Source organism: Variovorax beijingensis (assembly GCF_007828835.1).
GTDB lineage: Bacteria > Pseudomonadota > Gammaproteobacteria > Burkholderiales > Burkholderiaceae_C > Variovorax > Variovorax beijingensis_A.
This window is the reverse complement of sequence record NZ_VIVL01000007.1, coordinates 113,224-167,786: the sequence shown is the minus strand read 5'-3', so window position 1 is coordinate 167,786 and position 54,563 is coordinate 113,224. Positions and strand designations below refer to the sequence as shown.

Below are 54,563 nucleotides of genomic sequence, written 5' to 3'. Positions count from 1 at the left end.
TTCGAGGCCACGCTAGGCAAGGTCACGGTATTGCTGGGCCGCAACGGCGTAGGCAAGACCACACTGCTCAAGTCGCTGATGGGCCTGGTCCCCATCAAGAGCGGCAGCATCGAGCTCGAAGGCAAGCCGATCCACAAGGCCACCCCTTATGAAAGGGCAAGGGCCGGCATCGGCTTCGTCCCGCAGGGCCGCGAAATCTTCGCCAGGCTCACGGTCGAAGAAAACCTGCGCATGGGCCTGGCCTACAAGAGCGGCAGCACGCCCATCCCGTCGGAACTGTTCGACCTGTTCCCCGTGCTCAAGCAGATGATCAACCGAAGAGGCGGCGACCTTTCCGGCGGGCAACAGCAACAGCTTGCCATTGCGCGCGCGCTGGCGCCCAAGCCCAAGCTGCTGATCCTCGACGAGCCCACCGAAGGCATCCAGCCCAGCATCATCAAGGACATCGGCCGCGTCATCCGCATGCTGGCCGACCGCGGCGACATGGCCATCGTGCTGTGCGAGCAGTACTACGACTTCGCGCAGGAACTGGCCGACGACTACCTCGTGATGGAGCGCGGGGAGGTCATCGCGCGCGGCCTCGGCAAGGACATGGAAGCGCAGGGCGTGCGCCAGCTCGTGGCAATCTGAGGCCCTGCAGTACCGGGCCTTCGGCAAATCCGTATCGGCAGAAATTCAGGGTTTACCCTAAAATCAGGCCTCTGCCCGCTGCCGCCGGGCACCTCCCAGGAGCCTGGCCTTGAACGCCTCCCCACCCGCGCCGGACAGCGCGGACACCGACATTTCCGTTGTTTCCCCCTCCGCACGGCCCGTGAATTTCCTGCGCGCCGTGCTCGCGCTCGGCGTCGGCGGCTTCGCCATCGGCACCGGCGAGTTCGTGATCATGGGCCTCTTGCCCGAAGTGGCGAAGGACATCGACGTCAGCATCCCCCAGGCCGGCCACGTCATCAGCGCCTATGCGCTCGGCGTCGTCATCGGTGCGCCGGTGCTCGCGGTGCTCGCGGCCGGCTGGCGCCGCCGCGCGCTGCTGATCGCGCTCATGGCCGTGTTCGCCGCCGGCAATTTCGCGAGCGCGATGGCGCCGGGCTACATGTCGCTCAACCTGCTGCGCTTTGCGACCGGGCTGCCGCACGGCACCTACTTCGGCGTGGCCGCGCTGGTGGCCGCCACGCTCGCACCGCCCGGGCGCCGCGCACGCGCCGTGGGCCTCGTGATGCTGGGGCTCACCGGCGCCACGCTGGTGGGCGTGCCGATCGCGGCCTGGCTCGGCCAGCTGTTCGGCTGGCGCGCGGCCTTCGTGTTCGTCGGCCTCATCGCGCTGGCGGCGGTGGCGCTGCTGCGCCGCGACATCCCCGACCTGGCGCCGCCCGCGGGTGCCAGCCCCTGGCGCGAGCTTGGCGCGCTCAGGCGCAAGCAGGTGTGGTTCACGCTCGGCATCGGCGCCATCGGCTTCGGCGGCATGTTCTCGGTGTTCAGCTACATCAAGCCCACGCTCATCGAAGTGGCCGGCCTGCCGCTGGGCGGCGTGCCTTTCGTGCTCGCGCTGTTCGGGCTGGGCATGGTCACCGGCAACCTCGTCGGCTCGCGCCTGGCGGACAAGTCGCTGATGCGCACCATCGGCGGCCTGCTCGTCTATGCGGCGCTGGTGCTCGCGATGTTCTCGTTCGCGGCGCACCACGTGGTCACCGCGGCCATCAACGTGTTTCTCATCGGCACCACCGTGGCCATCGGCCCCGCGCTGCAGATCCGCCTGATGGACGTGGCCGGCGACGCGCAGACGCTCGCCGCCGCGCTCAACCACTCGGCCTTCAACATGGCCAATGCGCTGGGCGCCTGGCTCGGCGGCGCGGCCATTGCGGCCGGGCTGGGCTGGACCTCGACCGGGTGGGTCGGTGCGCTGCTCGCGCTCGCGGGGATGGGGGTGTTCGCCTGCGCGCTGATGAGCGCACGGGCGAGCGAAAGAGCCCACGCGCGGCCGAACGACGAGGTGGCCTGCGAGGGCTCCGCCGGCTAGCCGGTCCTTCTTCTTCAGGCCTGCGCGGCCAGCGCCTGGTAGAGCTTCAGCGCCGTGCGCGCCGTCTGCTCGTCGCAGATCAGCACCGACAGCAGCCTGGCCTGCAGCACCGCGGCAATGATCGGTGCCTTGTTCTCGCCGCCCGAAGCAACGATCACCGTCGGAATGCGCGCCAGCTCCTCGAGCGAAGGCGCCACCACGCGCAGGTTCAGCGCATGCTTCACCGGCTTGCCGTGGCGGTCGAGGAACTGCCCGATGATGTCGCCCACCGCCTTGGCCTGCCGCAGCTCGGCCACCGGCACGTCCTTTGGCAGGCCGTAGCGCACCAGCAGCGAGCGCGTGCTCAGGTCGCCCACGCTCAGCAGCGCGACGTCGTTGGCCGCGATCTGGCCGAACGCTTCCTTGAAGACATCCTGCGAAACGATGGTGTCGCGCGACTTGGCGCTGCCTGCGTACAGGGGCGCGGCCAGGTAGCTGCATTGCGCGCCCAGCCGGGCGGCCAGTGCGCTGGCCGTTTCGAAGGTGTTGATCTCCAGGCCGCGCGTCAGGCCGCCCATCATCGAGTTGACGTGCACCTCGGGCCATTGGCCGGATGCGACGTGGCGGATGGCCTCGCGCAAGGTGGCGCCCCAGCCCACGCCCACGCCGCGCACGCGGTTCGTCTCGATGTGCTTTGATAGATATTCGCCGGCCGTGCGTCCCAGCAGCACGGGGATGAGCTCGGGGCTCTCGGGCGTCGGGATGATCGCTGCCTCGCGCAGGCCGCAGACGCTGCGCAGCTCTTCCTCGAGCCGCAGGCAGCTCTCGTGGCGCGAGTTGATCTTGATGCTGACCAGCCCGCTCTCGCGCGCCTCGCCCAGCAGGCGGTTCACGCGCAGCCGCGTGAGGCCGAGCTTCGTGGCGATGCCGTCCTGCGTCAGGCCCTCCATGTAGTAGAGCCAGGCCACGCGCACCGCCACCTGATCTTCCTCAGCCATCCGAATTCTCCGTGGTTGTCGTCGTTGATTCTGCGGCCGCGATGGTGGCACGAGTGCGGTGGACTACGGGTAGTCACGTGGTTGAAACAAATGTCTTTCAAACTATACACTTGTTCATCGACCGGAAAACGGCATCCAGATTGCAGGAGACATGAGCGATTCGACATTCCCGCTGAGGGCCGCGCTGCGCGATGCGGCGGTCACCAAAGAAGTCGCCATCGAGCACGCCGCGGTGCGCTTGCTGCCCGGCGTGCTGCAGCGCTGCGCGCCGGGCCGGCGCTGGATGCTGGTGGCCGACGAGAACACCTGGGATGTGGTGGGCGCTTCGGCGCAGGCCCTGCTCGAATCGCAGGGCGTGCCCTGCGCGGCGCCGCTGGTCTTTCCTGCGAAGCCTCGCCTGAAGCCGCGCGTGCAGCGCTCGGCGGCCATCGCACAGCAGCTTTCCGCACAGGCGGCCACGCCTCTCGCGGTGGGCTCGGGCGTGGTCAGCGACCTGGTCAAGCATGCGGCCTCGCTCGCCGGCAAACCCTACGCGTGCCTTGCAACCGCCGCCTCCATGGATGGCTACGCGGCCTCGGGCGCCGCGCTGCTCGGCGAAGACGGCTTCAAGCGCACGCTCGCATGCCCGCCGCCCGTGGCGGTGCTGGCCGACCTCGACGTGCTGCGCGCCGCGCCGCCGCGCATGACGGCCTGGGGCTACGGCGACCTGGCCGGCAAGGCGGTGGCCGGCGCCGACTGGCTGCTGGCCGACGCGCTCGGCGTGGAGCCCATCAACCCGCGTCCCTATGCCCTGGTGCAGGACCATCTCGGCGATTGGCTCGGCGCGCCGCAGCGCCTGGCCGTGCATGAACCGCAGGCACTGGCCGGCTTGCTGGCCGGCCTGCTGGTCAGCGGCTTCGCCATGCAGGCCCATGGCAACTCGCGTCCGGCGAGCGGCAGCGACCACCAGTTCTCGCACCTGTGGGAAATGGAGAACCTGCAGGTCGATGGCGAGCCCGCGGCGCATGGCGCCTGCGTGGGCGTCGGGTGCGTGGCCATGCTGGCGATGTACGAATGGCTCCTTGCGCAGCCCGAGGCCGCCATCGCGGCCGCCGCATCGCAGGCGCGCGACGGCCGGGACGAGGCCGCGCTGTCGCGCGAGATCGAGGCCGCCTTCGGCAACGAGGAATTCAGGGCCGCCGCGCGCGGCGAAATGGATGCGAAGGCCGCGTCCGGCAGCCGCCGCGCACGCCTCGAACAGCTGGTGCGCGCCTGGCCCGCGCTGCGCGCGCAGCTGAAGCGCCAGCTGATCGGCGCGCGCGACATGCAGCAGCGCCTGGCCACCGTCGGTGGGGCGAGCCATCCCGGCGAGCTCGGCATCGGCGCCGCCAGGTTTGCCGCCGACCACCGCCGCGCACGCCTCATCCGGCGCCGCTACACGCTGCTCGACTTGCTCGACGACCTGGGCTGGCTCGACCGCGCGATCGCCGAGCAGTTCGCTCCCGGCGGCTTCTGGGCCGCATGAGCGCAAAGCAGATACCGACATCGACACACACCCTACAGGAGAACGCGATGAAGATCCAACGACGCAGCACGCTGGCCATGCTGGCCCTTTCCTCCACGCTCTGGCTGGCCGGCGCCATGCCGGCCGCCGCGCAGCCGGTGCAGGTTCAGTGGTGGCATGCCATGGGCGGGGCGCTGGGCGAGCGTGTCGAAGAGCTGGTGAAGAACTTCAACAGCTCGCAGAACAAGTACGCGGTCACCGCCGTCTACAAGGGCAACTACGACGAGGTCATCAACGGCACCATCGCCGCCTACCGCGCCAAGCGCGCACCGGCGCTCGTGCAGATCTACGAGCGCGGCTTCATGACCATGCTGCTGTCGGACGCCACGATGCCGGTGCAGGACCTGCTCGACCAGCGCGGCTACAAGGTCGACTGGGCCGATTTCGTGAAGCCGGTGGCCGGCTTCTACAGCTACAAGGGCAAGCTGATGACGATGCCCTTCAATTCGTCCTCGCCCATCCTCTGGTACAACAAGGCGCACTTCGAGAAGGCCGGTTTCGCCAAGCCGGCCGAGACCTGGCAGGAGCTGGAGAAGCAGCTCTATGCCATCAAGCAGAAGGGCATCTCGGCCTGCGGCTCGGTGCTCGCAGGCGACTACCACTGGAGCCTGCTCGAGAACTACAGCGCCATCAACGACCTGCCCTACGCCACCAAGGCCAACGGCTACCAGGGGCTGGACACCGAGTTCGTCTACAACAAGACCTCGGTCGTCTCGCAGGTCGCGCGCATCAAGAAATGGATCGACGACGACGTGATGCAGATCGCCGGCCAGGGCCTGAGCCCCGAGCAGCTCTTCACCTCGGGCAAGTGCTCCACCTACTTTGCCTCGACCGCCGCGCACAGCGGCATCGAGCGCGAATCCAAGATCGACTGGAGCGCCATCTACCTGCCGTGGGAAGAGGGCAAGCAGCCGAAGAACAGCACCATCGGCGGCGCCTCGCTGTGGGTCATGAAGGGCCAGAAGCCGGCCGAGTACGAGGCCGTGGCGGCCTTCCTCGACTACATTGCCAAGCCCGAGACGCAGTTCTGGTGGGTCAAAGCCACGGGCTACGTGCCGCTGACCAACAAGGCCTACGAACTGGCCAGGTCGCAGGGCTACTACAAGGAGCACCCGACGCGCGAGATCGCGATCCTGCAGCTCACGCGCGGCACGCCCACGGCCAACTCCACCGGCTTTCACTTCGGCAACTTCACGCAGACCATGATGGCGCAGCGCGACGAGTTCCAGAACGTGGTGGCCGGCAAGAAGACGCCGCAGGCGGCCATGGACGATGCCGTCAAGCGCGGCAACGAGATCCTGCGGCAGTACGAGAAGCTCAACAAGGGCCGCTACTGAAGCGCGGCGGCGGGCGGCAACCATGGCGGCAGCAGCAATCGAAGCGGGCCTGAAGCGTGCGCACTTCAAGGACGTGCGCCTGCCCGTGCTGCTTTTGCTGCCGCAGCTCGCGATCCTGCTGTTCTTCTTTTTCATTCCGTCGTTCCGCGCGCTCGGGCAGGCTTTCTTCCTGTCCGATCCGTTCGGCAACACGGTGCACTTCGTCGGCTTCGACAACTTTGCGCAGCTGCTGCAAAGCGCCACCTACCACGAGTCGGTCCGGGTCACGGTGGTGTTCACCATCCTGCAGAACCTGCTGACCCTCGCGGTGGCGCTGGTGCTGGCCTTCGCGAGCGACCGGGTGATCCGCGGCCGCGGCATCTACAAGGCGATCATCCTGCTGCCCTATGCCATTGCGCCGGTCATCGCGGGCATTCTCTGGGCCTTTCTCTTCAACCCCGCGGTGGGTCCGCTCGCGCAGCTGCTGCATGCGATCGGCCTGGCCTGGGACCCGAACCGCGTGGGCTCGGACGCGATGATCCTGGTCATCCTGGCCGCCTCGTGGAAGCATGTGTGCTACGACTACATCTTTCTGCTGGCCGGCCTGCTGGCGGTGCCTTCCTCGCTGCTGGAGGCGGCGGCGGTCGACGGCGCGGGGCCGCTTCGGCGCTTCTTCACCATCGGGCTGCCGCTGCTCATGCCCACGATGTTCTTCCTGGCCGTGATGAACTTCGTCTACGGCTTCTTCGAGATCTTTGCCATCGTCGATGCGGTCACGCAGGGCGGCCCGGCGGGTGCGACCAACGTGCTGGTGTTCAAGGTGTACGTCGACGGCTTCATCAACCTGGACCTCGGCTCGTCGGCGGCGCAGTCGGTCATCCTGATGGTCTTCGCGCTGCTGATGACCTTGCTGCAGTTCCGCTACGTGGAGCGGCGCGTGAGCTACGACGTATGACGCACCGGCCCGAGGATCCATCGCATGGTTGAACGCGCCCCCGTTCTCGACGGCATCTGCCACGCCATTCTTCTGGTGGGCGTGGCCTTTGTCTGCGTGCCGCTCTACCTGGCCTTCGTCGCAGGCTCGCTCACCATTGCCGAGGTGCAGCAGGTGCCGCTGCCGTGGCTGCCCGGCGACCAGTTCGTGCAGAACCTGCGCACCGCGTGGACGCAGGCCAACTTCGGCCGGCTGTTCTTCAATTCGTTCATCGTGGCGGCGGGCATCACCGTGGGCAAGATCGCGGTGTCGCTGCTGTCGGCCTTTGCCATCACGTACTTTCGCTTCCGCTTTCGCATGACGGCGTTCTGGCTCATCTTCGTGTCGCTGATGCTGCCGATCGAAGTGCGCATCTCGCCCACCTACGAGTCAGTGGCGAATGCGGCGCTGCCGCTGCAGTGGGTGGTGGAGGCGCTGCACCTTTCGTCGGCGTGGAATGCCGTCACCGGCCACACCATCGATATCCAGCTGCAGTGGAACATGGTCGACACCTACCCGGGCCTCATCCTGCCGCTGATCGCCTCGGCCTCGGCCACCTTCCTGTTCCGCCAGTTCTTTCTCACGGTGCCCGACGAGCTGTGCGAGGCGGCGCGGATCGATGGCGCCTCGCCGATGCACTTCTTCTGGACCATCCTGCTGCCGCTGTCGCGCTCCAACATCGCGGCGCTGGCGATCATTCTTTTCCTGTACGGCTGGAACCAGTATCTCTGGCCGCTGCTCTTCACCACCGACAAGGACATGGCCACCGCGGTGATCGGCCTCAAGCACCTGATTCCGCGCGCCGATTCGCAGCCGGCCTGGAATGTGGCCATGAGCGCCGCGCTCCTCACGATGCTGCCGCCCATCGTCGTGGTGGTGGCGCTGCAGCGCTCGTTCGTCAAGGGGCTGGTGGACAGCAGCAAATAAGCAAAGGATATTGCAGCCATGATCATAGTGGGACACCGCGGCGCGCGGAACCTCTGGTCCGAGAACAGCATGAGCGGTTTTCGCCGCCTCATTGCACTGGGTGCGGATGCGGTCGAGTTCGACGTGCAGGAAACGCGCGACGGCAAGGCCGTGGTCATCCACGATCCGCTGCTCGACCGCACCACCGAGGGCACGGGCGCGGTGCGCGACCACGACGCCGCCCGGGTGCTGGCGACGCGCCTGCGCAAGGGACAGGGCGCGCCGGGGGAACAGCGAGGCGGCGAAGCCGGCGAATGCGTGCCCTCGCTGGCCGAAGTGCTCAAGCTCTTCGCGCCCACCCGCATGGAACTGCACGTCGAGATCAAGACCGACGCTGCCGGCGAGCTGCCGCCCGGCGCCATCGCGCGCACCGTGCAGGCGCTGCACGATGCGGGCGTGGCCGAACGCAGCATCCTGACCTGCTTCGTGCCCGAGGTGCTGGCGCAGGTGCTCGCCCACTGGCCGCGCGGGCGCGTGCTGGCCTCGCTCGACCATCGTTCGGCCGAGATGCTGGGCGGCATCACGCGGGCGCTGGCGCGCTACGCGGCGCTGCCGGGCTGCATCGTCGCGGTCGAGAAGAAGCTGCTGGCTGCCACCTGGCCGCAGTGCCTGGCCGCGCTCGGCAGCGAGCGGCTGGGTGCCTGGGTCGTCAACGAGCCCGATGAAATTGCACAATGGCTCACCATGCCCCTGCGCCAGATCACCACCGACCGACCCGACCTGGCGCTGGCCGCGCGCGCAAGAACATGAGGGTCTCGCGCCGCCGCCTGCTGCTCGGCGGAGTGGCCGCCGCCTCGCTCGGCCAGCCTTTCCTCCGTCTGAATGCGCAGCAGGCCTCGCGCGAGTTTCCGTTCACGCTGGGCGTGGCATCCGGCAGCCCCAGGCCCGATGGCATGGTGCTGTGGACCCGGCTCGCGCCCGATCCGCTGCTGGGCGGCGGCATGGGCGAGGCCCCGGTCGACGTGCAGTGGGAAGTGGCACACGACGAGGGCTTCTCGCGCCTCGCCGCAAGGGGCAGGGCGACGGCCACCGCGGCGCTCGCGCATTCGGTGCACGTCGAAGTGCAGGGCCTCGCGCCCGGTCGTCCTTATTGGTACCGCTTCACGGCCCTTGGCGCGCGAAGCCCCGCCGGCCGCACCCGCACCGCGCCGGCCGAGGGCGATGCCGCATTGCAGCCGCTGCGCTTCGCCTTCGCGTCATGCCAGCAGTACGAGCAGGGCTACTACGCGGCCTACCGCGACATGGCCATGCAGCCTTTCGACTTCGTCGTGCACCTGGGCGACTACATCTACGAAAGCTCCTGGGGCTCGCGCCACGTGCGCCACCACCAGGGCGGCATTCCCACGCAGCTCGGCGAGTTCCGCGACCGCTATGCGCTCTACAAGAGCGACCCGCACCTGCAGGCCGCGCACGCCGCGTTTCCCTGGCTCGTGACCTGGGACGATCACGAGGTGGCCAACGACTACACGGACGACGTCTCGCCGCGCAGCATCGATCCCGCGCAGTTCCTTGCGATCCGCGCCGCGGCCTACCAGGCGTGGTACGAGCACATGCCCGTGCCCGCCAGCATGCGGCCGGCCGGCGCCGCGGCCACCATCTACGGCCGCCATCGCTTCGGCCGCATGCTCGACGTGTTCCTGCTCGACGGGCGGCAGTACCGCTCGCACCACGCCTGCCTCGCGGGCCGCAGCGCCTCGCCGCTGGCCGACTGCGCCGACCGGCTGGCGCCGGAGCGCAGCTTCCTCGGCGCGAGGCAGGAGGCCTGGCTCGCGAACGAGCTCGCCGCGCCGCCCGCCCGCTGGACCGTGATCGCGCAGCCCACGCTGCTGGCCGAGGCCGACCGCAAGCGCGGCCCCGAGCACGGCTACTGGATGGACGGCTGGGACGGCTATGCCGCGTCGCGCGCGCGCCTGCTCGACGGCCTGGCCGCGAACAAGGCGCGCGGCGGCGATGCGCTGGTCATCAGCGGCGACGTGCACGCCTTCTGGGCCGCCGACCTGCGCCGCGAGCCGCAGGGCCCGGCGGTGGCCACCGAATTTGTCGGCGGCGCCATCACATCCGAAGGGCCCAGCGCCGCCAACGTGGCCCACATGCTCGCCAAGAACGACCACCTGCGCTACGGCCGCGGCGACAAGCGCGGCTATGCGCAGATGGCACTCGATGCGCGCGGCTGCACGGTCGAGTTCCGCGCCGTGGACGACGAGAAGGCCGAGGACGCCGCCGTCGCGCCGATGGCGCGCTTCGCGGTGGAGCGCGGCGCACCCGGCGTGCATCTCGAAAGCACCTGAGCGCTGCAGCCTTGCGCTGCCGTGACTATGATGGCCGTCGCCCTTCAATCGCCTGGAGCGACACCCTCATGAGCATTCCGACCACCCGACTCGGCCGCACCGGCCTCACCGTCTCGCGCCTTGCGCTCGGCACCATGACCTTCGGCCTGCAGACCGACGAGGCCGTGTCCCACCGCATCCTCGACAGGGCCGCCGAAGGCGGCATCAACTTTCTCGACACCGCCGACGTGTACCCGCTTGGCGGCACCGTCGAAACCACGGGCCGCACCGAGGAAATCATCGGCCGCTGGCTGCAGAAGCAGGGCGCCGCGGGCCGCCGGCGCTTCGTGGTGGCCACCAAGGCGGTCGGCAAGGTCGGCCCCAACAGCTGGGACCAGGGTGCCTCGCGCAAGCACCTGCTCGACGCCATCGATGCCTCGCTCAAGCGGCTGCAGACCGACCATGTCGACCTGTACCAGCTGCACAGCGACGACCGCGAGACGCCGCTCGAAGAGAGCCTGGAGGCGCTCGACGTCATCGTCAAGTCAGGCCGCGCGCGCTACATCGGCGTGTCCAACTTCCTGGCCTACCGGCTGGCCCGCGCGCTCGGCAAGGCCGAGCTGCAAAAGCTCACGCGCTATGTGTCGGTGCAGCCGCGCTACAGCCTGCTGTTCCGCGAGATCGAACGCGAGCTGCTGCCGCTCGCGGGCGAAGAGGGCCTGGGCGTGATTCCCTACAACCCGCTGGCCGGCGGCCTGCTCACCGGCAAGTACAAGCCCGGTGCCGCGCCCGAGCAGAACACCCGTTTCACGCTCGGCACCGCCGGCGGCATGTACCAGGACCGCTACTGGAACCAGCGCAGCTTCAACACCGTGACCGAGCTGCACAAGCTGGCTGACGAAGCCGGCGTGCCGCTGGCCACGCTGGCGGTGGCCTGGGTCATGGCCAATCCGCTCATCACCGCGCCGCTGCTCGGCGCCAGCCGCCCCGAGCAGCTCGACGCCACGCTGGCCGCGGCCGACTACAAGCTGGACCCGGCGCTGAAGCAGAAGCTCGACGAGCTCACGGCCGAATACCGCAAGGGCGACGCGCCCAGGTAGGCAGCCAAGGAGTGAACACCCCCCAACTCGCGCTGCCGCCATGGCACAGCTGATGTCGCTGCTGGTGCAGAACGCGATCGCGATCGTCTTCGCGGCGAGCTTTGCCGCGCGCCTCGGGTTGCCGGTGCCCGCGGCCGCGGTGCTGGTGGTGTCGGGGGCGCTGCTGGCGGCCGGCAATGTCTCGGTGGCTGGCGTGGTGCTGGCCGCGGTGCTGGCCAATGTGCTGGGCGACGGCGCCTGGTTCTATGCCGGGCGCCGCTTCGGCTACCGCTTCATGCGGCTGCTGTGCCGCATCTCGCTGTCGCCCGATTCATGCGTGCGGCGCGGCGAATCGCTGATCGGCCGGTGGGGCGGCCTCTCGCTGGTGGCCGCCAAGTTCGTGCCGGGCGTGTCGGTGGTGGCGCCGCCGATGGCCGGTGCGCTGGGCATGTCGGTGTGGCGCTTCATCGGCTTCGACATCGGCGCCGCGCTGGTCTGGACCGGCGTCTTCCTCGGGCTGGGCTGGGTTTTTCGCGACCAGATCCAGGAGGTGCTGGCCATGCTGGCCCAGGCCGGCGGCATCGCCACCCTGGCGCTGGTGGTGGTGCTGGCCGTGATGCTGGCGGTGCGCTACTGGCGCCGGCGCGCGTTCATGCGGCTCACCGGCATGCCGCGTATCAGCGTGGACGAACTGCACGAGCTGCTGGCCAGCGAGGCGCCGCCGCTGGTGATCGACGTGCGCGGTGAGGCCGGCGTGCAGGTCGATCCGCGCCGCATTCCCGGGGCGCTGCCATACACGCTCAAGGCGCTGCAGCAGCGGCATCCGGAACTGCCGCTGGTCGGCGGGCGCGACGTGGTCCTCTACTGCAACTGCCCCAATGAGGTGTCGGCCGCCCTGGCCGCACGCGTGCTGCTGGCGCGCGGTGCGCGGCGCGCGCTGCCGCTGACGGGCGGGCTCGATGCCTGGGTGGCCTCGGGCCGGCCGACGAGCCTGCACTGAGGCCTTCAGCGACGACCAGGAAACGGGGGGCTCAGTCCAGCCGGACCATCGGGCAGGACAGGACCATTCGGTCATCGCGGGGCGAATGGTGCCAGCCGGGCAGGGCGCGTTTCCGGTAGGCCTCGAGCGACGGGTAGCCCTGCACGTTCCAGCCATAGGTGCTGATCTGCTCCGCCTCGATCACCTCGTAGCGGCACTGCCGGCTGCGCGCCGAGAGGCGAAAGACGATGCGTCCATGGTCTGCGGCAAGGTCTTTCTCCAGCACGCGGTAGCGCCTGGGCTTGCAGATGCTGAAGCTCGAATTCCATTCGATGGTTTGGGTTCGAACGTACAGCCCGCCCGAACATGCGCGGCCCGTTCCGCCGAACACCGCCGTGAACGGTGCGCCGGCAATGGCGGTGCCGGTGCCGGCCAAGGCAAGAAAGGCCAGTACGGCCACCCAGCGGTTGTGCATGCGATCTGCTCCCGTGTGTTGCGTCCCCCGTGCCCTTGCGATCTTAAGGTTCGCGGCCCCGCCCGGTGGTAGTCTTGCCTCCCGATGAACCTCCGCACCAAGATCGTCGCACTGGCCGTTGCACCGCTGCTGGTTGCACTGGTGCTGGTGGCCCTGGCGGTGCGCCACCAGGAGCATGACCTGGCGCAGCGCGAGCGCGCGCTGATCGAGAAAAGCTACATGGCCCAGCGGCGCAGCGAACTGCGCAGCTACGTCGACCTTGCCGTGAGCACCGTGCGGCCGCTGTACGACGCCGGCCAGGACGACGAGGAAACCCGCAGCGAGGCCCTGCGCCGCCTGGCCGCGCTCGACTACGGCGACGACGGCTACTTCTTCGTCTACGACATGCAGGGCCGCTCGCTCATGCATTCGCGCCAGCCCGATCTGGTGGGCCAGAACCTCTGGGACATGCGCGACTCCCGCGGGCGCTTCACCATCCAGGACCTGATCGCGGGCGCGCGTGCGGGCGGCGGCTATGTCGAATACGAATGGCGCAAACCCTCCAGCGAGCAGATGGCGCCCAAGCTCGGCTACGTGACGGCGCTGCCGCGCTGGAACTGGATGGTCGGCACCGGCCTGTACCTGGACGACATCGAGGCCACCATGCAGGCGCTCGACCGCCAGATGAGCGCCAACGTCACCACCACGCTGCTCTGGATTGCCGGCATCGCGGCGCTGTGCCTGGGCGTGGTGAGCGCCACCGGGTTGCTGCTCAATCTCAGCGAGCACCGCACGGCCGAGGCCAAGATGCGGCTGCTGGCGCGGCGCGTGGTGCAGTCGCAGGAAGAAGAGCGCGGCCACCTCGCGCGCGAGCTGCACGATGGCACCAGCCAGACGCTGGTGTCGGCCAAGCTGCTGATCGAATCCGCGGTGGACGCGCTCGACCGCGAGCGCCAGCCCGCGCCGCCCGCACTGAGCAAGGCGCTGCAAAGGCTCAACGATTCGCTGATCGAGGTGCGCCGCATCTCGCACCGCCTGCGGCCGGCCCTGCTCGACACGCTCGGCCTGTCGGCCGCGCTCGAGCGCCTGGGCGACGAATTCGCCGAAGACGGCACCATCGATGCGTCGATCATGATCGAGGGCGAGGCCTTCGAGCTCTCGCAGGAAGCCAAGACCGCGCTCTTTCGCGTCACGCAGGAGGCGCTCACCAATGTGCGCAAGCATGCCCAGGCGCACCGCGTGCACATTGCGCTGGGCTTTTCCGACGAGGACGGCGTGCGGCTTGCGATCGGCGACGACGGCATCGGCTTCGACGTGCAGGCGATGCAGCTCGATGCGCGGCGCGGCATCGGCCTGCGCAACATGCGCGAGCGCATGGAGTCGATCGGCGGGCGCCTGGACGTGCAGTCGGGCGAAGGCGGAACAACCATCGTGGCCGAGGTGCCGGCGCGCAGCGCGAGGCCTGAACCGGCATGAAGAACGACGCCGCCCCGGTCCGCCTTTTCCTGGTCGACGACCATCCGCTGGTGCGCGACGGCCTGCGCGCGCGGCTCGGCGCCGTGGCCGGCCTGGAGATCGTCGGCGAGGCCGGCAGCGCGGCCGAGGCGCTGGCGCTCATCGAAACGCTCCAGCCCGACCTGCTGCTGATGGATGTGGGCATGAAGGACATGAACGGCATCGACCTGGCCGCGCTGGTGCTGCAGCGCCATCAGCCCGCGCCGCACGTGGTGATGCTCAGCATGTACGACAACCCCGAGTATGTGCAGAAGGCCCTGCAGGTGGGCGCGCGCGGCTATGTGCTGAAGGACGCGCCCGCGGCCGAGATCGTCGCCGCCATCGAGGCGGTGTCGGCCGGGGGCACCTTCCTGAGTCCGGCCGTGTCGAAGAAGCTGTTTCGCAACCAGGCGCCCAGGCCGCTGCTCACGCCGCGCGAGAGCGAGATCCTCACTGCGCTGGGCCGCGGCGAATCGAGCAAGCAGATCGCGCGCGACCTCGGCCTGAGCGTTCGCACGGTCGAGGCGCACCGGCAGAGCATCAAAAGGCGGCTCGGCATCGAGGGGCAGGCCGAACTCATCAAGTATGCGGTGGAGCATGCGCGGGAGTTCGGGCAGGGCTGAGTTGCGCTGCCTTGCCAAAACTCCTGTCCCGATCAACACACCTGTCCAGGCCCGATTCGCATGCCCGACCTTCCCCACAGCCCCGCCGCCGACCGCAACAAGCAGCCCATCCTCGAGGTGCTGACCGGCATCCTCGGCGAGCGCGGCAGCGCGCTCGAGATCGCATCCGGCACCGGCCAGCATGCCGCCTGGTTCGCCGCCGCAATGCCCGGGTGGACCTGGCAGCCCACCGACGCAGACGCGCGCATGCTCCCTGCGCTCGCAAGCCGCGTCGCGCAGGCCGCGCTGCCCAATCTCCGTGCGCCGCTGCTGCTCGACGTGATGGCGCCCCGGTGGCCGTCGCAAGGCGCCGCGTTTGCTCGAGGAGAAGAAGAAAAGTTCGATGCGATCTATTGCGCCAACATGCTGCACATCGCGCCCTGGGCCGCGTGCGCCGTGTTGATGCAAGGCGCTGCGCGGCATCTGCTTGCCGATGGATTGCTGATCACCTACGGCCCCTACTTCGAAGAGGAAGGCACACCGGCGCCGAGCAACCTGGCGTTCGACGAAGACCTGCGCGCGCGCAATCCCGAATGGGGCATACGGCGCCTGGAGCAGGTGGTGGCCGAGGCGAACCGCCAAGGGCTTGCGCTGCGCGAGCGGCACGCGATGCCCGCGAACAACCTGCTGCTGGTCTTCGGCTTCTAGGCTCAGCGCACGCGGGGCACCGCGGTGGTCAGCAGTGCCAGCGCCTTGTTCAGCGTCGAGCCCGCGAAGCGCTCTCCCTTCGAATGCCCGATCCGCACCACGACGAGATCGTGCGATGGAATCACCAGCACGAACTGGCCGCCGGCGCCGAGCATGTAGTAGGCCGACGCCGGCACCGCCAGCGAGTTCATTCCGTTGATCCAGAAGAAGCCGCCGTAGATCGGGCGCTTGTCCGCGGCCCAGGCGGGTGCCACGCTGCTCACGAAGTTGACGAAGCCCTCGGGAAGAATGCGCTCGCCGTTCCACACGCCGTCCTGCAGATAGAGATTGCCGAGGCGCGCCCAGTCGCGTGCCGACATGAAGTCGTAGCCCTGCGTGAGAAAGTTGCCGTAGGGGTCGGTCTCGATCACCATCGAGCGGATGCCGATCTTGTCGAAGAGCGCGCGCTGCGGAAACGAAAGATATTCCTCGCCGCGCTTTTCCACCGCGAGGCGGACCAGGTAGTTGGCCAGCACGGGATCGGTGTTGCGGTAGCGGCCCACGGCGCCGGGCGGCCATTGCTGCGGCCGGGTGGCGGCGTAGTTGAAGGCGTTGATGCGGCCCGTGTAGTAGTAGACGTGATCGGGGTAGGTGCCGTTGGGGTCGAAGTCCGGATCGTCCGGCGCCTTGATGCGCAGGCCGCTCGACATCTGCAGGATGTCGGAGATCTTGATCTGCTGGCGCGCATCGCCGGCGCCTTGCCATTCGGGAATGGGCGCCGGCTGGTCGAGCTTGTACACGCCCTGCTTGATGAGCACTCCCATCATCGTCGCCACGACGCTCTTGCCCATCGACCACGATTCGAGCGGCGTGGCCGGCCCGATGCCGTTCATGTAGCGCTCGGCGACGATGCGGCCCTTGTGCGTGACCACGAAGGCCGATGTGTAGGCCTCCGGCATGCCGAACGCGGCATCGACGGCCTGGTTCACCTTGGCCGTGTCGACTTCGGCCGGCGGCGGGTCGCCCGGCAGCACGTCGCCCATCGGCCATGGCTGGGTCGCGGGATCGGGCAGCGCGCTCCTGACTTCGACGGGCGTGAAGAGAACGTCGTCCCGGCCGGCCGGCAGCGTGACGCAGCCCTGCGAACCGAAGTGGCGCGCCACCAGCGTCGGGCCGTTGGGAATCGAGATGCGAACCTCTTTCTTCACGCGGTCGACCACGGGCTTGCCGACGTTCTTGCGCTGCTCGTACGGCCCCACGAAATAGCCCAGGCTTTCGGCGGCGACCTCGGGGTCGATGCCGGTGATGAACACGGCGGAGCACATCGTCTTGGCATAGCCGGAGGTGTGGTGCTCCAGCACGTTGCCGGGCGGCGGCACGTAGGGCGTGTTGAGTTCGAGGGCGCGTGCACGGGCAATGAGCGCCTCGCGTTCCGGCAACTGCGCCGTGGTGGTGGGCGGCGCGGACGTCAATGGAACGCCGATCCCTCCGCCACCTCCACCCCCGCCGCCACCGCAGGACGCCAACGCGGTTGCCAGGCCGACGGCCGCGGCGGTTGTGGCGAGGAAACGGCGGATCGAGCAGCTCATGGGCGGTCCTTGGGGTGCGCGGTTTGCGGGGTGCAGACGGCAGCGCCGGCGGCATTCTGGGGGAAGACCCTGCAGCCGCCTAGCTCTTTTCGAGCGAGGCACAAGCCGTGTAGCTCCAAGGTTCTCACCCTTTGATCCGACGGCCGAGGAGTTCCAGCATCGTGCTTGCCTGCAGAACGCGGCAATAGTTCACGGTCAGAGGAAAGAGCCTGTTTGGACGTAGCCTTTTTGGTGGCTGGCGGCATAAGCTTGAGCCGATAAGATGCAGCGGACTCGCGGTAGTCGATAGTCAGTTCGCTGCACCGGGCTAGATAAGCACAGGAAGGAAAAAAGATGCCGCTCCCAGAAATGGCAAAGCCGATATCGTTCGCGGCGATATGGAAAAACTACCCGAGTGATGACCCTTGCGTGAACCCTCGCACGGGAAAGAAGGCGTATGACGACCAATGCGCGATACGGGTCGGCATTGCGTTGGAAAAGTCGGGTGTCAGTTTCAAGACATTTCCCGGCCCACGTTGCGAATTTGGCCCTTCCGGAAACGGAATGGTGCTCCGCGCGACCGAATTGGCCAACTGGCTGATGCGTCGCCCATTCGCTGGCTGTCCAGATGCCGAAACACACCAGGGAAAAAGCTTCGACAAGAGTCTTTCCGGTCGCACAGGCATCATATATTTCGAGGACTACTGGTTGCGTACCGCTGAGGCAAAGTTTCCCACTGGAGATCACATCGACCTGTGGGATCGGAATCGACTGACGCCGTCGTGGACGACGTTCCTTCGCTTCTCCCTCGGCATTGATACCTTTCGATCACCGTGGAGCAGCAACGGATACCTCTACTCTGATCTGCACGCGTCGCGTCGCGTGGTCTTCTGGCCGATCAGCTGATGAAGCGTCCGATCTTCACTCTGTGCGGGGCTTTGCTCGGCGTCGCCTTGTTTCTGGGCCTGCCAATCCTCTTTTCACTCGCGTTTCCAGGTACGGGGATTGGGCGTCACGGCGAGGATGAAGCCGCTCGAATGCTGCGCGTGTATGTCCTCATGGGCGGTGCGGCCTCTGCCGTGTTGGGTGGTTGGGTCGGCGGCGTCGCCGCGGCGAGTCCACGTCGGGCGCTTGGAATGCTGGCTGCCATTGCAGCCGCCAGCATTGTCTTTGGCATCGTTCCGATTCAATTACCGATGAAGCCCGAGAACGCGATGGCCGTTGGAATTGGGGCCTGGACCATCGTCAGTGCAGGTCTCGCAGCGTGGGTCGCACGCAAGAAGAGCAAAACCACTGCGTAGTAGTGCCCGCGCTTCAAGATGCTGGCGCATTGGCGCCACCTCCCTGGTGTGCCAGCTAGCGGCACATGTCGTACCCGCCGGTCTCCAGATGGAAGTGGTCGCTGTGCGCGGCGTTGTAGTCGGGGCCCAGCACCCCGTTGAAGAAACGGCAGGCGCCGCGGTGCGCATCGCGCAGCGGCAGCGCCGCCGGATCGTCCGTACTCGCGGCGCTGCTGCGGGGCCAGGCTTGCAGCACCGTGATGCGGCGGCCATCGGCCAGCGTCAGGCCCGCCACATCCAGCGCATCGGCCGTGGCGTGCCGGCTGCGCGAAGCACCGGGCACGGCGCCTTCGCCGCGGTTCACGTTGCGGCAGGCATAGCTGCCAAGGTGCTCGATGGCCGCCACCGGCTGGCCGAAGCGCTGCCTGGCGGCCGGCTGCAGCGCGTGGTGCTCCCACATGAAGAAGGACAGCGCCATCGGGCAGCTCAGCGAAGGCGCCGTGCCCAGGCGCACGCCGGCGGAGCGCAGCCTCACGGCGTTCTTGAAGCCGCAGCCGGGGCCGGTGACGCGGTCGGGCAGCAGGTCGTACTGCATGCCGGTCTGCGCCAGCGCCCCAAGGCAGCGCGCGGGCTCGCGGCGGGCCCGCTCGAGCTTGAAGCCGGTCAGCCAGTTGGGCGGCGCCGCCACGTCGAGCGGCGCCCACGGATTGAAGCGCTCGGGAATCTCGACGATGCCGGTTGCGACGGCCCATGCGCCCACGGCCAGCACGGCGCACGCCGCGGCCGTGACAAGCAGTCCGCGCCTGCGGCGCGAAGGCGCGGGCTCTGCCGGACGCTCCGGAGGATCCAGGGCCATGGTCCCGATCCTCAGGGCTGCGCGGCGATGAGCGGATCGAGTTCGGCGCGCACGCGCCGGATCGCCACTTCATGCCGCAGCGTCTGCGCACCGCGTCCATAGGTCATGGCCTTGCGGATCAGGCGCAGCTGCTCGCGCTGCAGCTGCGTCTTCAGCCGCCTGGCCCGCAGGCCGAAGGTCCAGCCCATCTGCCTGCGGATCCGGTAGCGCTGCAGGGGTGCGCCCAGGCGGATCCATTCGTCGTCGCGGATCAGCTCGCGCTCCGGCACGAAGTAGGCGGCCAGCGCATGCAGGTAGGCGCCGTTCTCGCGCGCGGCAACGCGCCAGAAGAGCCCCGCCGCAACCAGCGCGGGAATGCCCTTGACGGCGAGCAGCACGGCCATGTCGCCGTAGCCGCCGTCGAAAAGGTCTTCGAGCCACGGCGAGTTCCAGATGAAATGCATCGCCCACGCGAGCGCAAAGCACAGCACGGCGCAGGCGATCCTCGCGGCCATCGAGCGCTCCGGATGCAGCAGGAACCAGGCGACGCCGAAGGACGCGATGGTCGTGTAGGCCGCGTGGCTCCACAGCCCGCTCAGCAGCCCGCGCGTCAGCAGGTTGATGAGTACCGGGGACACCTGGTTCTCGAGCGGAAAGTGCATCGAGGCGTTGACGGTGTAGCTGAGGTTCTCGACCACCTGGAAACCCAGGCCTGCCATGGCGCCGACGATCAGCACCGACAGGTAGGTCTGGAACTGGTTGCGCGCCACCAGCACCAGCAGGATGACGCCGGCGATCTTCAGGAACTCCTCGGTGATCGGGCCCGCGACGGCCGCCCCCCAGAGCGCCGCGAAATCCGGCGACACCAGCTTGGCGCACAGGCTCTGGATGGCGATGTTCGCCGGCGCGGCAAAGTAGACGGCGCCGAGCCCGCCCCACGCAAAGGCCAGCACGAAAGCTTCCGGCGGATGCTGCTCGAGCAGGTCGAGCGTGCGAAAGACCAGGAGAAAAAGCAGCGTGTAGATGCCCCACACCAGGATGCCCAGCAGGGCCGTGACAGGGACGACACGGAAACCCATCGAGAACATGTTGATGGTGTAGAACAGGCCGTTGACGATCAGCGCCGCCAGCAGCCAGAAGGCCGCGCGCTGCGGCTGGAAGAACGAATCGGTGCCGATCGGCCATTCGCCGCGGTCCTGCTGGCCTTCGAAGGCGGGCGGGCTCACTGCGGTGCCTCCAGGTCCATGGATTCCAGCATGCTGCGGGCCTCGGCCATTGCCTCGTTCAGGCCCTCGCTGGCGCCGTAGCAATCGATCTGCACGAGCGACTGGCGCCGGAGGTCGACCACCTGCCAGAAGCGGCCAGCCAGCTTCGATCCGTAGTAGGCAAAGGTCTTGCCCTGCAGGCCCCACGAGGTGACGAAGTCGGACACGTCGCCATCGATGTTCAGGCGCTGGCCGCGCTCCATGAGCCTTTGCTGCCGCATCAGCGGTCCGTCGGGTCCGCCGGCCCACGCACGCGTGGTCACCAGGAACTTGTGGCCGCCCTTGAACAGCATCAGCGACTGGCCGGCCCTGGAGCGCGACAAGTCCATTTCCCATCCGCTGGCGGGAACGAACCTGGCATGGCCGACGGCCACCGTTTCCCCCGTGGGCAGCGGCCGGCTGCCGGGCGTGCGGCGGTCCCAGAAGCTCAGGCCGCCTACGTAGGCGGCAATGGCAAGGAGCACCGCAAGCGCGCCTGGCCAGGTGCGGTACGGTATGCGGCGGGAGGGCTCGGGCATGCGGCGATCGTGCCATACGATGGCCGGTGCCGGCCCTCTGCGCTTTGCATTGATTCGATGCATGGCTATCCTCCACGGTCATTGCAAATGAAGCACCTTCAGACATGAAAAAGTCGGACGCGAGTAGCCCGGACCAGCCGGCATCGGCGCTCATCTCGAAAAGAATCGCCGAGCTCGGCGGCTGGCGCGGCGAAACGCTGGGCCGCATGCGCAAGCTCATCCAGCAGGCAGACCCGGAGGTCGTCGAGGAGTGGAAGTGGATGGGCACGCCGGTGTGGTCGCACGGCGGCATCATCTGCACGGGCGAGTCCTACAAGGACAAGGTGAAGCTCACCTTCGCCAAGGGCGCGTCGCTGCCCGACCCGGCCGGCCTTTTCAATTCGAGCCTGGACGGCAACATGCGCCGTGCGATCGACATCTTCGAAGGCGAGCAAGTCGACGCGGCCGCTTTCAAGGCGCTCGTGCAGCAGGCGGTCGCGCTCAACGGTGCCGGCAAGACGAAGCCTGCGAAGAAGACAGCCAAGTCCTGAAGGAGCCGCATGTCCGATGCATCCGTCCCCACGCCGCGCCCCCGCATGCCGCTTCTGCTTCTTCGGCTGCTTCCGATCGGCGCCTGCCTGCTGGTGCTGGGCTGCGCAGGCCCGCGGGCGCCAGAGTCCGCGGCCGCCTACGGACCCCCCGCGCTGACGGCCGAGCAGTCGAGCAACGTCGCGATCCATGCGCTGGGCCTGGTCGGCACGCCGTACCGCTACGGCGGCAACACGCCGGAGGGCGGCTTCGATTGCAGCGGCCTCATCGGCTACGTGTACAGAAGCAGCGCGGGCCAGGCCACGCCGCGCACGGTGGCGCGCATGGCCGGCTTCGGCCGTCCCGTGCCCACGTCCGAACTGCGCTCGGGCGACCTGGTGCTCTTCGGTGCCGCCACGCCTTCGCACGCGGGCATCTACGTGGGGGCCGGGCAGTTCGTGCATGCGCCCTCGACCGGCGGCGAGGTGCGGCTCGACCGGCTGGACGGCATCTACTGGTCGCGCCAGCCGATGCAGGCGCGACGGCTCTAGCGCCTGAAAAGCGCCACTCAATCCAACTCAACGGATCAGCGGAGCCATGGGCCTACAGGGATGCCTGCCTTGGGGCGGCCTGATCGGTGTGGCATGCTGTGCCGGTGTCACCGAACCTCGGAGAGGTCCCCATGAAAAAACTCATCGTCCTGGCCATTCTGGGCCTTGCCACCACGCTCCCGGCCCTTGCGCAGCGCGATCCCGATTCGTACGAGAACGACCGCCGCTATTGCGCCAGCGGCCGCTCCGGCGTCGACTTCAACACCTGCATGTGGCGCATCCAGCGCGACCGCGAGGAGCGCTATGAACGCCGCGAGCAGCGCGCCTACGAACGCGAGCAGCGGCGCGAATACGAACGCCGCGAGCGCTGGGCCGAACAGCCGCCGCCGCCGCCGGTCTACCGCCAGTGGGACGGCCCGCCGCCCGGCGAGCAGCCCCGGCTCAGCGACATGCAGCAGCGCGCGCTGGACAACTGCAACCTGCTGGCGCCGCGCGACCAGCCCCGCTGCCGCGCGACGGTGATGTCGACCGTGCGATAGGGCCGCAGCGTCAACCGGCGCTGAGGGTTTTCCATTACGCAAAGCCACGCACGCGGGCCGCGCGGTCCGACGGATGCGCCCGCGCGCGCCTGCGGCAAAACTCCCGGGTTCATTCCCAGGAGACATTCCCATGCACAGCATCCGCCGCCATCTGGTGTGGCTCGTCGTGGCCGTGGCCGGCGCATTCGCGCTGGGCACCGTGGCCCTCACGCGCGGTGAAAGCGTCAACGCCCTGTGGGTGGTGACCGCCGCGGTCTGCACCTACCTGATCGCCTACCGCTACTACAGCCTGTTCATCGCCGAGAAGGTGCTGGGGCTGGACGGCAACCGCAAGACGCCGGCGCACCGCCACAACGACGGCCTCGACTACGTGCCAACCGACAAGAACGTGCTGTTCGGCCACCACTTCGCGGCCATTGCGGGCGCCGGTCCGCTGGTGGGCCCGGTGCTTGCCGCGCAGATGGGCTACCTGCCCGGGCTGCTGTGGGTGCTGGCGGGCGTGGTGTTCGCGGGCGCGGTGCAGGACTTCATCATTCTCTTCATCTCCACGCGGCGCGACGGCCGCTCGCTCGGCGATCTCGTCAAGCAGGAGATGGGCACGGTGCCCGGCATGATCGCGCTGTTCGGCACCTTCATGATCATGATCATCATCCTCGCGGTGCTGGCGCTGATCGTGGTGAAGGCGCTGGCCGAATCGCCGTGGGGCACCTTCACGGTGGCGGCGACCATTCCGGTGGCGCTGTTCATGGGCGTGTACCTGCGCTTCATCCGGCCGGGGCGCATCGGCGAGGTCTCGCTGATCGGCTTCGTGCTGCTGATGCTCGCCATCTTCGGCGGCCAGGCCGTGAGCCAGGACCCCGCATGGGCGCCGCTCTTCACCTTCGACGGCAAGGCGCTCACCTGGATGCTGGTGGGCTACGGCTTCATCGCCGCGAGTCTGCCGGTGTGGCTGCTGCTGGCGCCGCGCGACTACCTGTCGACCTTCCTGAAGATCGGCACCATCATCGCGCTGGCGCTGGGCATCGTGTTCGTCATGCCCACGCTGCAGATGCCTGCGCTCACGCAGTTCGCGAACGGCAACGGGCCGGTGTGGTCGGGCAGCATGTTCCCGTTCCTGTTCATCACCATCGCCTGCGGTGCGGTGTCGGGCTTCCATGCGCTGATCTCGTCAGGCACCACGCCCAAGATGCTCGACAACGAGCGCCATGCGCGCTTCATCGGCTATGGCGGCATGCTGGCCGAATCGTTCGTGGCGGTGATGGCGCTGGTGGCCGCCTCGTGCATCGAGCCCGGCATCTACTTTGCAATGAACAGCCCGGCCGCGCTGGTGGGCAGCACCGCGCAGCAGGCCGCGCAGACCATCTCGAGCTGGGGCTTCGTGGTCACGCCCGAGATGCTGATGCAAACCGCGAAGGACGTGGGCGAAAGCACCATCCTCGGCCGCGCAGGCGGTGCGCCGACGCTCGCCGTGGGCATGGCCCACATCCTCCACCAGGTGATCGGCGGGCAGGCCATGATGGCCTTCTGGTACCACTTCGCGATCCTGTTCGAGGCGCTCTTCATCCTCACGGCCGTGGACGCCGGCACCCGCGCCGGCCGCTTCATGCTGCAGGACCTGCTGGGCAGCTTCGTGCCCGCGCTCAAGCGCACCGATTCGCTGCCGGCCAACCTGTTTGCCACGGCGCTGTGCGTGGCGGCCTGGGGCTACTTCCTCTACCAGGGCGTGGTCGATCCGCTGGGCGGCATCAACACGCTGTGGCCGCTGTTCGGCATCTCCAACCAGATGCTGGCCGCGGTGGCGCTGCTGCTGGGCGTGGTGGTGCTGTTCCGCATGAAGCGCGAGCGCTATGCCTGGGTGGCGATTGCGCCGGCCGCATGGCTGCTGGCCTGCACGCTCACGGCCGGCTGGCAGAAGATCTTCTCGCCCGATCCGAAGATCGGCTTCCTCTCGCATGCGGCCCGCTACACCGAAGGCCTGGCCAACGGCGTGCTGGTGGCGCCGGCCAAGACGCCCGAGGCCATGTCGCGCATCGTCTTCAACGACCGGCTCGATGCGGCGCTGTGCGCGCTCTTCATGTTCGTGGTGCTGAGCGTGCTGGTCTACAGCATCAAGGCCTGCCTCGCGGCACGGGCGGCCCACCGGCCGACGGCGCAGGAGACGCCGTTCGAACCGCTCGCAGCATCGGCCACGCGCTGAGCACACCATGGCTCTCGCATTGCCGGAAGCCGGGCGCTACTTCGCGCGCTCGCTCAAGCAGTCGCTGCGGCTCATGGTCGGGCTGCCCGACTACGACGCCTACCTGACCCACATGGCGGCCACGCACCCCGAGCAGCCGCCGATGAGCTACGAGGCCTTCTTCCGCGAGCGGCTCGAGGCGCGCTACGGCGGAGGCAAGGGGCGCTGCTGCTGAAGAGGACGGCAGCGCCACGCGCAAACCTCGCGGCCTTGTTTACAATTCCGCGGTTCGCGCGAAGCGAACTTTTGTTGCAGGAAACGCCGGCCATGCGCTGGCGCGGCCCCGGCAAAGGCACCCAACCCAGATTTTCTCCAGGCAGGGCGCATGCGGTTTCCCCATCGATCGATGGGAGAGGCGGCATGGCGCTTCGCGATTCCAAAAAATCGCCCTGAGGGAAATTCTCCATGTCCGCTCGCCCGCCTGCCGTGCATCGCCGCCTTCGCCGCACGCCGCTCTTCCTTGCCACCCTTGCCGCGCTGCATTGCGCGGCCCAGGCCCAGACGCCGGCCAGCACGCTGCAGGAGATCATCGTCACCTCCGAGCAGGAGCCCGGCTATGCCCCGTCGGTGGGCAGCACGGCCACCAAGGGCAGCGCGCCGCTGCGCGACATTCCCCAGGCGGTCAACGTGCTGCCTGCGCAGCTGCTGCGCGACCAGGGCGCAACCTCCATGCAGGACGCGCTGCGCAATGCGCCCGGCGTTTCCTTCAATGCCGGCGACGGCCAGCGCGACCAGGTGGTGATCCGCGGCTTCACGGCCATCGCCGACTGGTTCGTGGACGGCGTGCGCGACGACGCGCTGTACTTCCGCGACTTGTCGGACACGGAGCGCATCGAGGTGCTCAAGGGCCCGGCCGCCGTGCTGTACGGCCGCGGCTCGTCGGGCGGGCTGATCAACCGCGTGACGAAGAAGCCGATCTTCGAACGTCCCTTCGGCGAAGTGTCGCTGGGCCTGGGCACCCACGACTTCAAGCGGCTCACGGCCGATCTCAACCGCCCTATCGGCGAGAACATGGCCTTTCGCCTCAACGTGGCGCGCGAAAAGTCGGGCAGCTATCGCGACCAGCAGTTCATCGACCGCTACAGCATCGCGCCCTCGCTGGCCATGAAATTCAGCCCGCAGACCGATCTGCTGCTGCAGTACACCAATGCCTACGACCAGCGGCTGACCGACTTCGGCATTCCGGCGCTCAACGGCCGCCCGGTGAACGTGCCGATCGGCACCTACTACGGCTCGGCCTTCGCGAAGCGCGACGACACCACCACCACGCGCGTGCAGTCCTTCACCGCCACGCTGAACCACCGCTTCAGCGACACGCTGAGCCTGCGCAACACCACGCGCTATTACAGCTACAAGCTCGACCGCTTCAACACCCTGCCCAGCGGCACCACCGACCCGGTGCGCATGACCGTGGGCCGCACCCGCGGCTTCGTCGACCGCGACGAGAGCGGCTGGTTCAACCAGACCGACCTGACATGGCGCAACGAGCTCGGCGGCTTCAAGCAGGAATGGCTGATCGGCGCCGAGCTGGGCAAGCAGGACAAGCGCGCGTACACGGTGTCCTCGGCCACCGGCTTCGAGCGCGTGAGCATCCTGAACCCGGTCTCCGCGCCGCCGCCCATTCCGCTCGCCAGCTACCTGGCCAGCAGCGCGATTCCGAGCAACACCGCCTTCAAGACGGCTGCGCTCTATGCGCAGGACCAGATCACGCTGGCGCCGCAGTGGAAGGCGCTCGTCGGCGGACGCTACGACGACTTCCGCCAGGAGACTTCCTTCGAGCGCACGCTGGCCCCCTTCTCGCGCACCGACCGCAAGTTCAGCCCGCGCGCGGGCCTGGTCTGGCAGCCGAGCGACTCGCAGTCCTACTACGTCTCGTACAGCCGCTCGTTCCAGCCTTCGGCCGAGACCTTCGCGCTGTCGGCCAACAACGCGGCCAACGATCCCGAGATCACCGTCAACAAGGAGATCGGCGCCAAGCTCGACTTCCTGGACGGCGCGCTCAACTTCACGGCCGCGGTCTTCAACCTGGAGCGCTCGGGCATCAAGAACACCGATCCGTCCAATCCGGCACGGCAGATCAACGTGGGCACGCAGCGCACCAACGGCATGGAGCTGGCGCTGGCCGGCAAGCTGCCGGGGCGCTGGGACGTCAGCGCGGGCTACGCCTACCTGGACGGCCGCATGGTCAAGTCGCTGGCCACCGTGAGTTCGCTGCAGCTGCCCGTCGGCGCCGCGATGCCGGTGCAGGGCAAGGTGGCGCCGCTCACGCCGCGGCACTCGGCCTTCGTGTGGCTCATGAAGGACCTGGGCCATGGCCTGAGCGCGGGCGGCGGCGTGAACTACGTGGCCGCGCGCTATGCCTCGCTCAGCAACCTGGTGACGCTGCCTTCGTACGTCACGGCCGACCTGGCCGCGAGCTACAGGACCGAGCGCTACGAGCTCTCGGTCAACCTGAAGAACATCACTGGCCGGAAGTACTACGTGTCCGCGCACGGCAGCGTCGACAACCTGATCATGCCGGGGCCGGGACGCGAGCTGCAGGTGGCGCTGACCGCGAAGTTCTGAAGAGGACGACTCGCAAGGGCTCAGGCCCCGGCTGAGCCTGGCTGCGCGAAATCCAGTTTCTTTTTGCAAGCGCCTGCTGCCACGATGGCCTCCACGCAACTGAATGGTGGAGAACGCCGATGGCATCCGAATCGAATCAAATCGCAAGCTGGTCGCTGCGCTGGCGCATCGGGCTGTCGGGCGCCCTGTGCCTCGCGGCGGCGCTTTCCGCGGCGCAGCCGCCCGATGCGGGCGTCGTGCTGCATGCCGAGCAGCGCTTCCAGCTGGCACTGGAAGCGCAGGCTGCACGCGACTACCGCTCGATGCTCGAACAGCTTCGGCAAGCGGCGGCCGAGGACCACGCCGAGGCGCAGGAGATGCTGGGCATGGTGCTGCTGGCGGGGCCGACGCTCTATGGCTCCGCAGTCGAGGCCGACCGCTGCGAGGCCCGCGAGTGGATGCTGCGCGCCGCCGCGCAGGGCAGCGAGACGGCCAGGGTCCAGCTCGCGTTCCTCAACAGGCTGCGCCAATCCCCGGCCGGCAGGAACGCCTGCGGCTGAGCCTGCGAATGCGCTGTGCGGGCGGTGACGCCTGGTTACCGCATGGTGCGCGAGGATGCGTCGCTGGAAAATGAAGGGCTAGACTCTTCGTTTGCCATACCCTCCGCTGCGAGGCCGATTCATCATGAAACCCTGGTTGATTCCCATGGCGCTTGCCCTCGCGGGCGCCGCCCACGGCGCCGAAAACTGCGAAGCCCTGCGCACCCAGATCGAAGCGAAGATTGCCGCGGCCGGCGTGACGCGCTTTACCGTCGTCACCGTCGATGCCAATGCAGAAGCGGCCGGACAGGTGGTGGGCAGCTGCGATCTCGGCAGCAAGAAGATCGTCTACCAGCGCGAAGGCGCACCCGCAGCAGGCGCGGCCCCGGCGCGCCCGGGCGCGGGCCCGGCCGACGAAGAGATACTGACGGAGTGCAAGGACGGCACGGTGTCCGTCGGCGGCGACTGCAGGAAGTAGGCGGGAGCACACCTTGTCATCTTCCAAAGCCTTTCGCATCGCGCTCTCGGCCTCGGCCGCCGCCATTGGCGGCATTGCGGCGTACTGGACCCTGCTGGCCGCGCGGCAGGGGCACATCCTCTTCAACGTCCGGAAACTGCCGGTCGTCCACCTGTCCGACGATTTCTCCACCTACTCCCACACCGTGCCGGGCGGCATGGTGCGCGGCTATGTCTATCACCCGCAGGGCGAAGACGCGCTGCAGGACCTGTTCATCTATTTTGCCGGCCGGGGCGAGGACGTTCGCGCCACCGCGCAGGCGCTGCACTGGCTGCCGGAGGGCTTCGGATTTGCGGCCGTCAACTACCGCGGCGTGGCCGACTCCGAAGGGCATCCCTCGGAGATCGCCTCCGTGGCCGATGCGATCCAGTTTGCGAACCACCTGCGCAAGGCCTTTCCGCAGGCGCGCCTGCACGTGGTCGGCCGCAGCCTCGGCACGGGCGTGGCCATCCAGCTGGTGGCGCAGCAGGACTTCTCGAGCCTGCAGCTGGTCACGCCCTACGACTCGATGCTCGAAGTGGCCAAGAGGCGCTTTCCGCTGGTTCCGCTGGCACTCCTGCTGCGCCACCGCTTCGACTCGCTCACGCACTGCAAGGAAGTGGCCGCGAAGACCCAGGTGCTGCTGGCCGAGCGCGACGACGTGGTGCTGCCCGAGCGCTCGCAGAAGCTCATCGCCGCCTGGCCCACGCCCATCAGCGTGCAGACCGTGCCCGGCTCCGACCACCACAGCATCATGGGGCTCGAAGCGACCTGGCTCCATCTGGTCGACTTCGCGCTGACGGCCATTCTTCCCGAGCCGGTCGCGGCCTGAGCCGCAGCGCAGCTGCCTTCAGCCGGCACCCAGGACCGCGAAGCCGCCTTCGAGATCGCGCAGCAGGTCCGAAGGCGCCTCGAGCCCCACGTGCAGCCGGATGACCGCGCCGCGCGCGCTCCAGTCGGTCACGCTGCGGGCCGCGCGCATGTCGGCCCAGGCCACCAGGCTTTCATAGCCGCCCCAGGACGAGCCCCGGCCGAACAGCGACAGCGCATCGACGAAGCGCTCGACCGCGGCGTTGCCGATGCCCGGCTGCAGCTCGAACGAGACGAGCCCGTTGGTGCCGCGGCAGTCGCGCTGCCAGAGCACGTGGCCCGGATGCTGCGGCAGCGCGGGGCAGAACACGGCCGCCACCTCGGGCCGCGCCTGCAGCCAGTGCGCCACCTCCATCGCATGCCGCTCGTGCATCTGCAGCCGCGCGGACAGCGTGCGCATGCCACGCAGCACCAGCCAGGCATCGTCGGGACTCACCGTCATGCCGAAGGCGTCGCAGCGCTCGTTGAGCGGCTGCCAGGCTTCGCGCGTGGTGGCGACGGTGCCCATCATCACGTCGGAGTGGCCCGAGAGGTACTTGGTGGCGGCCATCAGCGAGATGTCGGCGCCCAGTGCGAGCGGCCGGTATTGAACGCCCGAGCCCCAGGTGTTGTCCGCGGCAACCAGCGCGCCGCGCGCATGCGCCAGTTCGGCCAGCTTCGGCAGGTCGCACATCTCGTAGACCAGCGAACCGGGGCATTCGGCATACACGAGCTTCGTGTTCGGCTCGAACAGTTCCTCGATGCCGCTGCCGTCCGCGGCAAAGAAGCTGCAGCGGATGCCGTAGGGGTCGAGGAAGGAATGCACGAGCTTGCGCGCCGGCTCGTACACGCTGTCCGACATCAGCACGTGGTCGCCGGGCTTCAGATACGACAGCAGCACCATGCCGATGGCGGCAAGGCCGGTGGGAAAGAGGCGCGTGCGGTGGGCGCCTTCGAGCTCGCTCACCGCATCTTCGAGCGCGAAGGTGGTGGGCGTGCCGCGCGCGCCGTAGCTGAAGGCGCGCTCTTCGCCGCGGCGCGCGCGCGTCTCGCGCATCGCGGCCACGCTGTCGAACAGCACGGTGCTCGCGCGCACCAGCGGTGTGTTGACCGGCGAGCCGCCGAAGTAGGCCGGAGCCTTGCCGGCGTGGGCGAGCCGGGTGTCGAGGGACTGGCCTGCGGTGTCTTTGGGCGAATCGGACATGGTGTGTTCCAGCGGGCACGGGCCTCTATGGTGCGTCAATCCGCCTTTGCGCCCGACAGCTTGACGATGCGCGACCAGCGGTCGATGTCCTGCCGCAGCTGCGCGGCGAAGGCTTCGGGCGTGTTGGCGACCACCTCGCTGCCGCCGTCGTTCACGAGCTTGGTCACTTCGGGCAGGCGCAGCGTGCGCACGATGGCTTCGTTCAGGTAGGCCACGCGCTCGGGCGGCGTGCCGGCTGGCGCGAAGAAGCCGTACCAGTCCTCGAAGCGGGCATTGGCATAGCCCAGTTCCTCGAGCGTGGGCACCTTGGCGAACACGCCGATGCGGCGCGGGCTGGTAACGGCCAGCACGCGCAGCTTACCGTTCTGCACCATGCCCGCGACCGAGGAGGTCGAGGTCACGAGCACGTCGACCTGCCCGCCGAGCAGGTCGGTGAGCGCGGGGCCGGCGCCCTTGTAGGGCACGTGCGTCATGTCCACGCCGCTGTCCTTCTGCAGCACCACGCCGACCAGGTGCGAGAGCGTGCCGTTGCCCGGCGTGGCATAGGTCACCTTGCCGGGGCTGGCCTTGGCACGCGCGGCCAGGTCGGCGAAGGTCTTGTAGGGCGAATGGGCCTCCACCACCAGCGCGAGCGGCGCCGCGTTGATCTGCGTGATCGGCATGAAGTTCTTGATCGGGTCGAAGCCGGGCGCCGAGTAGAGCGAGGGGTTCACCGCCATGATCGATACCTGCGAGGTCAGCACCGTGTAGCCGTCGGGCTTGGCCTCGGCCACCGACTTGGCGCCGATGTTGCCGCCCGCGCCGCCGCGGTTGTCCACTACTGCGGCCTGGCCCATGATTTCCGGCAGCCGCGTGGTCACCAGCCGGGCCGTGGCGTCGTTGCCGCCGCCCGGAGGAAAGGGCGAGACGAACTTCACGGGCTGCGACGGAAAGCCGTTGCGCGCGGGCAGCGGCTGGGCCGCGGCAGGCTGCAGGGCCATGGCCGCGAGCCATGCGGCAGCGACCGAAAGACGGGCAAGGCTCGGAATGCAAAAGACAGACGACATGACGGGACTCCTGGAATAGGAACTGACAACGACGAACGGAGAAGGCGAAACCGGGGGAGCTAGGCGTGCCGCGCGGCGGAAGCGGCCGGCAGCCGGAATGCCGAGCGCTCCTGCGCGTCGAGCTGCGCGACCAGGCCGGTCTCCCAGGCCAGGTAGCGGCGCGCCGCTTCCTTGTTGCCGTCGTGGCGGTCGTGCACGAAGAACAGGTAGTCGATGCAGTCCGCGTCGGCGGGCAGGGCGGGCGTGGCTTCCACCGGCAGGCCCGCGGCGCGCCATGCGGCCATGCCGCCCTCGAGCCGCAGCGGCGCGGGCGAGCGGCCGGCCAGCTCGGACGCCGCAGCCCAGGCGGCGAGCGCATCGTCGTCGGCCACCAGCACGAGCTGGCGCGTTTCGGACTTCAGGTCGTTGGCCAGGCGCGGGCGTATCGACCAGCGCGCCTGCGGAATGTGACCGGCGCGGAACTGCATGCTCGGGCGCAGGTCGACCAGCGCCACGTCGCCTTGCGCAAGGCGGGCGGCCAGCGCCTGCGCGTCGATCGTCGCCAGCGCGGGCGCGGGCGGCACGGCGGCGGGCGCCAGCGACAGCCCGCTCGCAAGCCCGCCTTCGAGCACGCTCGCCTCGTGGCCCATCTGCCGCAGCCAGTGCGCCACGGTGGGTGCGCGCACGCCATCGTTGTCGAACAGCACGAGCCGCGCGCCGCGCACGCCGAAGTACTGGTCGCCGGCCTGCATCAGCTGCCCGCCCGGCGTGTGCTGCGCACCGGGCAGCGTGCCGGCCGCGAATTCCTCGGGCGTGCGCACGTCGCAGAGAAACAGGCTGCGGCTGGCGTCGCCGGCCCACTGCAGCACGGTCTGCGCCGTGACCGTGGGCACGCCGAAGCGCTCGGCCAGCGCCTTGGCGGCCGGCCGCAGGTCGGTGTTTCCGCTGTCGTCCGCATAGCGCCGCGTGCTGCCGTGCTCCAGCGCGTGGTCGTTCAGGTACCAGCCCTGCGTGCCGTTCTCCAGCGCGTAGACGGGGTTGGGCAGGCCCAGGTTGATGAGCGTCTGCGCGCCGATGATGCTGCGCGTGCGGCCCGCGCAATTGACGACGATGGGCGTGGTGGTGTCGGGCACCAGCCGGCGCACGCGGTAGGCGAGCTCGCCGTTGGGGCAGCAGGTGGCCGTGGGGATGTTCATCTTGTGGAACTCGCTCACCGGCCGGCCGTCGAGCACCACCACCTTCTCCTTGCGCGCGAGCATCTCGGCCAGCTGGTCGGCGCTCACGCGGGGCGTGTGGTAGGCCTCTTCGGCCAGTTCGCCAAAGGTCTTCGAAGGCAGGTTGACGCCCGCGAAGAGCGCATGGCCCGCGGCCTTCCAGGCGCGGGTGCCGCCCTGCAGAACGTGCACGCCGGTGTAGCCCAGCACCGCGAGCCGCCGGGCGGCGCGCTCGGCCACCTCGCCTTCGCCGCCGTCGTATGCCACCACCCGCACGCTGCGGCGCGGCACGAGGCGCGGTGCATCGAGTTCGAGCCGGCTGAAGGGCAGGGGGATGCCGTAGAACAGGTGCGCCTCGCCGTACTGGCCGTGCTCGCGCACGTCGAGCAGCGCGATCTCGCCGCCGTCGTGCAGCCAGGATTTGAGGGTCTTCGGATCGATGAAGGAGGTCATGGGAAGCAAGCCGTTGGAACGAACGCGGTCCTGCGGGGCCGCGCGCCGCACGGTCCGCATGAACGAAGACGAGGTTGAAAGAGGGGTCTAGCGGCGCGTCTGCACGCCGATGCCCATCGTCTGGTACGTGCCGGCTTCCAGGTCGTACGCGGTGCGCTGGTTCAGCGTCTCGAGCGCCCGGCCGTACATGTGCAGGTGCCGGATGACCTGGTCGCCCTGGATCTCGACCGAGTGGATGTCCTCGGGCATCAGCGCAATGCCCTGGCCGGGCGCGACCACGACCAGCGCGGTTTCCTCGAGCTTGCCGACGCCCGGCACCGAGCCGTCGTCGCGCCGCTCGTACACGCGGTTGTGCTCGGTGCCTTCCACCGCGGCAATGCAGGCCCAGGTGGTGTGGTTGTGCGGCACGATCTTCTTGCCCGGCCGCATCACGTTGAGGTAGAGCGCGTAGCTCTGGTCCGGGTCTTCGGCAATCAGGTAGCGGGCCTGGTGCTCGCCGGCCTCGGGCGCCGGAAAGTCGGCGGCGCCCCAGTAGTCGGTGCGCGCGGCCAGCCCTTGCAGCGCTTCGAGCACCGCATCGAGCTTTTCTCGGGTTGGTTCAGCGCCGCCAATGGCTTTCTTCATCCGGGCGATGGACGCGGCAACCGCCTCGCGGCGTTGGTCGGACAGGGTGCTCATGCAGATTCTCCAGTGGGGATGCTTGTCGTGGTTGCATTCACTGTAGTGACCGGGGCGTGACACGACAATCCATCTCGCGCAAGAAATACATCAATAAAATTAATGTATGTCCACGCTCGATCTCGAACTGCTGCGCTCCTTCGCGGCCGTCGTCAGCCACCACAGCTTTGCGGCGGCGGCCGTGCACCTGGGCCGTACGCAGTCGGCCGTCACGCAGCAGATGCAGCGGCTCGAAGAGCAGGCGGGCCACGCGCTGTTTGCCAAGCAGGGCCGGCAGAAGCGCCTTACCGAGCATGGCGAGCGGCTCCTGACCTATGCGCACCACCTGCTCGCGCTCAACGACGAGGCACTGCGCAGCCTGCGGCAGGGCGAGCTCGAAGGCAACCTGCGCATCGGCGCGCCGCACGACGTGGCCGAGACCATGCTGCCGCTGCTGCTGACCGAGGTGGCGCGCACCTCGCCGCTGCTGCAGCTGGACATCCACATCGGCCGCAGCCCCTACCTCATGACTTCGCTCAAGAGCGGCGAGGTCGACATGATCATCTCCAACCGCGCCGATGCGCAATCGCAGTTCGAGGGCGTGGTGCTGCGCAACTCGCCCACCGTGTGGCTGTGCGCCGCGAGCTACGTGCACGACCCGGCCAAGCCGGTGCCGCTGATCATGGCCGACGGCCCGAGCATCTTTCGCCGCATCGGCCACGAGGCGCTCGATGCTGCGGGCGTGGCCTGGACGCCGCGCTACACCTCGTCGAGCCTGATCGGCATCAAGGCCGCGCTGCGCGCCGGCCTCGGCGTGACGGCGCGCGGCGTGGAGCAGCTCGACGCCGGCCTGCGCGTGCTGGGCGCGGGCGACGGCATGCCGCGCCTGCCCGACCTGGCCTACTACCTGTACGTGCGCAGCCACGTGGTGAACCCGGTCACGCGGCAGGTGTTCGAAACCCTGAAGAAGCACCTGCGGCTGCCGCGCACTGACATGCCGGCCTGAAACGCTAGGTCGCCCAGATGCGCGGCGAGCTCGCCGGCAACTGCCACAGCTCCGCGCGCCATGCCTGCCACACCTGCCGCAGCAGCTGCATCGCGGGCTCCACCACGGGCGCCAGTACGCGCAGCACGACGATCTCCGCATGCGGGCTGGTTGCGCCGGCGCTCTGCTGCAGCCCGTGCGCATCGATGGCGGTGCGTGCGAGCGCAAGCAGTGCCTCGCGCCGCGCCCGCGCGGCCGGCGAGCCCGACACGAAGAACAGCGACGCGATGCAGCGATGCCCGCCGAAGCCCAGCGGGCTCTGCAGCAGCCGCTGGTCCGCCGCGTCGATGCGCCCGCGCTCCAGCCAGACGCCCGGCACTTCGATGTGCTGCAGGTAGGTGCCGCGTTCGAATGGCTGATTGGCATTCGGCAAGCCGAGGGCCGTCACGTCCCAGCCGATCATCTCGGCGCCGGGCTCGGCCTCGATGGTGAGCCGGTTCTCTGCGCGGCAGCCGCTGTAGCAGATGGCCTCCAGCGGCAGCCACTCGAGCCGCGCGCCCTTGGCAAGCCGGATGCGCGTGCGCTGCAGCGCGAGTTCGCCTTCGGAGCGGTAGAAGCGCGAGGCGCCGGGCGTGGTGATGAGCCCATGGCTTGCGCCGGCTGCCTCGATGTCGATGTCCAGCGTGTCGCCGCCCACCAGTCCGCCCGGCGGATGCACCAGCACGTTGTGGCAGATCGCATCGCCCTCGGGATAGAGGCTCTGCAGGATGCGCAGCGGCCCGTCATGGCGAAAGCGCGCGACGCTGCGGGCGGCTTCCTGTCGGTAGTCGAGATGAAGATGGGCGTGCCAGGACATCCAACGAGTCTATTCGCCCCGCCCCGAGCGGCTAGCTGGCCCAGGCGCCGTCGTGTGCAGCACTGGCCTCGTCGAGCAGCGCGGGTCCGATGCATTCGATCGGATGCGGCGAGGCGCGGAACACGTCGCGGCACGACAGCTCCGCATCACGCTGGTCCTGCCGTTCGCCGCGGAACACGCGCAGCCGCTCGGCGTCGATGCCGAACACCACGCGGCCGATGTTCGACCAGAAGATGGCGCCCGCGCACATCACGCAGGGCTCGCCCGACGCGTAGATGGTGGCGCCGGCGAGCTCTTCGCGCGTGAGGCCGCGCCCCGCGAGTGCGCGCAGCGCGTTCACCTCCGCATGCGCGGTGCAGTCGCCGGTCTCGGTGTTGCTGTTGCCGGCTTCGGCGAGCACTTCGCCGGCGGCCGAGACGATGACCGAGCCGAAGGGCCGGTTGCCGCGGCGGCGCGCCGCATGCGACCAGACGATGGCCTTGCGCAGGTAGCGTCCGTCGCGTTCGTCGAGCGTGGCTTCTTCGGGGAGTGTGGAGTTGCTGTTGCTGAAGTTCATGCCTTGTTGGGAATCATGCGTTCGCTGCGCGATGGCAGCATCGAGGTGTTGAAGATGGCGTCGGACGAGGGCTTGACCTTGAGGCCGAATACGTCGGCGACCTCGTCGACCTGCTGCTCGAGCGTGAGCTTCCTGATGTCACCCAGGCCATGGCTGCGCGTGTCCGCGGCACCCACATATTGCGCCGTGACACTCCAGCGTTCAAGCTCCATCCTTTCGTCCAGGATGGGTTCGCGCTGGCGCATGGCCGCGATGCTGGGCGCGGGATTGGCAAAGGTCTCGACGATGGCGCGGTTGGTGGCGCGCAGGAAGGCCGCAACCACCCTGGGGTTCTGCGCGATCATGTTGCTGCTCGCGAGGATGGCGTTGCCATACAGGTTGACGCCCGCGTCCGCATATTTGAGCACCGACAGTTCTTCCTGCTTCATGCGCGCGAAGAGCGAAATGGCGGAATCATGAAAGTAGGTGGCGGCGTCGACGTCGCCGCGCACCATCACGTTGTCGCGCGCGCTGAAGTCGGTGGTCTGCCACTGGAAGGCGTCGCTGCGCATGCCCTGCTTGCGCGCCACCATCGGCCACGCGCGGCGGGTCGATTCGACGGCCGCGGCGGCCACCTTCTTGCCCGCGAGGCTCTTGAACTCGGCCGTGACGCCGCGGTCCTTGCGGCCGATGATCACGAAGGGCGCGCGGTTGTAGTACTGGTACACGGCCTGCACCATCGGGGTGCCGGGGTTCTGTGCATTGAACTCGACCAGCGAGCTGATGTCGCCCAGGCCCATCTGGTAGACGCCGCTCGCGATGCGCGTGATGGAGGCGACCGAGCCGGCGCCGGTGTCGATGCTCACGTCGAGGCCTTCGTCCCTGTAGTAGCCCTTGCTGTGCGCAAGGAAGAAGGGTGCGGTCTGGCCGTTGATGCGGAAGTCGAGCGTGAACTTGAGCGGGGTCGGCTTGCCGCCGCCCTGGGCGAAGACGGCGGGAGCGGCAAGGGTGGCGGCGCTGGCCGCAAGAAAGAATCGACGTTGCATGTGGGGCCTCGGAATCCTCGGGTCTTGAATCCCTCCGCACACGGCGGAAGGCACTTCAAGAGCAATTTCCGGGCGGGCGCACAACGGTGGTGCGTGCGCTGCTGAACGCTTCTACTCTTGCGGGAGCCGATGCACGAGCCATGCCAGGGCGGGCCGCGTGCTTGGAGGCGCGGCCGACCTGCGCCACAATGCAGGCGCGCAATTTGCATGGCAGGTGGCGCAGAGTAGAAGCGTTCAGCCCTCGCGGCAGGAAATTGCTCTTTCAGGTTCGTTCGTACCCACGCGCAACAACAGAAGGAGTCCACGCATGCTCGTCACCCGACAACCCGTCTTCCGCAAGTTCTGGCATGCCGTCATGCCGCTCACTGAGCTGGCCAGCGGCCCGAGGCCCTTCAGGCTGCTGGGCGAAGACATCGTTCTCTTCCTCGATGCCGGCGGCCAGCCTGCCGCATTGCGCGACCGCTGCTGCCACCGCACCGCGAAGCTGTCGAAAGGCTGGTGCGTTGATGCCGAAGGCCAGGCCTGCGGGCAGGGCGCGATCCAGTGCGGCTATCACGGCTGGACCTACGACCGCAGCGGCCAGGTGATCCGCATTCCGCAGTACGAGGCCGACCGCAAGATCTCGCCGGAGTACCGCACCACCGCCTACCGCTGCACCGCGCGCTACGGCTACGCATGGGTGGCGCTGGAAGAGCCCATCGCCGACATTCCCGCCATCCCGGAGTTTGGCGACCCGGGCTACCGCACCATCTTCCAGTTCTACGAAGAGTGGCAGACCAGCCCGATGCGCGCGCTCGAGAATTCGTTCGACAACTCGCATTTCAGCTTCGTGCACCGCGCCACCTTCGGCGTGGCCGCGAGCCCGAAGCCGAGCAAGTACGAACTGGTCGAGAACGATTCAGGCTTCTATGCCGAGACGGTGATCGAGGCGGTCAACCCGGCGAAGTTCCACGCCATCAGCGGCGTGACCGAGCCGATCACCACGCGCCACATGCGCAACGCCTACTTCCTGCCGTTCTCGCGCCGGCTCGACATCGAATACCCGAGCGGCGTGCGACACATCATCATCAACTGCTTCACGCCCATCGACGACGGCCGCATGCAGCTGTGCCAATGGCTGTTCCGCAACGACACCGAGGCCGACTGCACCGCACAGATGCTGATCGACTTCGACGAGGCGGTCACGCGCGAGGACAAGGACATCCTCGAATCGACCGACCCCGATGCCTTGGTCGACACACGCCGGCGCGGCGTGGAGTATTCGATGGAGTCGGACCGGCCCGGCATGCTGATCCGCAAGCACCTGATGCAGCTGCTGGCCAGGCACGGCGAGGCGGAGGTCTACCGCGGCATGGCCAGCGAAACGATTCCGATCGCGAAGGCCGCCTGAGCGGCCACTGCGTCAGGCGTGTGCCGTGGCCGGGTTCAGGTGCGCCGCGTGCGATGAGCCGGACGCGTAGCGGTCCATCGCCAGGCCATCGGTGCGGATCTCCGGTCGCTGTCCGGTCACTAGGTCGGAGATGAGCTTGCCCGAGCCGCAGGCCATGGTCCAGCCGAGCGTGCCGTGACCGGTGTTGAGGAACAGGTTCGCATAGCGCGTGGCGCCGACGATGGGCGTGCTGTCGGGCGTCATCGGGCGCAGCCCGGTCCAGAAGGTGGCGCGCGGCAGGTCGCCGCCCGGGAACAGGTCGCTCACCACCTTCTCGAGCGTGGCGCGGCGGTGCGGGTTCAGCCGCAGGTCGAAGCCGCCGAGCTCGGCCATGCCGCCCACGCGGATGCGGTTGTCGAAGCGCGTGACGGCCACCTTGTAGGTTTCGTCGAGCACGGTCGATTGCGGTGCCAGCGATTCGTCGACCAGCGGCACGGTGAGCGAGTAGCCCTTGACGGGGTAGACCGGAATGTCCAGCCCCAGCGATGCGATGGCGGCGCGCGAATAGCTGCCGAAGGCCATCACGTAGCGGTCGGCCGTGAGGATCTTGCCGGCGCCGGTGCGCACGCCGGTGATGCGGTCGCCCGCCATCTCGAGGCCTTCGACCGACTGGCCGAAGCGGAAATCCACGCCCAGGCCGCGGGCGATGTCAGCCAGGCCGCGGGTGAACAAATGGCAGTCGCCGGTCTCGTCGTTCGGCAGGCGCAGGCCGCCCGCGAGCCGGTCGCGCGCGCCGGCGAGCGCGGGTTCGACGCGCGCGAGCGCATCGCGGTCGAGCAGCTCGTAGGGCACGCCGCATTCCTCGAGCACCGCGATGTCGCGCTGCACCGCGTCGAGCTGCGCCTGGGTGCGGAACAGCTGCAGCGTGCCGCCGGTGCGGTGCTCATAGCGCAGGCCGGTTTCCGCGCGCAGTTGCTGCAGGCAGCCGCGGCTGTATTCGGCCACGCGCATCATGCGTTCCTTGTTGACCGCGTAGCGTTCGGGCGAGCAGTTGCGCAGCATGGCCGCCATCCAGCGCAGCTGGAACAGCGTGCCGTCGGGACGGATCGACAGCGGCGCGTGCTTCTGGAACATCCACTTGATGGCCTTCAGCGGAATGCCGGGCGCCGCCCATGGCGTCGAGTAGCCCGGCGACACCTGCCCGGCGTTGCCGAAGCTGGTTTCCTCGGCAGGGCCGGCCTGCCGGTCGAGCAGCGTCACGTCGGCGCCGGAGCGCGCGAGGTAGTAGGCCGTGGTGGTGCCGATCACGCCGCCGCCGAGAACGATGACTTTCATTGGTATTTACGAGAATGAAGGTGGATGCGTGGAATCTAAAGTGCACAATGCAGTGGATTTCATTGTTTTTTGACGATTGACAGTGAAATTCACTGCAGATAGCAAGCCAATTGCCAGCCCCGGAGTGAAATGCCCGAACTCGACCGCATCGACCGCAAGATCCTCGACCTGCTGCAGCGCCAGGGCCGCATCTCCATGACTGAACTCGCCGAGCGCATCGGCCTGTCGGCATCGCCCTGCGCGGAGCGCGTGAAGCGCATGGAGCGCGAGGGCGTCATCAGCGGCTACCACGCGCATGTGTCGCCCGAGGCGCTGGGCAAGACGCTGCTGGTGTTCGTGGAGATCAAGCTCTCGGCCAAGTCGGGCGAGGTGTTCGACAAGGTGCGCAAGGAACTGCTGCACATGCCCGAGGTGCTCGAGTGCCATCTGGTCTCAGGCAGCTTCGACTACCTTGTGAAGGCACGCCTGAGCGGCATGAGCGAGTACCGGCACCTCCTGGGCGACATCCTCAAGAAGCTGCCCGTGGCGGCGGAATCGCACAGCTACGTGGTGATGGAGGAGATCAAGGAAACGCTGATGCTCGCGGTCGACCGCTGAAGCGGGTGGCGGGCTAACATCGCGCCCGGCATCCACACCCCACAAGGACATCGGCATGAGCATCTCGGTCCGGCGCGACGGCATCACGGGCACGCGTCACATCCTCAAGATCCGCAACCACGAGATTCCCATCGATGCCTCGCCGGCCGGCGGCGGCAGCGATGCGGGGCCGGAGCCGCACGACCTGTACGACGCGTCGCTGGCCGCCTGCAAGGCGCTCACCGTGCTGATCTACGCGCGCCGCAAGGGCATGCCGGTGGAAGACATCGAGGTGATCGTCGACCGCGACGACAGCGAGGAGCGCAAGGGCGTCTACCGGCTGAAGTCGAGCCTGCGCGTGACCGGCGAGCTGACCGAGGCGCAGCGCGACGAACTGCTGCGCGTGGCCGGCAAGTGCCCGGTGCACCGGCTCATGACCGAGGTGAAGACCGAGATCGAGACCGGCTGGGCCTGAGACGGCGCCCACCCGCGCAGGGCGCGGCCTGCGGGGCCGGCATGTCTCGGACGGGGGCAAAGGGCGTGGTCAGCCCAGGTTTGGGGCAACGATTTACACTACCCGGCTACCCCCGCGCCGTCTACAGGACACTTTCACCAATGAAGTGGGTCATTCTCGCCATCTTCGCGCTCAGCGCGCTCTACGTTCACTTCCGCGGCCAGGTCCGGCACCGCTTCTTCAGGCAGCTGTCCGACCACTCGACCTTCCTCGCGCCGCTGAACGCCTTCATGTACATCTTCTCGAAGGTGCCGAGCACGCCGTACCTGTCGCCCGCGCAGTTTCCCGAAATGCGCGTGCTCGAGGAGAACTGGCAGGTCATCCGCGAAGAGGCGCTCGCCATGCGCAACGGCGGCAGCATCAAGGCCTCGAGCCAGTTCAACGACGTGGGCTTCAACTCCTTCTTCAAGAGCGGCTGGAAGCGCTTCTACCTGAAGTGGTATGACGAGGCGCATCCCTCGGCCGCCATCCTGTGCCCGCGCACCACCGAACTGCTCAAGGGCATCGGCACCATCAAGGCGGCCATGTTCGCCGAGCTGCCACCGGGCAGCCGCCTGGTGCGCCACCGCGACCCCTTCGCGGGTTCGCTGCGCTACCACCTGGGCCTGTGGACGCCGGGCGTGGAGGGCTGCTACATCGACGTGGACGGCCAGCGCTACCACTGGCGCGACGGCGAGGCCGTGGTGTTCGACGAAACCTACATCCACTACGCCGAGAACACGACGGACAAGGACCGCGTGATCCTGTTCTGCGACATCGAGCGCCCGCTGAAGTACCGCTGGGCCAGCGCCGTGAACCGCTGGTTCGCGAAGAACCTGCTGGCCGCCGCCGCCTCGCCCAATGATGCCGGCGACAAGACCGGCGGCATCAACCGTGCGTTCAAGTACATCTACCAGATCCGCGTGATCGGCAAGCGCCTCAAGGCCTGGGACAAGCGGGTGTACTACCTCGTGAAATGGTCGATCTTCGGCGGCCTCGCGCTCTGGATCTTCTGGTAAGGCGCAAGCCCGATGCCGCGCGGCGCCTTGGCGCCGCTGCCAGCCCATGTCGTTCGCAGACAAAGACCTGCCCGTTCCAGTCGACCTTGCCAGCGCACAGGCGCTGATCGCGGCCGTTCAGTTGGAAGCCGCTGCGCAGCGGCTCGCCTTGCGCGTGCCGCCGCCCGAGCCCACCACCTGCTGCGGGCGCGGCTGCAACGGCTGCGTGTGGGAGGGCTGGCTGGCCGCCGTGGCCTACTGGCGCGACGAGGCCACGCTGTTGCTTGCCTAGCGCCGCGGAGCTTCTTTTGGCTACGCGCAATACACGAGGGCCATCTGCTTGCTCCCCATGCCCGAAGTTCCAGCCGACCTCCAAGCCTTCTTCCTTGCTGCTGGCTGGTATCGCGGCAGGGTGGTGCCGGTCCCCGAGGGCGTTCCCGCAGGGCATCCGGCGGCAGGCATCCTGGCCGGTTTTCTGGGTCTGAAGGTTTTCAATCCGGGCGCAGGCGAGGAATGCCCAACGTCCGACATCGACTTCATGGCGCAGCCCTTCGAAGACTCGAGCCACGAGCTTTACGAAGCGACCGTCGGCGAGTACCTTGTCACGGTGGCGGAGGTCGGACAAGGCTACAGCTTGCTCTTGATCGACGGCAAGGGACGGTGGTTCGGCGCCAGCCTGGTCCACGATGCGTTCTGGCTTTGCGGCGAGTCGATGACCGATGCGCTGCGCACGCTGTTGCAGGGGCGAAGGGTTCGTCCGGTGCTGCTTCACGGACAGGCGAGCACGAGTCTCTATGGCATCGACCATGATGCGTCGCATCCCGCCGTCTACCGTCCCTGATCATTGCGGGCGGACTCGGCTTCAATGCCCGCGCGCTTCCCAGAAGCCGCGGTGCGTGGCAATCATTTCTTCCGCCGCCTCGGCGACCGGCCCGATCACCTCGATCTTCTTCTGCCCGCGCGCGAACACTTCGCGGCAGGGCAGGCTCAGCGTGGGGTTCTCGGGGTGGTCGCCCGTGAGTGCGAGCAGGGCGCTTTCTTCCGCACCGTAGACGATGCGGCCGATGTGGGCCCAGTAGCTGGTGCCCGCGCACATCGCGCAGGGCTCGAAGGTCGTGACCAGCGTGCATTGCCACAAATAGTCGGCCGGCCAGTTCTGCGCGGCGTGGCGCGCCAGCGTGGCTTCGGCGTGGTTCACGGTGTCGATGTTGCCCTGCTCGGCCAGGATCGTCTCGCCGTCGGGCGCGACGAGCACCGCGCCGAAGGGATGGCGGCCCATCGCCATGGCGCGGCGGGCGACCTCGTTGGCGCGGCGAAGCGCGCGGATGATCTGTTCGTGGGTCATCCGTGGATCATGCGCGGATCACTGGTTCTGGGAGCCGCGGTGCGCCCAGCCCGTGGTGTGCTTCTCGATCACGCTGAAGAGCTCGTACATCAGCATGGCCATCGCGCCCACCACCATCAGGCCCGCGAAGGCCAGGCCCATCTGCATGGCCGAGCCGGCTGAAATGAGCAGGTAGCCGATGCCTTCGTTGGCGGCGGTCATCTCGCTCACCGTGGTGCCGACGAAGGCCAGCGTGATCGCCACCTTGAGCGAGCCGAAGAAGTAGGGCATGGAGCGCGGCAGGCCGATCTTCATGAGCACGTCCCAGCGCTTGGCGCCGAGCACGCGCAGCACGTCTTCGAGCTCGGGCTCCAGCGTGGCCAGGCCGGTCGCGATGTTGACCATGATCGGGAAGAAGCTGATCAGAAAGGCCGTGAGGATCGCCGGTCCCACGCCGATGCCGAACCACACCACCAGGATCGGCACGAAGGCCGCCTTGGGCAGCGCGTTGAAGGCCGTCATGAGCGGATAGATCGCCGCATACGCGATGCGCGAACTGCCGATCACGAAGCCCAGCAGCACTCCCACCACAATGGCCAGGCCGAAGCCCGCCATCGTGACCCAGAAGGTGCGCCACGCATGGCCCGCGATGATTTCCTTGAACTCCCAGAACTGGTTCCAGATGCGCAGCGGGCTCGGAAAGATGAAGTCCGACACGCCGAAGCCCGCGCAGATCACCTGCCACAGCAGGATCACCGCAATCAGCAGCAGCCAGGGCGACCAGCGTTCGATTTGCTTGGTGTTCTTCATGGCGCGCCTTCAGTGGGACACCGCGGCGGCCGTCTGCGCCGCGCTGATGCCCGTGTTGCGGATGGCGCCGATGTGCCCGCGCAGCTCCAGCACGATGTCGGTGAACTCCTTGGTGTAGGTGAGCTCCAGCTCGCGCGGGCGCGGCAGCTCGATCTCGCGCTTGACCACGAAGCGGCCCGGGCTCTTGCTCATCACGTACACAGTGTCGGCCAGGAACACCGATTCGCGCAGGTCGTGCGTCACCAGGATGACGTTGAACTGCTGCTCGGTCCAGAGGTCGCGCAGGATGCACCAGAGCTCCTCGCGCGTGAAGGCATCGAGCGCGCCGAAGGGCTCGTCGAGCAGCAGCATCTTGGGCTCGTGGATGAGCGCGCGGCAGATGCTCGCGCGCTGCTGCATGCCGCCCGACAGCTGCCACGGGAACTTGTCTTCATACCCTGCGAGGCCCACCTTCTGCAGCAGCTTGCGCGCCCGCTCGACGTATTCCTTGCGTTTGGCCTTGAAGCTCGAGCGATAAGGCTCGACGATCTCGAGCGGCAGCAGCACGTTGTCGACCGTGGTGCGCCACGGCAGCAGCGAAGGCGCCTGGAACGCCATGCCCGAGATCTTGAGCGGCCCGGTCACGGGTTGGCCGTCGATGCGGATCTTGCCCATCGACGGCATCTTCAGGCCCGTGGTGAGCTTCATGAAGGTCGACTTGCCGCAGCCCGAGGGTCCGACGATGGCGATGAATTCGCCGCGCTTGACCTTGAGGTCGATGGCCTCGACCGCGAAGTGGTTGGCGCGCAGCAGCTCCTCGTTGTAGGCGAGCCAGACGTCCTGGAAGTCGACGAAGGGAGCAGCGGCCGCGCCCGATGCGTCCGCCTGCATCACTTGCGCAGGACGCCGTTGAGTTCGGCCGCGGGCGGCAGCAGCGCGGCGGTCCACACGGCGTCGGGGCTCACGCGGGTCTTGGTGTTGAACGCGTCCGACACCTGCGAGGCCATCAGCGACATGCGGCCGGCGTTGACCGTGCCGAAGCCTTCGCTGCGCGCGTCGGCGCTGTTGATCACGGTGTCGATGGCCAGCTGAAGGCGGCGGGTCTCGAGCTTGCTGTCGATGATGCCGTCGCGCGCCTTGACCGACTCGATGGCCACGGCGGGATTGGCGATGACTTCCTTCGCGCCCTTGGCAAAGGCCGAGAGGAATTTCTTCACCGCCTCCGGGTTCTCCTTGATGAGCTTGGGCGAGGCGATGATCACGTTGCCGTAGAGCTTCACGCCGTAGTCGGGGTAGGGCAGCACGACGATGTCGGCGGCCTTGGCGCCGCGCGCCTCCAGGTTCAGCAGCGAGGTGAAGGTGAAGCCGGTGATGGCGTCGATGTCGCCGCGCATCAGCATGGTTTCGCGCAGCGTCGGGTCCATGGCGGTCCAGTTGACCGCGCCGATGTTGTTGGCCTTGGCAAAGATCGGGAACGCGCGGCGGCCCGCGTCGAACACCGGCGCGCCGAGCTTCTTGCCGGCCAGGTCGCCCGGCTTGGCGATGCCGCTCTTCTTGAGCGCCATGACCGAGGCCGGCGTGTTGTTGTAGACCATCATCACCGCGACCGGCTTGTTCGGGCTGTCGGGGTTGTTGGCGTGGAATTCCATCAGCGCGGCCAGGTCGGCAAAGCCCATGTCGTAGGCGCCCGAGGCCACGCGCGTGACCGTGCCGCCCGAGCCGTTGCCCGCGTCGATGCTCACGTCGAGGCCCGCGGCCTTGAAGTAGCCCTTGGCGGCGGGATGCAGGAACAGCGCGGCCGGTCCTTCGAAGCGCCAGTCGAGCTGGAACTTGATCGGCGTCGGGGCTTGGGCAAAGGCCGGGGTGAGGCCGAAGCTGAGGGCCGAGGCGGCGAGGAAGGACTGGAGCAGTTGGCGCTTGTTCATGCAGGATCCGTTGGAGGTGAATGCTTCTGCATTCAAGCAAAAACGGTGCCCGCACGCGATTGGTGCGAACCCTTCCGTGGAACTGTTGTGGTGCGCGATGGGGCGGCGGCGCACCGGCCTGGTTCAGAGCGTCGCGCCGATCTTGCGCAGCTCCGCGATCTGCGGCGCCTTGGGCAGCCAGATCTTGTCGAACTCCGCGATGACCGGCGCGGGGTTGTAGCCGGCATCGCTCTTGATCGTGATGCCGCTGGCCTTGAACTTGTCGATCAGGCCGAGTTCGGTGGTCACGATGTCCTTGATCTGCGCATCGAGCGACTGCTTGACGAGGTCGGTGACGAGCGCCTTGTCCTTGCCGTCGAGCGTTTTCCAGATGCGGCCCGACACCAGCGGCGCGAAGGGCATGAAGAGCGCATTCATCGGCAGCATTGTTTTTGCGACGCGGTCGAAGCGCTGGTTCCACGAGAACTCGATGTCCGCTTCGAGCCCGTCGACCTGGCCGTTCGACATGGCGTCGAAAACCGCCGGCGTCGGAATGGGCGTGGGCGCGGCGCCCAGCAGCTGGTAGAAGTCGCGGTATACGGGCGTCGGGTTGATGCGCAGCTTCATGCCCTTGAGGTCGGTGGGCGTGGCGATGGGCTTGGTTGCGAACACCACGCGCATGCCGGTGATGCCCCAGCCCAGGCCGATGGTGCCGGTCTCGCGCGGCAGCACGTCGAGCAGCTTCAGCGCGGCGGGCGTGCGCACCAGCGAGGCCACGTTGGTGGTCGAGCGCACGAGGTAGGGCGCGTTGATGGCCGCCACGCTGGACACGCGCGAGCCGAGTTCGGCGGCCTGGATCCAGCCCATGTCCAGCGCGCCGGACTGCAGCTGCTGCATCATCGCCGACTCGTTGCCCAGCTGGCCCGAATGGAACACCGTGGCGCTCAGGCGGCCGTCGGTCGCCTTCTTGAGCGCTTCGCCAAAGCCCACCGCGGCGCGGTTCCACGAGTGGCCGGCCGGCGTGATGAGGCCGAGGCGGAATTCCTTGGCGGCCGCCGCGCGCGACACGGTGCAAAAGAGAGCGGACGACGCGGCAGCGGTACCGGCTGCGGCCTGGACGACGAATTTGCGGCGAGAGAGGGACATGCGAGGCTCCGGTTGAGTGAAGGGAAAGGGAGGGAGGCGGCGCTTACTTGATGAGCGCGAGCGACAGGCTCGGGAACAGCGACAGCAGCACCAGCGCGGCGCAGCAGATCAGGAAGAAGGGCAGGGTGACGATGAACATCTTTCCGGGCTTGGCGCCGGTCACGGCGGAGGCCACGAAGAAGCTCAGGCCCACGGGCGGCGTCATCAGCCCGAGCACGAGGTTGATCACCACCACCACGCCGAAGTGGCGCGGGTCGATGCCGTAGATCTCGGTGGCGATGGGCAGGAGGATGGGCACCGTCATGATCAGCCCCGGAATGCCGTCGATCACGGTGCCGATCACCAGCAGGATCAGGTTCACGAGCAGCAGGAACGCGATCGGGTCCCTGGCCACGGTCTGGATCCATGCGGCCGTGGCCTGCGGCACCTTGCCGTAGATCAGCAGCCACGAGAACACGGCCGCCGCGGCCACCAGGAACAGCACCACCGCCGAATAGATCGCCGACTTCAGCAGGATCTGCGGAATCATCGCGAAGCGGAATTCCTTCGTGACGTAGCGGCCCACCAGCACCGCGGCCACCGCGCCCACAGCGGCCGCCTCGGTCGGGTTGGCGAAGCCGCCCAGAATGGAGCCGACGATCACGATCGGGATCAGCAGCGTCGGGCAGGCCGTGAGCATCGTGTGCAGGCGCTGCCGGAGGGTGCGCTTCTCGGTGCGCGGGTAGTTGTAGAAGAAGCCCATGCACGCGATCACGATGAAGAACAGCACCGTGAGGATCACGCCGGGGATGATGCCGGCAATGAGCATGTCGCCCACCGCCACCTGCGCGAGCACGCTGTACACCACGAACATCACCGAGGGCGGAATGATCGGCCCCAGCATGCCGCCATACACCGTGATGCCGGCCGCGAAGGTCTTGTCGTAGCCCTGCTTCTCCATCTCGGGCACCATGATCTGGCTCATGATGGCCACCTGCGCGGTGGCCGAGCCGATGATCGACGACACCAGCATGTTGGCCAGGATGTTCACGTAGGCGAGCCCGCCCTTCACCGAGCCGATGAAGGCCAGCGCGAGGTCAACCAGCCGCTTCGTGATGCCGCCGCCGTTCATGATCTCGCCGATCAGGATGAACAGCGGAATCGCAATGAGGCTGTAGCTGTCGACGCCGCCGAACATCTGCACCGGGAACGACTGGAACAGCACCGTGTCGCCGGAATTGAGGATGTAAACGATGCCCGCCAGGCACAGGCAGGCGCCGATCGGCACGCCGACCAGCATGATCACCAGGAACAAGAGGGAGGTCAGCATGTCAGTTCACCGCGTCAGCGTTGGTCACGTGGAACTCGGTGTGCGTGCGCCTGGGCTGCAGGCCGAGGTCCTCGATGAGGTTGGACAGCGCATGCAGGCTGAGCGTCAGCGAGAACACCGGCAGGATCAGCTGGATGGCCCAGGTCGGCCAGTTCAGCGTCTGCGTGCGCTCGGTGTAGAGAAAGTTGAAGGACTCGGCCGCGTACTCCTTGGCATCGAAACCGTAGCGCGCGATGCCCAGCGGATCCATGTAGAGCCAGCACATCGCCAGCAGCGCGAAGCCCAGCAGCAGCACGCCGCCGGAGGCGGTGGCCTTGGCGATGCGCACGGCCTTCTCGCCGAGCTTGTCGGTGAGCAGCGTCACCGCAAAGTCCAGCCGCAGCCGCGTCATCGCCGAGGCGCCGATGAAGGTGAGCCACACCACGCAGTACACCGAGGCTTCGTCGACCCAGTAGATCGGCACGCCGGCGTAGCGCGTGGCCACGTTCAGCAGCACCAGCGCGATGAGCAGGCCCATCAGGGCTGAGAGCAGGTGGCGCTCGCAGCGCAGCACGAAGTCGGACGCATCGAGCACCCGGCGGGAGAAGCTCCCGCGTTCCAGGGCGTGTTCTGCCATGTGAGAAGAGAGGAAGGGAAGGTTGACGAAGGACGGGGACCGTGGTTTCTTTAAATATATTAATAAGATATTTGAAATATCCGATCAGGGTATTAGCAGATTGCATGCCAGCCAAAAAAATGATGAGCGGGCGAAAACGGTGCGTGCACCGGCCGGGGCCGCAATGAAAAACGCCCCGCTGCGTGCTGCAGCGGGGCGTCGGCTTCAACGGGAGAGGGGGTGGCCTACTTGAGCGCGGTCGTCGCGTTCGCCACCGCGAGCGCCGTCATGTTGACCACGCGCCGCACGGTCGACGACGGCGTGAGCACGTGCGCCGAGCCTGCGGCCCCGAGCAGGATCGGGCCGACCGTGATGCCGTTGGCGCCCGTCATCTTCAGCACGTTGTAGAGGATGTGGGCCGAGTCGAGGTTGGGGCACACCAGCAGGTTGGCCTCGCCCGTGAGCGTGCTTTCGGGCAGCGCGGTGCGGCGCACTTCTTCCGACAGCGCCGCGTCGCCGTGCATCTCGCCGTCGCACTCGATGTCGGGCGCCATCTGCGCGAACAGGTCGCGCGCGAGCCGCATCTTGCGCGCCGAGCCGCGGCTCGAGGTGCCGTAGTTCGAGTGCGAGAGAAAGGCCACCTTCGGCGGCAGGCCGAAGCGGCGGATTTCCTCGGCCGCCATCATGGCGATGCTAGCCAGCATCTCGGCGCTCGGGTCCTCGTTCACGTTGGTGTCGGTGATGAACACCGTGCGCTTCTCGAGCGTGAGCGCGTTGAGCGTGGCGAAGCCCGGCGCGCCGCGCTTCAGGCCGATCAGGTTGCGGATGTGCTCCAGGTGCACGTCGAAGCGCCCGACCAGGCCGCAGATCATCGCGTCGGCGTCGCCCAGGTGCATCATCAGCGCGGCGATGGTGGTGTTGGAGCGGCGCACCATGGTCTTGGCGGCCTCGGGCGTGACGCCGCGGCGGCCCATGACCTTGTGGAAAGTCTCCCAGTAGGTGCGAAAGCGCGGATCGTCCTCGGGGTTGACGATCTCGAAGTCGGTGCCCGCGCGGATGTGCAGGCCGGCCTTCTGGATGCGCGCCTCGATCACGGCCGGGCGGCCCACCAGGATGGGCTGGGCCAGGCCTTCGTCGATGGCCCACTGCGCGGCGCGCAGCACGCGCTCGTCCTCGCCCTCGGCATAGGCCACGCGCTTGGCGGCCGCGATCTTGGCGGCGCTGAATACCGGCCGCATGAACATGCTGGTTTGGTAGACGAAGCGCGTAAGGTGCTGGCGGTAGGCATCCATGTCCTCGATCGGGCGCGCGGCCACGCCGGAGGCGGCCGCGGCCTTGGCCACGGCCGGCGCAATGCGCAGGATGAGCCGCGAGTCGAAGGGCTTGGGAATGATGTAGTCGGGCCCGAAGGACAGTTCCTGCCCGGCATAGGCGGTGGCCACTTCCTCGCTGATGTCGGCCTTGGTGAGCTCGGCGATCTCGCGCACGCAGGCCAGCTTCATTTCTTCCGTGATCTTGCTGGCGCCGCAGTCGAGCGCGCCGCGGAAGATGTACGGGAAGCACAGCACGTTGTTGACCTGGTTCGGGTAGTCCGAGCGGCCGGTGGCGATGATGCAGTCGGGACGCACCGCCTTGGCGAGCTCGGGGCGGATCTCGGGCTCGGGGTTGGCCAGCGCCAGGATGATGGGCTGGCCGGCCATGGTCTTCACCATGTCGGCGCTCATCACGCCGGGCGCCGAACAGCCCAGGAACACATCGGCGTCCTTCACCACGTCGGCCAGGGTGCGGGCGCCGGTGTCTTTCTGGGCGTAGCGCGCCTTGGAGTCGTCGAAGCCGCCCGCGCGGCCCATGTAGATCAGGCCCTTGGAGTCGCAGGCATGGATGTTGGCGGGCTTGGCGCCCAGGCCCACCATCACGTCGAGGCAGGCAATGGCGGCCGCGCCGGCGCCGGAAACGGCGATCTTGACCTCCTCGATCTTCTTGCCGACCAGTTCGAGGCCGTTGATGAGCGCCGCGGCCGAGATGATGGCCGTGCCGTGCTGGTCGTCGTGGAACACCGGGATGTTCATGCGCTCGCGCAGCTTCTGCTCGATGTAGAAGCACTCGGGCGCCTTGATGTCCTCGAGGTTGATGCCGCCCAGCGTGGGCTCGAGCGCCGCGATGATCTCGACCAGCTTGTCGGGGTCGTTCTCGGCCAGTTCGATGTCGAACACGTCGATGCCGGCAAACTTCTTGAACAGGCAGCCCTTGCCCTCCATCACGGGCTTGGCGGCCAGCGGACCGATGTTGCCCAGGCCCAGCACGGCGGTGCCGTTGGTGACCACGCCCACCAGGTTGCCGCGCGCGGTGAACTCGGCCGCCATCGACGGATCGGCCGCGATGTCGAGGCAGGGGTAGGCCACGCCGGGCGAATAGGCCAGCGACAGGTCGCGCTGGTTCAGGAGCGGCTTGGTCGGGCTGATGGAAATCTTGCCCTTGACGGGCGAGCGGTGGTATTCGCGCGCTGCTTCGCGAAGTGCTTCTTCGGCGGGTGACAGGTTAGCAGCCATGAAAAGTCTCCTTGTTTCTGACGGGCAATGAGGCTACCGCAAAAAGCCGCCGCTTCTTCTCCGGGCAGGCACGGGTTTTGGTGCAAAGGGCGCGGATTCCCGGCCTGCCGACTCGCTAAACTCCCGGCTGTTACCAAGCTTTAACGCTTGGCGGACACAGCATGCATCGGCCTTGCGGCCGGCCATCGTCAACAACGAAGAACGACCCAGGAGGGGAGCGCATGACGCCCGGACCTTTCACGAGTACAGAGCCCGACGTCGTGGTCATCGGCGGGGGCCCGGCGGGCTCCACCGTGGCCGCGCTGCTGGCGGACAAGGGGCACGACGTGGTGCTGTTCGAGAAGGCGCACCATCCGCGCTTTCACATCGGCGAGTCGCTGCTGCCGATGAACATGCCGCTGTTCGACCGCCTGGGCGTGCGCACCGAGGTCGAGGCCATCGGCCTCAGGAAGCATGGCGCCGAGTTCGTCTCGCCATGGCACGACCATTCGAGCCACTTCGACTTCGGCCAGGCGATGGACAAGAGCTTTCCCTATGCCGTGCACGTGCGCCGCTCCGAATTCGACGAACTGTTGTTCCGCCACGCCGGCAAGCGCGGCGCGCGCACCTTCGAGGGCCAGCGCGTCATGGGCGTGGACATGGACGCCGGCAAGGGCACGCCCGACAACCGCGTGCTGGTGAAGATCAAGGCCGAGGACGGCACCGAAACCAGCTGGCGGCCGCGCTTCGTGATCGATGCGAGCGGCCGCGACACGCTGCTGTCGAACCAGTTCGACGCCAAGCAGCGCAACCGCAAGCACGCGAGCGCGGCCCTGTTCGGCCACTTCGAGAATGCACAGCGCCGGCCGGGCCGCTACGAAGGCAACATCTCGCTCTTCTGGTTCGACCATGGCTGGTTCTGGTACATCCCGCTGAAGGACGGCACCGTGAGCGTGGGCGCCGTGGCTTCGCCCGCCTACTTCAAGCGCCGCAAGGGCTCGCTCGAAGAGTTTCTGATGGAAACCATTGCGCTCGCGCCCAAGCTGGCCGCGCGCCTTGCGAACGCCACGCTGATGGAGGGCGCCACCTCCACTGGCAACTACGCCTACGACTCCAGGTTCTGCCGCGGCGACCGCTTCATGATGGTGGGCGACGCCTATGCCTTCGTCGATCCCATGTTCTCGTCGGGCGTGTACCTGGCGATGAACAGCGGCTTCGAGGCCGCCACCGCGGCCGACCACTGGCTCAGGGGCGAGATGAAGGAGGCCGAGAAGGCTTTCCGCCACTACGAGAAGATCATGAAGCACGGGCCGAAGATGTTCTCGTGGTTCATCTACCGCATCACCTCGCCCGCGATCCGCAGGCTCTTCATGGCGCCGCGCAACATCTGGCGCATGCAGGAGGCGCTGCTGTCCATATTGGCGGGCGACCTGTTCCGCAACACGCCCATCGGCCCGCGCTTCTGGGGCTTCAAGGTGACGTACTACGCGTCCTGCCTGGGGATCCTGCCGCAGGCCGTGAAGACCTGGGCATGGCGGCGGCGCAACCTCAAGGAATCGCTCGAGGCGGCTGCAAAGAGCTGAGCTTCAGTCAGGGGCGACCGTGTGCTGCGCCAGCGCCTCGAGCGCGCGCACCAGCGCCGAGTGGTCCTGCTGGCCATGGCCCAGTGCGGCGCAGGCGTTCATGAGCTGCGCCGCGCCCGCGGTCTGCGGCAGCGCCATGCCCAGCGAACGCGCGCTCTGCAGCGCGAGGTTCAGGTCCTTCTGGTGCAGCGAGATGCGGAAGCCCGGCGCGAAGGTGCGCTTGATCATGCGTTCGCCATGCACCTCGAGGATGCGCGAGCTCGCGAAGCCGCCCATCAGCGCCTGGCGCACCTTGGCCGGATCGGCACCGGCCTTGGACGCGAACAGCAGCGCCTCGCCCACGGCCGCGATGTTGAGCGCCACGATGATCTGGTTGGCCACCTTGCAGACCTGTCCGTCGCCCACGTTGCCCACCAGCGTGACGTTCTTGCCCATCTTCTCGAGCAGCGGCCGCACCTGGCCGAAGGTGCCTTCGTCGCCGCCGCACATGATGGTGAGGCTCGCGGCCTTGGCGCCCACCTCGCCGCCCGAGACCGGCGCGTCGATGTAGCCGCAGCCGAGCGCGATGATGCGCTTGGCGAAGCCCTTGGTGGCTATCGGATCGATGGAGCTGCAGTCCACCACGATCTTGCCGCGCGAATCCTTCAGCCCTTCGGCCACGCCCTGCGTGCCGGGCTCGCCGAACAGCACCTTCTCCACGTCGGGCGTGTCGGGCACCATGATGAAGATCACGTCGGCCTGGCGCGCCACCTCGGCCGCCGAGGCGCAGATGGTGGCCTTCGATATGAAGGGCTCGGGCGTGTTGCCCTGGGTGTTCACGAAGAGCTGGTGCCCGGCGTCGAGCAGGTGCCCCGCCATGGGCGCGCCCATGATGCCGAGGCCGATGAATCCGATTTTTTGCGATTGCGACATGTCTCTGTTTCCGGTTTGAAGTTGTCTTTATTGCGTGAGCGCCTTGCGCCAGCCGAGGCCGTTCACGGTGTCGGTGCGCGGCTTGTATTCACAGCCGATCCAGCCGTCGTAGCCGATCGCATCGATGTGCCTGAAGAGCCACGGGTAGTTGATCTCGCCCGTGCCAGGTTCGCCGCGCCCGGGGTTGTCGGCCAGCTGGATGTGGCCGATCTGCGCAAGGTGCTTCGACAGCGTGTTGCCCAGTTCGCCTTCCATGCGCTGCGCGTGGTAGATGTCGTACTGCACCCGCAGGTTGGAAGAGCCCACCTCGTCGATCAGCGCCAGTGCCTGGTCGGTGCGCGTCAGGAAGAAGCCCGGGATGTCGAAGGTGTTGATCGGCTCGATCAAGAGGCGCAGGCCGGCCGCCTCGAGCTCGCCGGCGGCAAGGCGCAGGTTCTCGACCACGGTCTTGTGCGCCGCCTCGGTGCCCACGCCCGCCGGCAGCTTGCCGACCAGGCAGTTGAGCTGCGGGCAGCCGAGCGCCGTGGCGTAGTCGATGGCCATCGCGATGCCTTCGCGGAACTCGCCGGTGCGATCCGGATGGCAGGCGATGCCGCGCTCGCCCTTGTCCCAGTCGCCGGCCGGCAGGTTGTGCAGCACCTGCTGCAAG

The 54,563-nt window shown here is 67.9% G+C and carries 56 protein-coding genes (2 of these 56 only partly in view); 32 read left to right on the top strand and 24 right to left on the bottom strand.

Features of this window, described 5'->3' with window-relative positions; genetic code table 11:
• Both urtE and FB547_RS20725 read left to right on the top strand, forming a co-directional pair.
• A protein-coding gene (gene urtE / locus FB547_RS20730; protein ID WP_021008684.1) for an urea ABC transporter ATP-binding subunit UrtE crosses the window boundary here: on the top strand, positions 1–630 show its 3' portion. 63 nt of this gene lie to the left of the window's left edge; 630 of the gene's 693 nt are visible here — the last part of the coding sequence; the start codon falls outside the window, past its left edge; the stop codon is at positions 628–630.
• A 109-nt stretch (positions 631–739) separates the two neighbouring features.
• Complete coding sequence (locus FB547_RS20725) at positions 740–2,014, top strand: MFS transporter (RefSeq protein WP_145745509.1); 1,275 nt, start codon at positions 740–742, stop codon at positions 2,012–2,014.
• Between the two features lie 14 nt (positions 2,015–2,028).
• Here the strand turns inward: FB547_RS20725 and FB547_RS20720 are convergent, their stop codons facing one another.
• A complete protein-coding gene (locus FB547_RS20720) occupies positions 2,029–2,991 on the bottom strand; it encodes a sugar-binding transcriptional regulator (protein ID WP_145745507.1) in 963 nt (320 codons plus the stop codon).
• 151 nt (positions 2,992–3,142) lie between these two features.
• Here FB547_RS20720 and FB547_RS20715 point away from each other — a divergent pair, with 151 nt between their 5' ends.
• The 8 genes from FB547_RS20715 (at position 3,143) to FB547_RS20680 (ending at position 12,135) form a co-directional block, all read left to right on the top strand.
• Positions 3,143–4,495 (top strand): iron-containing alcohol dehydrogenase, encoded by a 1,353-nt coding sequence (locus tag FB547_RS20715; RefSeq protein WP_145745505.1) that lies wholly within the window; start codon positions 3,143–3,145, stop codon positions 4,493–4,495.
• 47 nt (positions 4,496–4,542) lie between these two features.
• The gene (locus tag FB547_RS20710) at positions 4,543–5,871 is read left to right on the top strand and encodes an extracellular solute-binding protein (protein WP_145745503.1); all 1,329 of its coding nucleotides are present in this window, start codon (positions 4,543–4,545) and stop codon (positions 5,869–5,871) included.
• Between the two features lie 22 nt (positions 5,872–5,893).
• Positions 5,894–6,805 (top strand): ABC transporter permease subunit, encoded by a 912-nt coding sequence (locus FB547_RS20705; protein ID WP_145745501.1) that lies wholly within the window; start codon positions 5,894–5,896, stop codon positions 6,803–6,805.
• Between the two features lie 24 nt (positions 6,806–6,829).
• A complete protein-coding gene (locus FB547_RS20700) occupies positions 6,830–7,750 on the top strand; it encodes an ABC transporter permease subunit (RefSeq protein WP_145745499.1) in 921 nt (306 codons plus the stop codon).
• 18 nt (positions 7,751–7,768) lie between these two features.
• Positions 7,769–8,539, top strand: a complete 771-nt coding sequence (locus FB547_RS20695) for a glycerophosphodiester phosphodiesterase family protein (RefSeq protein WP_145745497.1) — start codon at positions 7,769–7,771, stop codon at positions 8,537–8,539.
• Positions 8,536–10,077 (top strand): alkaline phosphatase D family protein, encoded by a 1,542-nt coding sequence (locus FB547_RS20690; protein WP_145745495.1) that lies wholly within the window; start codon positions 8,536–8,538, stop codon positions 10,075–10,077. Before FB547_RS20695 ends, FB547_RS20690 begins: the two co-directional genes overlap by 4 nt.
• 68 nt (positions 10,078–10,145) lie before the next feature.
• The gene (locus FB547_RS20685; RefSeq protein WP_145745493.1) at positions 10,146–11,156 is read left to right on the top strand and encodes an aldo/keto reductase; all 1,011 of its coding nucleotides are present in this window, start codon (positions 10,146–10,148) and stop codon (positions 11,154–11,156) included.
• Positions 11,157–11,196: 40 nt separating this feature from the next.
• Positions 11,197–12,135, top strand: a complete 939-nt coding sequence (locus tag FB547_RS20680; RefSeq protein ID WP_145745491.1) for a VTT domain-containing protein — start codon at positions 11,197–11,199, stop codon at positions 12,133–12,135.
• A gap of 31 nt (positions 12,136–12,166) precedes the next feature.
• Here the strand turns inward: FB547_RS20680 and FB547_RS20675 are convergent, their stop codons facing one another.
• The gene (locus FB547_RS20675) at positions 12,167–12,589 is read right to left on the bottom strand and encodes a hypothetical protein (RefSeq protein ID WP_145745490.1); all 423 of its coding nucleotides are present in this window, start codon (positions 12,587–12,589) and stop codon (positions 12,167–12,169) included.
• Between the two features lie 84 nt (positions 12,590–12,673).
• Between FB547_RS20675 and FB547_RS20670 the strand changes: the two genes are divergently transcribed.
• Genes FB547_RS20670 through FB547_RS20660 form a run of 3 tightly spaced genes read left to right on the top strand, consistent with a single transcriptional unit; the run spans position 12,674 to position 15,372 of the window.
• A complete protein-coding gene (locus tag FB547_RS20670) occupies positions 12,674–14,044 on the top strand; it encodes a cache domain-containing protein (RefSeq protein WP_145745488.1) in 1,371 nt (456 codons plus the stop codon).
• Complete coding sequence (locus tag FB547_RS20665; protein ID WP_145745486.1) at positions 14,041–14,685, top strand: response regulator transcription factor; 645 nt, start codon at positions 14,041–14,043, stop codon at positions 14,683–14,685. Before FB547_RS20670 ends, FB547_RS20665 begins: the two co-directional genes overlap by 4 nt.
• 60 nt (positions 14,686–14,745) lie before the next feature.
• Positions 14,746–15,372: a DUF938 domain-containing protein gene (locus FB547_RS20660; RefSeq protein WP_145745484.1), complete on the top strand. Its 627-nt coding sequence runs from the start codon at positions 14,746–14,748 to the stop codon at positions 15,370–15,372.
• Positions 15,373–15,374: 2 nt separating this feature from the next.
• Here the strand turns inward: FB547_RS20660 and FB547_RS20655 are convergent, their stop codons facing one another.
• Positions 15,375–16,940 (bottom strand): serine hydrolase domain-containing protein, encoded by a 1,566-nt coding sequence (locus tag FB547_RS20655; protein WP_145745483.1) that lies wholly within the window; start codon positions 16,938–16,940, stop codon positions 15,375–15,377.
• A gap of 333 nt (positions 16,941–17,273) precedes the next feature.
• Here FB547_RS20655 and FB547_RS20650 point away from each other — a divergent pair, with 333 nt between their 5' ends.
• Both FB547_RS20650 and FB547_RS20645 read left to right on the top strand, forming a co-directional pair.
• Positions 17,274–17,825, top strand: coding sequence for a type VI secretion system amidase effector protein Tae4 (locus FB547_RS20650; RefSeq protein ID WP_145745481.1), 552 nt, complete (start codon positions 17,274–17,276; stop codon positions 17,823–17,825).
• Positions 17,825–18,220, top strand: coding sequence for a hypothetical protein (locus tag FB547_RS20645; RefSeq protein WP_145745479.1), 396 nt, complete (start codon positions 17,825–17,827; stop codon positions 18,218–18,220). Before FB547_RS20650 ends, FB547_RS20645 begins: the two co-directional genes overlap by 1 nt.
• Before the next feature lie 55 nt (positions 18,221–18,275).
• Here FB547_RS20645 and FB547_RS20640 read toward each other — a convergent pair whose 3' ends face one another.
• The 3 genes from FB547_RS20640 to FB547_RS20630 are packed head-to-tail and all read right to left on the bottom strand — an operon-like array spanning position 18,276 to position 20,817.
• Complete coding sequence (locus tag FB547_RS20640; RefSeq protein WP_145745477.1) at positions 18,276–19,055, bottom strand: extensin family protein; 780 nt, start codon at positions 19,053–19,055, stop codon at positions 18,276–18,278.
• An 11-nt stretch (positions 19,056–19,066) separates the two neighbouring features.
• Positions 19,067–20,260, bottom strand: coding sequence for a PrsW family intramembrane metalloprotease (locus tag FB547_RS20635; protein ID WP_145745476.1), 1,194 nt, complete (start codon positions 20,258–20,260; stop codon positions 19,067–19,069).
• Positions 20,257–20,817, bottom strand: a complete 561-nt coding sequence (locus FB547_RS20630; RefSeq protein ID WP_145745474.1) for a hypothetical protein — start codon at positions 20,815–20,817, stop codon at positions 20,257–20,259. Before FB547_RS20630 ends, FB547_RS20635 begins: the two co-directional genes overlap by 4 nt.
• A gap of 104 nt (positions 20,818–20,921) precedes the next feature.
• On the opposite strand from FB547_RS20630, the gene FB547_RS20625 reads away from it, so the two are divergent.
• The 9 genes from FB547_RS20625 to FB547_RS20585 all read left to right on the top strand — a co-directional run bounded on the left by FB547_RS20625 (position 20,922) and on the right by FB547_RS20585 (position 29,061).
• Positions 20,922–21,347, top strand: a complete 426-nt coding sequence (locus FB547_RS20625) for a DUF1801 domain-containing protein (protein ID WP_145745472.1) — start codon at positions 20,922–20,924, stop codon at positions 21,345–21,347.
• A 9-nt stretch (positions 21,348–21,356) separates the two neighbouring features.
• Positions 21,357–21,875: a C40 family peptidase gene (locus FB547_RS20620; protein WP_145745471.1), complete on the top strand. Its 519-nt coding sequence runs from the start codon at positions 21,357–21,359 to the stop codon at positions 21,873–21,875.
• A gap of 131 nt (positions 21,876–22,006) precedes the next feature.
• On the top strand, positions 22,007–22,414 hold the full coding sequence (locus FB547_RS20615) for a hypothetical protein (protein ID WP_145745469.1): 408 nt from the start codon (positions 22,007–22,009) through the stop codon (positions 22,412–22,414).
• Between the two features lie 130 nt (positions 22,415–22,544).
• Positions 22,545–24,611, top strand: coding sequence for a carbon starvation CstA family protein (locus FB547_RS20610; RefSeq protein WP_145745468.1), 2,067 nt, complete (start codon positions 22,545–22,547; stop codon positions 24,609–24,611).
• A gap of 7 nt (positions 24,612–24,618) precedes the next feature.
• Positions 24,619–24,825: a YbdD/YjiX family protein gene (locus tag FB547_RS20605; protein ID WP_015866757.1), complete on the top strand. Its 207-nt coding sequence runs from the start codon at positions 24,619–24,621 to the stop codon at positions 24,823–24,825.
• Positions 24,826–25,055: 230 nt separating this feature from the next.
• On the top strand, positions 25,056–27,215 hold the full coding sequence (locus tag FB547_RS20600) for a TonB-dependent receptor (RefSeq protein ID WP_145745466.1): 2,160 nt from the start codon (positions 25,056–25,058) through the stop codon (positions 27,213–27,215).
• A 119-nt stretch (positions 27,216–27,334) separates the two neighbouring features.
• Positions 27,335–27,754, top strand: coding sequence for a sel1 repeat family protein (locus FB547_RS20595; RefSeq protein WP_145745465.1), 420 nt, complete (start codon positions 27,335–27,337; stop codon positions 27,752–27,754).
• Between the two features lie 124 nt (positions 27,755–27,878).
• Positions 27,879–28,211, top strand: a complete 333-nt coding sequence (locus FB547_RS20590; RefSeq protein ID WP_145745463.1) for a DUF1161 domain-containing protein — start codon at positions 27,879–27,881, stop codon at positions 28,209–28,211.
• A 13-nt stretch (positions 28,212–28,224) separates the two neighbouring features.
• Positions 28,225–29,061 (top strand): alpha/beta hydrolase, encoded by an 837-nt coding sequence (locus FB547_RS20585; protein WP_145745461.1) that lies wholly within the window; start codon positions 28,225–28,227, stop codon positions 29,059–29,061.
• Between the two features lie 18 nt (positions 29,062–29,079).
• On the opposite strand, the gene metC is transcribed toward FB547_RS20585, so the two are convergent.
• The 4 genes from metC to FB547_RS20565 all read right to left on the bottom strand — a co-directional run bounded on the left by metC (position 29,080) and on the right by FB547_RS20565 (position 33,652).
• Positions 29,080–30,282, bottom strand: a complete 1,203-nt coding sequence (gene metC / locus FB547_RS20580) for a cystathionine beta-lyase (RefSeq protein ID WP_145745459.1) — start codon at positions 30,280–30,282, stop codon at positions 29,080–29,082.
• Between the two features lie 35 nt (positions 30,283–30,317).
• The gene (locus FB547_RS20575; protein WP_145745457.1) at positions 30,318–31,328 is read right to left on the bottom strand and encodes a Bug family tripartite tricarboxylate transporter substrate binding protein; all 1,011 of its coding nucleotides are present in this window, start codon (positions 31,326–31,328) and stop codon (positions 30,318–30,320) included.
• A 59-nt stretch (positions 31,329–31,387) separates the two neighbouring features.
• Positions 31,388–32,974 carry a rhodanese-like domain-containing protein gene (locus tag FB547_RS20570; RefSeq protein WP_145745456.1) on the bottom strand — a complete coding sequence of 529 codons (1,587 nt, stop codon included), beginning with the start codon at positions 32,972–32,974 and terminating at the stop codon, positions 31,388–31,390.
• Positions 32,975–33,061: 87 nt separating this feature from the next.
• Positions 33,062–33,652, bottom strand: coding sequence for a mercaptosuccinate dioxygenase (locus tag FB547_RS20565; protein WP_145745454.1), 591 nt, complete (start codon positions 33,650–33,652; stop codon positions 33,062–33,064).
• 106 nt (positions 33,653–33,758) lie between these two features.
• On the opposite strand from FB547_RS20565, the gene FB547_RS20560 reads away from it, so the two are divergent.
• On the top strand, positions 33,759–34,637 hold the full coding sequence (locus FB547_RS20560) for a LysR substrate-binding domain-containing protein (RefSeq protein ID WP_145745453.1): 879 nt from the start codon (positions 33,759–33,761) through the stop codon (positions 34,635–34,637).
• A 4-nt stretch (positions 34,638–34,641) separates the two neighbouring features.
• Here the strand turns inward: FB547_RS20560 and FB547_RS20555 are convergent, their stop codons facing one another.
• From FB547_RS20555 to FB547_RS20545, 3 genes are read right to left on the bottom strand one after another with little or no spacing between them, the layout of a single operon-like run.
• The gene (locus tag FB547_RS20555; RefSeq protein ID WP_145745451.1) at positions 34,642–35,472 is read right to left on the bottom strand and encodes an urease accessory protein UreD; all 831 of its coding nucleotides are present in this window, start codon (positions 35,470–35,472) and stop codon (positions 34,642–34,644) included.
• 31 nt (positions 35,473–35,503) lie between these two features.
• Positions 35,504–36,028, bottom strand: a complete 525-nt coding sequence (locus FB547_RS20550; RefSeq protein ID WP_145745450.1) for a nucleoside deaminase — start codon at positions 36,026–36,028, stop codon at positions 35,504–35,506.
• Positions 36,025–37,053, bottom strand: a complete 1,029-nt coding sequence (locus tag FB547_RS20545; protein WP_145745448.1) for an ABC transporter substrate-binding protein — start codon at positions 37,051–37,053, stop codon at positions 36,025–36,027. The genes FB547_RS20550 and FB547_RS20545 overlap by 4 nt, the downstream gene beginning before the upstream one ends.
• Before the next feature lie 307 nt (positions 37,054–37,360).
• On the opposite strand from FB547_RS20545, the gene FB547_RS20540 reads away from it, so the two are divergent.
• A complete protein-coding gene (locus FB547_RS20540; RefSeq protein ID WP_145745446.1) occupies positions 37,361–38,443 on the top strand; it encodes a Rieske 2Fe-2S domain-containing protein in 1,083 nt (360 codons plus the stop codon).
• A 12-nt stretch (positions 38,444–38,455) separates the two neighbouring features.
• On the opposite strand, the gene FB547_RS20535 is transcribed toward FB547_RS20540, so the two are convergent.
• Positions 38,456–39,757 (bottom strand): D-amino acid dehydrogenase, encoded by a 1,302-nt coding sequence (locus FB547_RS20535; RefSeq protein WP_145745444.1) that lies wholly within the window; start codon positions 39,755–39,757, stop codon positions 38,456–38,458.
• Between the two features lie 129 nt (positions 39,758–39,886).
• Between FB547_RS20535 and FB547_RS20530 the strand changes: the two genes are divergently transcribed.
• The 5 genes from FB547_RS20530 (at position 39,887) to FB547_RS20510 (ending at position 42,665) form a co-directional block, all read left to right on the top strand.
• Positions 39,887–40,354, top strand: a complete 468-nt coding sequence (locus FB547_RS20530; RefSeq protein ID WP_015866742.1) for a winged helix-turn-helix transcriptional regulator — start codon at positions 39,887–39,889, stop codon at positions 40,352–40,354.
• 55 nt (positions 40,355–40,409) lie between these two features.
• Positions 40,410–40,808: an OsmC family protein gene (locus FB547_RS20525; protein ID WP_145745442.1), complete on the top strand. Its 399-nt coding sequence runs from the start codon at positions 40,410–40,412 to the stop codon at positions 40,806–40,808.
• Between the two features lie 140 nt (positions 40,809–40,948).
• Positions 40,949–41,845: a lipid A hydroxylase LpxO gene (lpxO, locus tag FB547_RS20520; RefSeq protein ID WP_145745439.1), complete on the top strand. Its 897-nt coding sequence runs from the start codon at positions 40,949–40,951 to the stop codon at positions 41,843–41,845.
• A gap of 46 nt (positions 41,846–41,891) precedes the next feature.
• Complete coding sequence (locus FB547_RS20515; RefSeq protein WP_145745435.1) at positions 41,892–42,116, top strand: oxidoreductase-like domain-containing protein; 225 nt, start codon at positions 41,892–41,894, stop codon at positions 42,114–42,116.
• 57 nt (positions 42,117–42,173) lie between these two features.
• Positions 42,174–42,665: an SUKH-3 domain-containing protein gene (locus FB547_RS20510; protein WP_145745433.1), complete on the top strand. Its 492-nt coding sequence runs from the start codon at positions 42,174–42,176 to the stop codon at positions 42,663–42,665.
• 21 nt (positions 42,666–42,686) lie between these two features.
• On the opposite strand, the gene FB547_RS20505 is transcribed toward FB547_RS20510, so the two are convergent.
• The 8 genes from FB547_RS20505 to FB547_RS20470 form a co-directional block, all read right to left on the bottom strand.
• Entirely contained in the window at positions 42,687–43,169 is a 483-nt protein-coding gene (locus FB547_RS20505) for a nucleoside deaminase (RefSeq protein ID WP_145745432.1), read from the bottom strand.
• Positions 43,170–43,187: 18 nt separating this feature from the next.
• Positions 43,188–43,958 carry an ABC transporter permease gene (locus FB547_RS20500; RefSeq protein WP_145745430.1) on the bottom strand — a complete coding sequence of 257 codons (771 nt, stop codon included), beginning with the start codon at positions 43,956–43,958 and terminating at the stop codon, positions 43,188–43,190.
• Between the two features lie 9 nt (positions 43,959–43,967).
• Entirely contained in the window at positions 43,968–44,828 is an 861-nt protein-coding gene (locus tag FB547_RS20495) for an ABC transporter ATP-binding protein (protein WP_145745428.1), read from the bottom strand.
• Positions 44,828–45,862 carry an ABC transporter substrate-binding protein gene (locus FB547_RS20490; protein WP_145745426.1) on the bottom strand — a complete coding sequence of 345 codons (1,035 nt, stop codon included), beginning with the start codon at positions 45,860–45,862 and terminating at the stop codon, positions 44,828–44,830. The genes FB547_RS20495 and FB547_RS20490 overlap by 1 nt, the downstream gene beginning before the upstream one ends.
• A 123-nt stretch (positions 45,863–45,985) precedes the next feature.
• On the bottom strand, positions 45,986–46,987 hold the full coding sequence (locus FB547_RS20485) for a TRAP transporter substrate-binding protein (protein ID WP_145745424.1): 1,002 nt from the start codon (positions 46,985–46,987) through the stop codon (positions 45,986–45,988).
• A gap of 43 nt (positions 46,988–47,030) precedes the next feature.
• Complete coding sequence (locus FB547_RS20480; protein WP_145745422.1) at positions 47,031–48,296, bottom strand: TRAP transporter large permease; 1,266 nt, start codon at positions 48,294–48,296, stop codon at positions 47,031–47,033.
• Position 48,297: 1 nt separating this feature from the next.
• A complete protein-coding gene (locus tag FB547_RS20475; RefSeq protein WP_186454213.1) occupies positions 48,298–48,912 on the bottom strand; it encodes a TRAP transporter small permease in 615 nt (204 codons plus the stop codon).
• Positions 48,913–49,136: 224 nt separating this feature from the next.
• Positions 49,137–51,440 (bottom strand): NADP-dependent malic enzyme, encoded by a 2,304-nt coding sequence (locus FB547_RS20470; protein WP_145745420.1) that lies wholly within the window; start codon positions 51,438–51,440, stop codon positions 49,137–49,139.
• Between the two features lie 221 nt (positions 51,441–51,661).
• Between FB547_RS20470 and FB547_RS20465 the strand changes: the two genes are divergently transcribed.
• Entirely contained in the window at positions 51,662–53,002 is a 1,341-nt protein-coding gene (locus FB547_RS20465) for an NAD(P)/FAD-dependent oxidoreductase (RefSeq protein ID WP_145745418.1), read from the top strand.
• A 3-nt stretch (positions 53,003–53,005) separates the two neighbouring features.
• Here FB547_RS20465 and FB547_RS20460 read toward each other — a convergent pair whose 3' ends face one another.
• Both FB547_RS20460 and hyi read right to left on the bottom strand, forming a co-directional pair.
• Positions 53,006–53,914 (bottom strand): 2-hydroxy-3-oxopropionate reductase, encoded by a 909-nt coding sequence (locus FB547_RS20460; protein ID WP_145745416.1) that lies wholly within the window; start codon positions 53,912–53,914, stop codon positions 53,006–53,008.
• 27 nt (positions 53,915–53,941) lie between these two features.
• Positions 53,942–54,563, bottom strand: partial view of a hydroxypyruvate isomerase gene (gene hyi / locus FB547_RS20455; RefSeq protein WP_145745414.1) — the 3' portion only. Its footprint extends 158 nt past the window's final position; the window shows 622 of its 780 coding nt (coding positions 159–780); the start codon falls outside the window, past its right edge; the stop codon is at positions 53,942–53,944.

What these genes read in the sequence shown, in the direction of transcription:
- FB547_RS20630 (WP_145745474.1), bottom strand. Translation starts at nt 20,817, where the DNA reads ATGCCCGAGCCCTCCCGCCGCATACCGTACCGCACCTGGCCAGGCGCG.
- FB547_RS20620 (WP_145745471.1), top strand. Translation starts at nt 21,357, where the DNA reads ATGTCCGATGCATCCGTCCCCACGCCGCGCCCCCGCATGCCGCTTCTG.
- FB547_RS20495 (WP_145745428.1), bottom strand. Translation starts at nt 44,828, where the DNA reads ATGCAGGCGGACGCATCGGGCGCGGCCGCTGCTCCCTTCGTCGACTTC.
- FB547_RS20715 (WP_145745505.1), top strand. Translation starts at nt 3,143, where the DNA reads ATGAGCGATTCGACATTCCCGCTGAGGGCCGCGCTGCGCGATGCGGCG.
- FB547_RS20535 (WP_145745444.1), bottom strand. Translation starts at nt 39,757, where the DNA reads ATGAAAGTCATCGTTCTCGGCGGCGGCGTGATCGGCACCACCACGGCC.
- FB547_RS20590 (WP_145745463.1), top strand. Translation starts at nt 27,879, where the DNA reads ATGAAACCCTGGTTGATTCCCATGGCGCTTGCCCTCGCGGGCGCCGCC.
- metC (WP_145745459.1), bottom strand. Translation starts at nt 30,282, where the DNA reads ATGTCCGATTCGCCCAAAGACACCGCAGGCCAGTCCCTCGACACCCGG.
- FB547_RS20600 (WP_145745466.1), top strand. Translation starts at nt 25,056, where the DNA reads ATGTCCGCTCGCCCGCCTGCCGTGCATCGCCGCCTTCGCCGCACGCCG.
- FB547_RS20550 (WP_145745450.1), bottom strand. Translation starts at nt 36,028, where the DNA reads ATGAACTTCAGCAACAGCAACTCCACACTCCCCGAAGAAGCCACGCTC.
- FB547_RS20695 (WP_145745497.1), top strand. Translation starts at nt 7,769, where the DNA reads ATGATCATAGTGGGACACCGCGGCGCGCGGAACCTCTGGTCCGAGAAC.
- FB547_RS20530 (WP_015866742.1), top strand. Translation starts at nt 39,887, where the DNA reads ATGCCCGAACTCGACCGCATCGACCGCAAGATCCTCGACCTGCTGCAG.
- FB547_RS20560 (WP_145745453.1), top strand. Translation starts at nt 33,759, where the DNA reads ATGTCCACGCTCGATCTCGAACTGCTGCGCTCCTTCGCGGCCGTCGTC.
- FB547_RS20665 (WP_145745486.1), top strand. Translation starts at nt 14,041, where the DNA reads ATGAAGAACGACGCCGCCCCGGTCCGCCTTTTCCTGGTCGACGACCAT.
- FB547_RS20670 (WP_145745488.1), top strand. Translation starts at nt 12,674, where the DNA reads ATGAACCTCCGCACCAAGATCGTCGCACTGGCCGTTGCACCGCTGCTG.
- FB547_RS20645 (WP_145745479.1), top strand. Translation starts at nt 17,825, where the DNA reads ATGAAGCGTCCGATCTTCACTCTGTGCGGGGCTTTGCTCGGCGTCGCC.
- FB547_RS20555 (WP_145745451.1), bottom strand. Translation starts at nt 35,472, where the DNA reads ATGTCCTGGCACGCCCATCTTCATCTCGACTACCGACAGGAAGCCGCC.
- FB547_RS20605 (WP_015866757.1), top strand. Translation starts at nt 24,619, where the DNA reads ATGGCTCTCGCATTGCCGGAAGCCGGGCGCTACTTCGCGCGCTCGCTC.
- FB547_RS20485 (WP_145745424.1), bottom strand. Translation starts at nt 46,987, where the DNA reads ATGTCCCTCTCTCGCCGCAAATTCGTCGTCCAGGCCGCAGCCGGTACC.
- FB547_RS20490 (WP_145745426.1), bottom strand. Translation starts at nt 45,862, where the DNA reads ATGAACAAGCGCCAACTGCTCCAGTCCTTCCTCGCCGCCTCGGCCCTC.
- FB547_RS20545 (WP_145745448.1), bottom strand. Translation starts at nt 37,053, where the DNA reads ATGCAACGTCGATTCTTTCTTGCGGCCAGCGCCGCCACCCTTGCCGCT.
- FB547_RS20570 (WP_145745456.1), bottom strand. Translation starts at nt 32,974, where the DNA reads ATGACCTCCTTCATCGATCCGAAGACCCTCAAATCCTGGCTGCACGAC.
- FB547_RS20610 (WP_145745468.1), top strand. Translation starts at nt 22,545, where the DNA reads ATGCACAGCATCCGCCGCCATCTGGTGTGGCTCGTCGTGGCCGTGGCC.
- FB547_RS20710 (WP_145745503.1), top strand. Translation starts at nt 4,543, where the DNA reads ATGAAGATCCAACGACGCAGCACGCTGGCCATGCTGGCCCTTTCCTCC.
- lpxO (WP_145745439.1), top strand. Translation starts at nt 40,949, where the DNA reads ATGAAGTGGGTCATTCTCGCCATCTTCGCGCTCAGCGCGCTCTACGTT.
- FB547_RS20565 (WP_145745454.1), bottom strand. Translation starts at nt 33,652, where the DNA reads ATGAGCACCCTGTCCGACCAACGCCGCGAGGCGGTTGCCGCGTCCATC.
- FB547_RS20465 (WP_145745418.1), top strand. Translation starts at nt 51,662, where the DNA reads ATGACGCCCGGACCTTTCACGAGTACAGAGCCCGACGTCGTGGTCATC.
- FB547_RS20540 (WP_145745446.1), top strand. Translation starts at nt 37,361, where the DNA reads ATGCTCGTCACCCGACAACCCGTCTTCCGCAAGTTCTGGCATGCCGTC.
- FB547_RS20720 (WP_145745507.1), bottom strand. Translation starts at nt 2,991, where the DNA reads ATGGCTGAGGAAGATCAGGTGGCGGTGCGCGTGGCCTGGCTCTACTAC.
- FB547_RS20705 (WP_145745501.1), top strand. Translation starts at nt 5,894, where the DNA reads ATGGCGGCAGCAGCAATCGAAGCGGGCCTGAAGCGTGCGCACTTCAAG.
- FB547_RS20505 (WP_145745432.1), bottom strand. Translation starts at nt 43,169, where the DNA reads ATGACCCACGAACAGATCATCCGCGCGCTTCGCCGCGCCAACGAGGTC.
- FB547_RS20615 (WP_145745469.1), top strand. Translation starts at nt 22,007, where the DNA reads ATGAAAAAACTCATCGTCCTGGCCATTCTGGGCCTTGCCACCACGCTC.
- FB547_RS20480 (WP_145745422.1), bottom strand. Translation starts at nt 48,296, where the DNA reads ATGCTGACCTCCCTCTTGTTCCTGGTGATCATGCTGGTCGGCGTGCCG.
- FB547_RS20625 (WP_145745472.1), top strand. Translation starts at nt 20,922, where the DNA reads ATGAAAAAGTCGGACGCGAGTAGCCCGGACCAGCCGGCATCGGCGCTC.
- FB547_RS20460 (WP_145745416.1), bottom strand. Translation starts at nt 53,914, where the DNA reads ATGTCGCAATCGCAAAAAATCGGATTCATCGGCCTCGGCATCATGGGC.
- FB547_RS20660 (WP_145745484.1), top strand. Translation starts at nt 14,746, where the DNA reads ATGCCCGACCTTCCCCACAGCCCCGCCGCCGACCGCAACAAGCAGCCC.
- FB547_RS20640 (WP_145745477.1), bottom strand. Translation starts at nt 19,055, where the DNA reads ATGGCCCTGGATCCTCCGGAGCGTCCGGCAGAGCCCGCGCCTTCGCGC.
- FB547_RS20650 (WP_145745481.1), top strand. Translation starts at nt 17,274, where the DNA reads ATGCCGCTCCCAGAAATGGCAAAGCCGATATCGTTCGCGGCGATATGG.
- FB547_RS20680 (WP_145745491.1), top strand. Translation starts at nt 11,197, where the DNA reads ATGGCACAGCTGATGTCGCTGCTGGTGCAGAACGCGATCGCGATCGTC.
- FB547_RS20655 (WP_145745483.1), bottom strand. Translation starts at nt 16,940, where the DNA reads ATGAGCTGCTCGATCCGCCGTTTCCTCGCCACAACCGCCGCGGCCGTC.
- FB547_RS20675 (WP_145745490.1), bottom strand. Translation starts at nt 12,589, where the DNA reads ATGCACAACCGCTGGGTGGCCGTACTGGCCTTTCTTGCCTTGGCCGGC.
- FB547_RS20515 (WP_145745435.1), top strand. Translation starts at nt 41,892, where the DNA reads ATGTCGTTCGCAGACAAAGACCTGCCCGTTCCAGTCGACCTTGCCAGC.
- FB547_RS20470 (WP_145745420.1), bottom strand. Translation starts at nt 51,440, where the DNA reads ATGGCTGCTAACCTGTCACCCGCCGAAGAAGCACTTCGCGAAGCAGCG.
- FB547_RS20575 (WP_145745457.1), bottom strand. Translation starts at nt 31,328, where the DNA reads ATGTCGTCTGTCTTTTGCATTCCGAGCCTTGCCCGTCTTTCGGTCGCT.
- FB547_RS20685 (WP_145745493.1), top strand. Translation starts at nt 10,146, where the DNA reads ATGAGCATTCCGACCACCCGACTCGGCCGCACCGGCCTCACCGTCTCG.
- FB547_RS20690 (WP_145745495.1), top strand. Translation starts at nt 8,536, where the DNA reads ATGAGGGTCTCGCGCCGCCGCCTGCTGCTCGGCGGAGTGGCCGCCGCC.
- FB547_RS20595 (WP_145745465.1), top strand. Translation starts at nt 27,335, where the DNA reads ATGGCATCCGAATCGAATCAAATCGCAAGCTGGTCGCTGCGCTGGCGC.
- FB547_RS20475 (WP_186454213.1), bottom strand. Translation starts at nt 48,912, where the DNA reads ATGGCAGAACACGCCCTGGAACGCGGGAGCTTCTCCCGCCGGGTGCTC.
- FB547_RS20525 (WP_145745442.1), top strand. Translation starts at nt 40,410, where the DNA reads ATGAGCATCTCGGTCCGGCGCGACGGCATCACGGGCACGCGTCACATC.
- FB547_RS20700 (WP_145745499.1), top strand. Translation starts at nt 6,830, where the DNA reads ATGGTTGAACGCGCCCCCGTTCTCGACGGCATCTGCCACGCCATTCTT.
- FB547_RS20500 (WP_145745430.1), bottom strand. Translation starts at nt 43,958, where the DNA reads ATGAAGAACACCAAGCAAATCGAACGCTGGTCGCCCTGGCTGCTGCTG.
- FB547_RS20510 (WP_145745433.1), top strand. Translation starts at nt 42,174, where the DNA reads ATGCCCGAAGTTCCAGCCGACCTCCAAGCCTTCTTCCTTGCTGCTGGC.